56 protein-coding genes (2 of these 56 only partly in view) are annotated in these 57,671 nt (G+C 49.9%); 28 read left to right on the forward strand and 28 right to left on the reverse strand.

Features of this window, described 5'->3' with window-relative positions; all coding sequences use genetic code 11:
• The 3 genes from PQG83_RS19765 to PQG83_RS19775 form a co-directional block, all read left to right on the forward strand.
• Nucleotides 1-580, forward strand: partial view of a hypothetical protein gene (locus PQG83_RS19765; RefSeq protein ID WP_312744750.1) — the 3' portion only. The gene continues 89 nt to the left of window position 1, outside the view; only the last 580 of its 669 coding nucleotides appear in the window; its start codon lies off the left edge, out of view; it ends in the stop codon at nt 578-580.
• 134 nt (nt 581-714) lie between these two features.
• A complete protein-coding gene (locus PQG83_RS19770) occupies nt 715-1,200 on the forward strand; it encodes a response regulator (protein ID WP_312744751.1) in 486 nt (161 codons plus the stop codon).
• Nucleotides 1,201-1,629: 429 nt separating this feature from the next.
• The gene (locus PQG83_RS19775; protein ID WP_312744754.1) at nt 1,630-2,481 is read left to right on the forward strand and encodes a hypothetical protein; all 852 of its coding nucleotides are present in this window, start codon (nt 1,630-1,632) and stop codon (nt 2,479-2,481) included.
• A 224-nt stretch (nt 2,482-2,705) separates the two neighbouring features.
• Here the strand turns inward: PQG83_RS19775 and PQG83_RS19780 are convergent, their stop codons facing one another.
• From PQG83_RS19780 to PQG83_RS19790, 3 genes are all read right to left on the reverse strand, one after another.
• Entirely contained in the window at nt 2,706-3,317 is a 612-nt protein-coding gene (locus tag PQG83_RS19780; RefSeq protein ID WP_312744758.1) for a Slp family lipoprotein, read from the reverse strand.
• A 444-nt stretch (nt 3,318-3,761) separates the two neighbouring features.
• A complete protein-coding gene (locus PQG83_RS19785) occupies nt 3,762-4,085 on the reverse strand; it encodes a hypothetical protein (RefSeq protein ID WP_312744761.1) in 324 nt (107 codons plus the stop codon).
• Nucleotides 4,086-4,110: 25 nt separating this feature from the next.
• On the reverse strand, nt 4,111-4,716 hold the full coding sequence (locus PQG83_RS19790) for a c-type cytochrome (protein WP_312744764.1): 606 nt from the start codon (nt 4,714-4,716) through the stop codon (nt 4,111-4,113).
• A gap of 195 nt (nt 4,717-4,911) precedes the next feature.
• Here PQG83_RS19790 and PQG83_RS19795 point away from each other — a divergent pair, with 195 nt between their 5' ends.
• Entirely contained in the window at nt 4,912-6,495 is a 1,584-nt protein-coding gene (locus tag PQG83_RS19795) for a bifunctional aminoglycoside phosphotransferase/ATP-binding protein (protein WP_312744767.1), read from the forward strand.
• Between the two features lie 293 nt (nt 6,496-6,788).
• On the opposite strand, the gene PQG83_RS19800 is transcribed toward PQG83_RS19795, so the two are convergent.
• The 13 genes from PQG83_RS19800 to PQG83_RS19860 all read right to left on the reverse strand — a co-directional run bounded on the left by PQG83_RS19800 (nt 6,789) and on the right by PQG83_RS19860 (nt 20,167).
• Nucleotides 6,789-7,367 carry a TadE/TadG family type IV pilus assembly protein gene (locus PQG83_RS19800; protein WP_312744769.1) on the reverse strand — a complete coding sequence of 193 codons (579 nt, stop codon included), beginning with the start codon at nt 7,365-7,367 and terminating at the stop codon, nt 6,789-6,791.
• On the reverse strand, nt 7,364-7,900 hold the full coding sequence (locus tag PQG83_RS19805) for a TadE/TadG family type IV pilus assembly protein (protein WP_312744772.1): 537 nt from the start codon (nt 7,898-7,900) through the stop codon (nt 7,364-7,366). Before PQG83_RS19805 ends, PQG83_RS19800 begins: the two co-directional genes overlap by 4 nt.
• A gap of 77 nt (nt 7,901-7,977) precedes the next feature.
• On the reverse strand, nt 7,978-9,300 hold the full coding sequence (locus PQG83_RS19810) for a VWA domain-containing protein (RefSeq protein ID WP_312744775.1): 1,323 nt from the start codon (nt 9,298-9,300) through the stop codon (nt 7,978-7,980).
• A gap of 481 nt (nt 9,301-9,781) precedes the next feature.
• Nucleotides 9,782-10,858, reverse strand: coding sequence for a tetratricopeptide repeat protein (locus PQG83_RS19815; protein ID WP_312744778.1), 1,077 nt, complete (start codon nt 10,856-10,858; stop codon nt 9,782-9,784).
• A 282-nt stretch (nt 10,859-11,140) separates the two neighbouring features.
• Complete coding sequence (locus PQG83_RS19820) at nt 11,141-11,353, reverse strand: hypothetical protein (RefSeq protein ID WP_312744780.1); 213 nt, start codon at nt 11,351-11,353, stop codon at nt 11,141-11,143.
• A 64-nt stretch (nt 11,354-11,417) separates the two neighbouring features.
• Nucleotides 11,418-11,636: a hypothetical protein gene (locus PQG83_RS19825; RefSeq protein WP_312744783.1), complete on the reverse strand. Its 219-nt coding sequence runs from the start codon at nt 11,634-11,636 to the stop codon at nt 11,418-11,420.
• An 852-nt stretch (nt 11,637-12,488) separates the two neighbouring features.
• Entirely contained in the window at nt 12,489-14,804 is a 2,316-nt protein-coding gene (locus PQG83_RS19830) for a TonB-dependent receptor family protein (RefSeq protein ID WP_312744786.1), read from the reverse strand.
• 521 nt (nt 14,805-15,325) lie between these two features.
• Entirely contained in the window at nt 15,326-15,808 is a 483-nt protein-coding gene (locus PQG83_RS19835; RefSeq protein WP_312744788.1) for a TlpA disulfide reductase family protein, read from the reverse strand.
• Between the two features lie 35 nt (nt 15,809-15,843).
• Nucleotides 15,844-17,133, reverse strand: a complete 1,290-nt coding sequence (locus PQG83_RS19840; protein ID WP_312744790.1) for a sialidase family protein — start codon at nt 17,131-17,133, stop codon at nt 15,844-15,846.
• A gap of 740 nt (nt 17,134-17,873) precedes the next feature.
• A complete protein-coding gene (locus PQG83_RS19845) occupies nt 17,874-18,761 on the reverse strand; it encodes a vitamin K epoxide reductase family protein (protein ID WP_312744792.1) in 888 nt (295 codons plus the stop codon).
• A gap of 439 nt (nt 18,762-19,200) precedes the next feature.
• Nucleotides 19,201-19,407: a hypothetical protein gene (locus tag PQG83_RS19850; protein WP_312744795.1), complete on the reverse strand. Its 207-nt coding sequence runs from the start codon at nt 19,405-19,407 to the stop codon at nt 19,201-19,203.
• A 95-nt stretch (nt 19,408-19,502) separates the two neighbouring features.
• On the reverse strand, nt 19,503-19,742 hold the full coding sequence (locus PQG83_RS19855; RefSeq protein ID WP_312744797.1) for a hypothetical protein: 240 nt from the start codon (nt 19,740-19,742) through the stop codon (nt 19,503-19,505).
• A 203-nt stretch (nt 19,743-19,945) separates the two neighbouring features.
• Complete coding sequence (locus PQG83_RS19860) at nt 19,946-20,167, reverse strand: hypothetical protein (RefSeq protein WP_312744800.1); 222 nt, start codon at nt 20,165-20,167, stop codon at nt 19,946-19,948.
• A gap of 152 nt (nt 20,168-20,319) precedes the next feature.
• Here PQG83_RS19860 and PQG83_RS19865 point away from each other — a divergent pair, with 152 nt between their 5' ends.
• Nucleotides 20,320-20,499 (forward strand): hypothetical protein, encoded by a 180-nt coding sequence (locus PQG83_RS19865; RefSeq protein ID WP_312744802.1) that lies wholly within the window; start codon nt 20,320-20,322, stop codon nt 20,497-20,499.
• A gap of 93 nt (nt 20,500-20,592) precedes the next feature.
• Here PQG83_RS19865 and PQG83_RS19870 read toward each other — a convergent pair whose 3' ends face one another.
• The 8 genes from PQG83_RS19870 to PQG83_RS19905 all read right to left on the reverse strand — a co-directional run bounded on the left by PQG83_RS19870 (nt 20,593) and on the right by PQG83_RS19905 (nt 25,591).
• On the reverse strand, nt 20,593-20,799 hold the full coding sequence (locus tag PQG83_RS19870; RefSeq protein WP_312744805.1) for a helix-turn-helix transcriptional regulator: 207 nt from the start codon (nt 20,797-20,799) through the stop codon (nt 20,593-20,595).
• Between the two features lie 241 nt (nt 20,800-21,040).
• Entirely contained in the window at nt 21,041-21,403 is a 363-nt protein-coding gene (locus PQG83_RS19875) for a hypothetical protein (RefSeq protein ID WP_312744807.1), read from the reverse strand.
• A gap of 13 nt (nt 21,404-21,416) precedes the next feature.
• On the reverse strand, nt 21,417-21,827 hold the full coding sequence (locus tag PQG83_RS19880; protein WP_312744810.1) for an ExbD/TolR family protein: 411 nt from the start codon (nt 21,825-21,827) through the stop codon (nt 21,417-21,419).
• Nucleotides 21,824-22,426: a MotA/TolQ/ExbB proton channel family protein gene (locus PQG83_RS19885; protein WP_312744813.1), complete on the reverse strand. Its 603-nt coding sequence runs from the start codon at nt 22,424-22,426 to the stop codon at nt 21,824-21,826. Before PQG83_RS19885 ends, PQG83_RS19880 begins: the two co-directional genes overlap by 4 nt.
• Before the next feature lie 26 nt (nt 22,427-22,452).
• Nucleotides 22,453-23,346, reverse strand: a complete 894-nt coding sequence (locus tag PQG83_RS19890; protein ID WP_312744816.1) for an energy transducer TonB — start codon at nt 23,344-23,346, stop codon at nt 22,453-22,455.
• Nucleotides 23,343-24,395 carry a tetratricopeptide repeat protein gene (locus PQG83_RS19895; protein WP_312744818.1) on the reverse strand — a complete coding sequence of 351 codons (1,053 nt, stop codon included), beginning with the start codon at nt 24,393-24,395 and terminating at the stop codon, nt 23,343-23,345. Before PQG83_RS19895 ends, PQG83_RS19890 begins: the two co-directional genes overlap by 4 nt.
• Nucleotides 24,396-24,431: 36 nt before the next feature.
• Complete coding sequence (locus PQG83_RS19900; RefSeq protein ID WP_312744820.1) at nt 24,432-25,019, reverse strand: energy transducer TonB; 588 nt, start codon at nt 25,017-25,019, stop codon at nt 24,432-24,434.
• 278 nt (nt 25,020-25,297) lie between these two features.
• Nucleotides 25,298-25,591 (reverse strand): hypothetical protein, encoded by a 294-nt coding sequence (locus tag PQG83_RS19905; RefSeq protein WP_312744822.1) that lies wholly within the window; start codon nt 25,589-25,591, stop codon nt 25,298-25,300.
• Between the two features lie 285 nt (nt 25,592-25,876).
• On the opposite strand from PQG83_RS19905, the gene secA reads away from it, so the two are divergent.
• The 15 genes from secA (at nt 25,877) to PQG83_RS19980 (ending at nt 45,220) form a co-directional block, all read left to right on the forward strand.
• On the forward strand, nt 25,877-28,597 hold the full coding sequence (gene secA, locus PQG83_RS19910; RefSeq protein WP_312744824.1) for a preprotein translocase subunit SecA: 2,721 nt from the start codon (nt 25,877-25,879) through the stop codon (nt 28,595-28,597).
• A 317-nt stretch (nt 28,598-28,914) separates the two neighbouring features.
• Nucleotides 28,915-30,036 carry a class I SAM-dependent methyltransferase gene (locus PQG83_RS19915; RefSeq protein WP_312744825.1) on the forward strand — a complete coding sequence of 374 codons (1,122 nt, stop codon included), beginning with the start codon at nt 28,915-28,917 and terminating at the stop codon, nt 30,034-30,036.
• A gap of 70 nt (nt 30,037-30,106) precedes the next feature.
• Nucleotides 30,107-30,478 (forward strand): NADH-quinone oxidoreductase subunit A, encoded by a 372-nt coding sequence (locus PQG83_RS19920; protein ID WP_312744826.1) that lies wholly within the window; start codon nt 30,107-30,109, stop codon nt 30,476-30,478.
• 117 nt (nt 30,479-30,595) lie between these two features.
• Nucleotides 30,596-31,075 (forward strand): NADH-quinone oxidoreductase subunit B, encoded by a 480-nt coding sequence (locus PQG83_RS19925; protein WP_312646695.1) that lies wholly within the window; start codon nt 30,596-30,598, stop codon nt 31,073-31,075.
• Between the two features lie 59 nt (nt 31,076-31,134).
• On the forward strand, nt 31,135-32,886 hold the full coding sequence (gene nuoD, locus PQG83_RS19930; protein WP_312744829.1) for an NADH dehydrogenase (quinone) subunit D: 1,752 nt from the start codon (nt 31,135-31,137) through the stop codon (nt 32,884-32,886).
• Between the two features lie 86 nt (nt 32,887-32,972).
• A complete protein-coding gene (locus PQG83_RS19935) occupies nt 32,973-33,497 on the forward strand; it encodes a complex I 24 kDa subunit family protein (RefSeq protein ID WP_312744832.1) in 525 nt (174 codons plus the stop codon).
• 80 nt (nt 33,498-33,577) lie between these two features.
• Entirely contained in the window at nt 33,578-34,885 is a 1,308-nt protein-coding gene (gene nuoF, locus PQG83_RS19940; protein WP_312744835.1) for an NADH-quinone oxidoreductase subunit NuoF, read from the forward strand.
• Between the two features lie 11 nt (nt 34,886-34,896).
• Nucleotides 34,897-37,599: an NADH-quinone oxidoreductase subunit NuoG gene (nuoG, locus tag PQG83_RS19945; RefSeq protein WP_312744836.1), complete on the forward strand. Its 2,703-nt coding sequence runs from the start codon at nt 34,897-34,899 to the stop codon at nt 37,597-37,599.
• A 51-nt stretch (nt 37,600-37,650) separates the two neighbouring features.
• Nucleotides 37,651-38,724, forward strand: coding sequence for an NADH-quinone oxidoreductase subunit NuoH (gene nuoH / locus PQG83_RS19950; protein ID WP_312744838.1), 1,074 nt, complete (start codon nt 37,651-37,653; stop codon nt 38,722-38,724).
• Nucleotides 38,725-38,738: 14 nt separating this feature from the next.
• A complete protein-coding gene (gene nuoI, locus PQG83_RS19955; protein ID WP_312744840.1) occupies nt 38,739-39,278 on the forward strand; it encodes an NADH-quinone oxidoreductase subunit NuoI in 540 nt (179 codons plus the stop codon).
• A 75-nt stretch (nt 39,279-39,353) separates the two neighbouring features.
• The gene (locus PQG83_RS19960) at nt 39,354-39,872 is read left to right on the forward strand and encodes an NADH-quinone oxidoreductase subunit J (RefSeq protein ID WP_312744843.1); all 519 of its coding nucleotides are present in this window, start codon (nt 39,354-39,356) and stop codon (nt 39,870-39,872) included.
• Complete coding sequence (gene nuoK, locus PQG83_RS19965) at nt 39,872-40,177, forward strand: NADH-quinone oxidoreductase subunit NuoK (protein WP_312744846.1); 306 nt, start codon at nt 39,872-39,874, stop codon at nt 40,175-40,177. The genes PQG83_RS19960 and nuoK overlap by 1 nt, the downstream gene beginning before the upstream one ends.
• Nucleotides 40,178-40,181: 4 nt before the next feature.
• A complete protein-coding gene (gene nuoL / locus PQG83_RS19970) occupies nt 40,182-42,083 on the forward strand; it encodes an NADH-quinone oxidoreductase subunit L (protein ID WP_312744849.1) in 1,902 nt (633 codons plus the stop codon).
• 84 nt (nt 42,084-42,167) lie between these two features.
• Complete coding sequence (locus tag PQG83_RS19975) at nt 42,168-43,742, forward strand: NADH-quinone oxidoreductase subunit M (protein WP_312749155.1); 1,575 nt, start codon at nt 42,168-42,170, stop codon at nt 43,740-43,742.
• Nucleotides 43,739-45,220 carry an NADH-quinone oxidoreductase subunit N gene (locus tag PQG83_RS19980; RefSeq protein WP_312744852.1) on the forward strand — a complete coding sequence of 494 codons (1,482 nt, stop codon included), beginning with the start codon at nt 43,739-43,741 and terminating at the stop codon, nt 45,218-45,220. Before PQG83_RS19975 ends, PQG83_RS19980 begins: the two co-directional genes overlap by 4 nt.
• A 55-nt stretch (nt 45,221-45,275) precedes the next feature.
• On the opposite strand, the gene PQG83_RS19985 is transcribed toward PQG83_RS19980, so the two are convergent.
• The 3 genes from PQG83_RS19985 to PQG83_RS19995 form a co-directional block, all read right to left on the reverse strand.
• Nucleotides 45,276-46,154 (reverse strand): EamA family transporter, encoded by an 879-nt coding sequence (locus PQG83_RS19985; protein WP_312744855.1) that lies wholly within the window; start codon nt 46,152-46,154, stop codon nt 45,276-45,278.
• 196 nt (nt 46,155-46,350) lie between these two features.
• Nucleotides 46,351-47,136 carry an ankyrin repeat domain-containing protein gene (locus tag PQG83_RS19990; protein WP_312744858.1) on the reverse strand — a complete coding sequence of 262 codons (786 nt, stop codon included), beginning with the start codon at nt 47,134-47,136 and terminating at the stop codon, nt 46,351-46,353.
• Nucleotides 47,137-47,501: 365 nt separating this feature from the next.
• A complete protein-coding gene (locus PQG83_RS19995) occupies nt 47,502-48,158 on the reverse strand; it encodes a hypothetical protein (RefSeq protein WP_312744862.1) in 657 nt (218 codons plus the stop codon).
• Between the two features lie 567 nt (nt 48,159-48,725).
• Between PQG83_RS19995 and purH the strand changes: the two genes are divergently transcribed.
• The 8 genes from purH (at nt 48,726) to PQG83_RS20035 (ending at nt 56,793) form a co-directional block, all read left to right on the forward strand.
• Nucleotides 48,726-50,282 carry a bifunctional phosphoribosylaminoimidazolecarboxamide formyltransferase/IMP cyclohydrolase gene (gene purH / locus PQG83_RS20000; protein WP_312744865.1) on the forward strand — a complete coding sequence of 519 codons (1,557 nt, stop codon included), beginning with the start codon at nt 48,726-48,728 and terminating at the stop codon, nt 50,280-50,282.
• 219 nt (nt 50,283-50,501) lie between these two features.
• Nucleotides 50,502-51,776, forward strand: a complete 1,275-nt coding sequence (gene purD / locus PQG83_RS20005; RefSeq protein ID WP_312744868.1) for a phosphoribosylamine--glycine ligase — start codon at nt 50,502-50,504, stop codon at nt 51,774-51,776.
• A 17-nt stretch (nt 51,777-51,793) separates the two neighbouring features.
• Entirely contained in the window at nt 51,794-52,438 is a 645-nt protein-coding gene (locus PQG83_RS20010; RefSeq protein ID WP_312744871.1) for an L-threonylcarbamoyladenylate synthase, read from the forward strand.
• Nucleotides 52,439-52,632: 194 nt separating this feature from the next.
• On the forward strand, nt 52,633-52,896 hold the full coding sequence (locus PQG83_RS20015; protein ID WP_312744874.1) for an AbrB/MazE/SpoVT family DNA-binding domain-containing protein: 264 nt from the start codon (nt 52,633-52,635) through the stop codon (nt 52,894-52,896).
• Complete coding sequence (locus PQG83_RS20020; protein WP_312744876.1) at nt 52,893-53,306, forward strand: putative toxin-antitoxin system toxin component, PIN family; 414 nt, start codon at nt 52,893-52,895, stop codon at nt 53,304-53,306. Before PQG83_RS20015 ends, PQG83_RS20020 begins: the two co-directional genes overlap by 4 nt.
• A 765-nt stretch (nt 53,307-54,071) precedes the next feature.
• The gene (locus PQG83_RS20025; protein ID WP_312744879.1) at nt 54,072-54,815 is read left to right on the forward strand and encodes a hypothetical protein; all 744 of its coding nucleotides are present in this window, start codon (nt 54,072-54,074) and stop codon (nt 54,813-54,815) included.
• Nucleotides 54,816-54,902: 87 nt separating this feature from the next.
• Nucleotides 54,903-56,126 (forward strand): hypothetical protein, encoded by a 1,224-nt coding sequence (locus PQG83_RS20030; protein ID WP_312744882.1) that lies wholly within the window; start codon nt 54,903-54,905, stop codon nt 56,124-56,126.
• Nucleotides 56,127-56,430: 304 nt separating this feature from the next.
• Nucleotides 56,431-56,793 carry a VOC family protein gene (locus PQG83_RS20035; protein ID WP_312744884.1) on the forward strand — a complete coding sequence of 121 codons (363 nt, stop codon included), beginning with the start codon at nt 56,431-56,433 and terminating at the stop codon, nt 56,791-56,793.
• Nucleotides 56,794-56,849: 56 nt separating this feature from the next.
• Here the strand turns inward: PQG83_RS20035 and PQG83_RS20040 are convergent, their stop codons facing one another.
• On the reverse strand, nt 56,850-57,671 hold the 3' portion of the coding sequence (locus tag PQG83_RS20040) for an SDR family oxidoreductase (protein WP_312744886.1). Its footprint extends 33 nt past the window's final position; the window shows 822 of its 855 coding nt (coding positions 34-855); its start codon lies off the right edge, out of view; it ends in the stop codon at nt 56,850-56,852.

The raw sequence follows: 57,671 nt of genomic DNA on the forward strand, positions 1-57,671 counted from the left end.
AAGATTATGGCCTGTGGGTCTGTATGGCAGTGCCGGTGGATTAGATGCTAGCCAATTAGCGCCTGAACTCCTTGAGGAGATTTTCTGCCGATTCCACCAGGAGTCGATCCCACGGCTACCTTTGTTTCCTGGGGCAAAACAAGCCCTGACCCTCATCCATCGTCGCTATCGGGTTATTATCGTGACGGCCCGGCGTCCGTATTCACGACCTCAGACTCTTTGTTGGTTGGAAAGACATGGCCTTCCTTTTGATGCGCTGTATCACACTGAAGAAAAAACCGACATTCCCGAAATGATAACAGCCGCGATTGATGATCATCCTCACCATATTCAGGCCTATCGTGCCCTCGATAGACAAGTCTTTGTTATGGATCAACCCTGGAATCGTGCAATTCCTCATGCTGATGTTGTTCGGGTGAGTGGTTGGGATGCTCTAGTACAGTGGTTGCATGTCCGACATCTTTCCAGTTGGCCCAAACATATCCCGGAGTCTCCTACTTGTCGGCAGTTGTTCTCAGTACATCTGAAGCTTCCTTCTTTGACGCCGACCGGTGTTTCGACGGAATTTACACAGCCGTAAGTGTGCGAGCGTTGGGCGGTACAGGAAAGGTTTTAAAGGAAATCGCCGATAAAGGTTAGAGGTTCTTTGCTGTTGAAAAGCGGTTTGATCCCGCACATATTTTGATCTCCTGTTTAACCAACTCTAGAAAACTAATGATGACTCTGCCTATTCACACGGTCTTGCTTGTTGACGATAATCCCGATGACTGTGAAATTGTCAAAGAGGCATGGGGCGAGATCCCGATCGGACAGGAATTACGCTGCGTGAATGATGGCACCGAATTGCTGGATTATTTGTATTGCCGTGGTTCATTTTCGAGGAAAGAATCTGCGCCACGCCCCAGTGTGATCCTCCTGGATTTGAATATGCCTCACATGACCGGCGGGGAAGTTCTCACTGAAATCAAGAAGGATCCATCTTTAGCATCCATACCCATTGTGGTGTTGACTACGTCAAAAGCTCCAAGAGATATCGGTCATACCGCTGGGATGGGAGTGAATGGATACATGCAAAAACCCAATTCTTATAGCGGGTATCTCCGGATGTTTACTAATTTGAGAACGCATTGGGCGGAAATTCTTGCCCAACCATTGGCTGGAAGTGGCGGGGATTCCTCTAGCAATATTGCCTGGTGTTAGATGTCCGGGGGACGCGGGATTTACCCTTTTTCCAGGAAAATTTTGGTGCCTGTTCTTTCTTCTCTCTTCGTTCCTGGTGACCGCTCCTGCTCTAGATTAGTTTATTTCCATCCCTAATGAAGGCTCGGTATGCGGAACACGATTAGTTTCTTTCATAATTGACCGATTTTTCCTCTTTTCGTAACGTGCATTCTTCGCTTCCAGTGGTCCTGCTTTTTAATATTTCTCATCCTAACTAGGGTTTGGGAATGTTAGCTCTGTCCAGATAAGCGGTTTTTACTCCGCCTCAAGTTCTCTCCTCAACAACCGACACTATCCTATATGGATTAACGAGTAGTGATAACGAGAGATACACCTGTGCAATCATCCTTTCAGGAATCTTCTGATCATTCCTGGCGTTTGAAAACCTTGGGGGCAATGGGAAACACTATGAAAACACATTCTATTTTGACGGGCGCAGTTATCATGATGGGAACAACATTGCTGACGACAAGTTTTGCCTATGAGGCCTCTGAATATTTGCTGTTGACCCGTCACCGGGATTCGAATGGGCATTTGCTGGCGGGACCAACCCACCACCAACCGCAACCTTCCGTGATTCAAAAAACGGTCGTTCCTGCCCAACCTCAGACGTTTGAACGGCGAAGTACCGAGTGGGGAATGAATGCTCAGGAAGTAAAGCTGAATGAACCGGTGCAACCGGTTTGGGAGCTCCAATCTCCGGTATTGGAGCCCTACGAGCAGCGGGTAGGGTATCGTCGTCAAATCGAAGGAATTGACGCCTCGTTAACCTACACGTTTTACGAAGACCAACTTGCTCAGGCAAATTATTTATTTGAACCCCAACATGATGATGCGGTGGACTATGTGAACGATTTTCATACGGTCCAAAACTGGATAACCCAGTCCTATGGTATGCCGACGTCGGTTCAGGAAATCTGGTTAGATACCTTGTACCAATATGATCAAAGTCTCTGGGGACAAGCCCTGCTTCGTGGCCATCTAAAGATGGTGGCGGAATGGCGGAACGATACCACAAATATTACCCTTCTGTTAGACGGAGGAGAGGATACGATAGGGTTAATGGCTGATTTCGATAGCGTGGCAGTCATCGCTCCCCCCTCAATGGAAGCCAAAGTGATTGAGGAAATTCCTCTTGTGGAAGAGGCCACAATGGAAAAAATCTCTGTCAGCGAAGAGCATTCATTGGAAGCACCGTCTGGGGAAGAGATGCCAACTGAACCCGTATCCCAGGAAAATCAACCGGACACAAAGTTGTAAATTAACCGTCGAGTTTTCAGCTACGTTAAAATACTCGTGTATTGTGGGAGGAGGCCCTGCCTCCTCCTTTTTTTTATTCTAAAATTTTCAGCTATTGAACCGGTATGCCGTGGCACGAGGGAGTTTTATGTTGATCCAAACTTTAAAAATTATGGGATGCTTGAATCCAAGGCGTCTTTGGTAAATCAATGGAGAAGGTGAGCCGGTGGTTTTGGAAGAGCGTCTTACCAATAACCAAACGGATAATACGGATAAAACCGGCCATATCCTCCCCAGTATGGAAACGCATAAGGATAGAAGAAGGGCTGAGGATAGGGTCCATACCGGTTAAAATCAGGAGAATACGCTGGCCAGACTTTGAGATGTTTAATGGTGAGAGTGGGATAGGTATATATGGTTTCATCGAGACCCTGTTGGACAGAGCCGGACAGTTCTCCAACCAAGGTGAGCCGGGTTCCAGGGGGAACTGTGGCGGGATCTAGAAATTGTTCCTGTTTTGCAATAAATCGTCCTTGGGATTGCGTAAGTTCAGTTGTGGGCTCCTGTTCATCGATGAGGGGTAATTGAAGGATCGTGAGTTGGGTTGAATCCTTTAAGCGTTTTGCTGCCAGGACTTGACCTCCAAGAATAATCAGTTTTCCCTTGAAGCTGTCAGGATCCTCTTTGATGCGCGGGAACAGTAATTGGGGGTCGATTTGTTCCGCCAGATCTGGAGGAAGGGTGCTTTTGTAGGGGGTAGAGCATCCTGTGGCACAAAGCATGGTGAGGAATAACAGGAAGACCAGTTTATGGGGAATAAATACAGGTGAGAGACTAATGGCGCTCGAGCAAGTCATCTTGATCCTTCATCAATATTTACAGCATATTCCTCCATCCTGAAGAGATGCAAATACAACAGATTCATCTGATGATATGGTTGACCCGAGATTCTTTTTAGTAAGGGGCCTGGCGCCATTTCTCCAAGATGGGACCTCAGACCGGCTCCCGTTCAGGTAATTATTCACCCCGGCCCAATTGCTCAATCTTGGCTCTGTATTTCTGAGGTATTGCTACGAATCTGGGAGCTAGTTGTGGGTAGGCAATTGTCATGGACTTCTAAAGGCAGGGGGAAATGATCAAAATCCCCGAAGATCGAAAAAGGCACTTATCTTGAGAAGATAATGAGGATACGGGAAGAATAAATTTTGGGTCAGTCAAACCGGATGAAGCATGGATTCGGCTTTACCTAAAAGCTGAATAATTTGTGTTTCTCATTCTCCGTCGTGAGTCGTGTTCAGCAGTCAAGGCTTCTTTTTGGGTGTGGAAAACGTGATTTCGGTCGCAACCCAGTCGCGGTTTTCAGGAACGCCCTTTTTTGAAACCTCGGCTACCAGTCGGTCCCCAACCTGCGGCCGGGCGTTTTCGACATGAATCCCATTTTGTTGAAACGTAATTTGAGGATGAAAGGCGAGAGTGAGGGATTCCCCTTTTGGAGTTGTGACCACCACATGGTCATTTCCCAATTCAGTGACGGTTCCCATTACATGAGGAGCATCGCCATGGGCCCAGGCGGGGATGGTCAGAAAAAGGGAGCACAAAGCGGCTAGAATACTGAAATATTTCATGATAGTGACTCCTTGGATGATAAAATCAATGTTGGTGCTCTTGGGGAAAGACATCTTCTCCTGATAAGAATTGATCAATGGCTTCTTGTTGCTCGCGTTCTTCGCGGGTAAGAGGATTATATTGTTTCATCTCCGCAATTTCCTCAGGAGTGATATTGGGGAAATGTCGAACGAGATGAACTAATTTCCAACTATCGAAATCTTCTTCCGGCAGACCTTTCCCCCAGGCCGGCATTCCGGTAAATCGAATGCCGTAATGGATGACATAAAACAATTCTCCATCAGCCATGGCTTGAATAGCTGGGGCTCTGAGGTCCGGAACAGGAGGATAGAAATTCGGACCCATATGGGTTTTCCCACTTCCATCATTGGCGTGGCAGGTGGCGCAGTGATCGGCAAAATGGTGCCGGGCTTGTGCAAGATTTTCAGGAGAAAAAGGGACCGGGTTCGACATTTTGAGAAAGTGGCTCGGCGTTGCCAGATGTCGGATAAACCTGGCAGCTTTCACTTCCCACTCGGGCGGAGTGGCTTTCGCGGAGAACGTACCCGGTAACAACCAGAGCGCAGCCAAGGTGGACCCGACCAACAGGAGAACAATGATAATAAAAAAGATTTTGATTCGTTTCAACATAATTGATCAGCTTTTTATAGTGTACCCGTTCGGGGATTTTCTTCACAAGTCAAATGAACGTTCATCAATCAGTGGATCATTTTTTCTGGTTGGGGAAAGAAGTGAAATTGGGTAGTATGGGTAAATGCATTCAGTGATTCCGGCGCAAAACGAGGTAATTGTATCTCTTCTGATATAACCGATGGTCTCTATTTGATGGCTATAATTTCTTCTCAGTTAGTCGCCTCGCTGCAGGATCCGAAATGTTATTCACACCCTGTGAATCAGGTCACAGTGGTAGAAACGCATATATCGTGGGTGTTGTTAACCGGTCACTATGTCTACAAAATAAAAAAACCGGTGTTGTTTTCGTTTGTTGATTTTTCAACGATTGAAAAACGGAGATGGTTTTGTGAAGAAGAGATTCGTCTCAACAGACGGTTAGCCCCAGAGCTTTATCTGGGGGTGGTCTCTATCACCGGGTCCCCCTCAAATCCACGCATGGATGGCGACGGAAGCCCTCTCGAGTGGGCCGTCAAAATGAAACAATTTCCTCCCGATCAGGAGTTTCACCATCTCCTTGTGACGGGCAACCTGCATGAATCTATGGTCGGTCAACTGGCCAGAGATATTGGCACATTCCATGGCCGGATTGAACCTGCAGGAGATTCTCTTTCCTATGGAGAGCCGGATAGGGTATGGGGACCTATAGCTGAGTGCTTTGAGGATATTCCTCTGGCGGTCCTCCCTGCGCGGATTCAATTCTGGATGAAGGATATCGAGGAATGGACAAATCAGGAATGGAAACGATTGAGGCCAACACTCAGAGAACGCAAATCTTCTGGGCAGATCCGAGAATGTCATGGTGATCTTCATTTAGGAAATATTGCCCTATTTGAGGGCCGGATCTGTGTGTTTGATTCCTTGGAATTTAAACCAGGGTTGCGTTGGATTGATGTCATCAGTGAGGTTGCGTTTATGGTCATGGATTTAGAGAGCAGGGACCGAGGGGATTTGGCCTATTGGTTTTTGAACTGTTATCTGGAGATGACGGGTGACTATGCCGGGATGAGTGTATTCCGGCTGTATGAGGTTTATCGGGCACTCGTTCGAGCTAAAGTGGCTGGCTTGCGTCTAGCTCAGGTCGAACCAGGAGGCCTGGTACAGGAGGATATCCTAAAAGAAATAATCCGATACGTGGAGTTGGCACATCGATTGGTGATGCCTGCTCCTCCCCTGTTGATGCTGATGCACGGAGTCTCCGGGACTGGGAAGACGACGGTCTCGACTGAAGTGGTGAAAGCTTTGGGTGCCGTGCGCGTACGATCCGATGTGGAACGGAAGCGGATTCATGCCGAGCAATGTAAATTCGCCGCTGGTCAGGAAACATCAAAGAGGTTGTACGCGTCAGATATGACTCGTGTAACCTATGATCGGTTATGGAATCTTGCAAATACGATGTTACGGGCAGGCTATTCTGTTGTTGTGGATGCTACATTCCTTAAGGCTGCACAAAGACAATCATTCATCCGACTCGCACATGAACGACACGTATCTATTGTCATATTGGACGTCTGGGCGCCGGAAGAAGTGTTGGCGGAGCGAATAGCAAGTCGGGCCAAGCAACAGGCCGATGCCTCTGATGCAACGATTGGAGTCATGGAGCAGCAAAAACTTAAAGAGGAGCCCTTAACCCAGTTAGAAGAAGATACGACCATTCGCGTGAATTCGACTGATTTGGAAACGTTTAGATCTACGATAAGGAGCCTTATTGAACAACGAAGAAATAGTGGAAATTAAAGACAAAATAGTAAAGCGAAAATAATTCGATAAGCTGGTTCTAGCCTGATATTCTCGCGCTGTAGGAAACTTTGGCGGCGTTTGTATAGGGGTAGCCAGTCCTCAATTCTTGAAGTGCATACGGAAGATCAGAAAGATTAAATATCTAGACCAACCCAGGTCATATTAACGATGGCATGAGATGAACGACTGTCAAGGGTGTGTTGACTCCGCCTAAGTCCTTCGCAAGTCTGTATGACTCTAAAAGTAAATGGTGCCGGAGGATGTTCCTGAACAAACTATGATGTCGTAGGTCAAAAAATCGCTTGGCTAAACAAGGTCACACTATTCCCCACAGTGCCTGCCCCCCATCCAATTTGCGTAGCTAATGCCCCGAGAGGGGTAATCGGGTCATGTTCATAATAGACCTTTAACACGGTAAATTGTTGTACTGTTGCCCCGGTGCCGGGAACATAGACCAAATAGTCGTAAAGATTTTGTGGCAAATCACAATTCGGAAGTGCTGGTGCCGCTACGCCTGAGCCGTTTAAGCCTCCTTGTTCAACGACCGTACAGGTAGGGTTATTGTTTGCGACGGTCCCGGCGGTGATTTGGGCTAAGTAAATATGATATTTGGATGGATAATTTTTAAAATCCAGTGCATTGTCGGTGGACCCGAGAAGATCCATCATGTTCTGATTGGTTGTGAGGTTTCGTGAAGCTAAGCTTGCGCCCTCTCTGGCTAGTTGTGTGAGTGCGTTGCGTTCGTTGATGATGCTTCCATATTCAACAATTCCAAACGCGACGAAGAGAAAAAGCATGAGGGAAAAGGCGAGTTCGATGGAAGCGGTGCCCTGTTCATTCCGCCCCCTCTGTATAAATGATGTCATCATGACCCCCCGCCTCCTAAGATGAAATTTTCATTGCGGTAGGTCCCCTCGGACGACATGACAACGGAATCGCCTGGTCCAAATAACCCTCCAATCAATTGAGTGAAAAATTGATGGGTGAAATTTACCCGGACTCGCATAAAGGCTCCGGCACCACCGGCGCTTGCCGCTGCCATCACTGCCGGATCATCAGGATCGGTCCAATCGGCATCGACGGGGAAAATCAAAATATCTGAAGGGTCAATATCCATGACTGTCGAGGCGCTTTGTTGAATCGCTTGTTTAATTGAATTTTCACGGGATAAGGCATTCCCATTGCCATCGACTGAAGTCGCGCCAACGGTTCCAATACGAATGCCCTCTCGTACTGCAGAAGTGAGGGTGTTCTGGTGCACAAAAAACCAACCCATTTCCGCTACGGCAAAGAGAGCGGTGAGAAACACCAGCATGGTCGCTCCCACTTCCACCGCCGAGATTCCCGATTCGGTCTGGCATGGAGACATCAGTTTCCGAAAAGACCTGATCAAGCTGTTCATTAAGGAACCCTCCTGCATGTGGATCTCTCATCCCAGTGGTGCGTGTTGTGGTTCCCCTCGTGTGGCATCCTGGTGGCCTAACTGATAAGGACGAGTTTAAGAATATTAGCAATCTGTTGGAAAATTCCCTCCAGCTCAGATGAGTCAGGAGTATAGTACGCAAAGGCTGACCCGCTGGAGAGCGTCGAAAGAAATGCCGGATCGACGTTGCCCAACCCAATGGTATAGATTTCAATGCCTTGAGCTTTGATTGCTGCGGCATTGTCAATTGCCATCTGCTTAGCGAGATAGTCTAGGTACCCGGCGAGTGGCCCGCCGGGGATATTACATTGTTGGGTCCCATAACCCGACATTGGGCCATAACTATCTTTTCCATAAGTGGGATCTGAAAAGACGTACCATCTTACGTTTAATTTGTCGGTGCCACTTGGGCCGGAAGTATTTGGACAAGATGTACTCCCGGAGGGTTTTCCGTCGCCTGTCCTGTAAGTTTTGTCCACACTAAATGTCGTGAATTGATAGTCTGGTCGTTGCAAGTTAGACCAGACAGCCGTACCTGAACCATTAAGCGCAGCGACGGCATCATAATCGGTACCGTTATATTTAAACTGTCCACGAAAAGCCGTGGGATTTCCATCAGAGAAAAAAACGACGACTTGCTTCGTTCGTTCGTTGGCGGGGACGCCCGATTGATCGGACCACGGAAGGGCAAGGGCTTGAGCTAAGGCATCCTCGGCATTTGTCCCCCCAGTGGCACCAAGACCATTAATAGCCGACGTCATGGGGGAGACATATCCATGGTCCATGTCATATAGTTTTTGGACCCCTGAGGCAAAGGTTATTAGGGCAAATCGATTATCAGCTTGTTGATCGGTAAAGTTTTCCACAAAGTTTTTTGACCCATTCTTCAGGTCGGCTAAGGGGCTGCCTGCCATCGACCCCGAAACGTCAAGAACTAAGGCGATTTCCGCTATACGAAGTTTGGCGGATCCGTCTGCCGCGATAGCGGTCGTGTCATGGCCTCCCCCAACCACTCTTGCAAGTGAATTGATGGAGTTTGTGTCACCTTGCACCGTTATTTTTCCGTTTCCGTCGTCGGAAACCACGAACGTTGGTGTGTCAGTCCCTAGCAATCCTGGAGGAAAGTTGGCTTGGGCCACTTGTTCGACAAACCCGTGTAGATCCGTAATATTTGGGTTGTTCACGTTCTTGGCCCCTGCAAAGGCGGCTCCATCAATGGCTTTACTCATTTCTCCCTGGATGGCATACCACCGTCCGACTTCAATCCCCAGGGCTGCAAACCCAAACAGGACCACAACAGCGATGCCAGTAACCAGGATGTAGGCGCCGTGTTGGTTTCGTAACGGACTCTGTATCCCTTTGTTTGAGTTGCGTCCCATTTTCCCTGTCTCCATGGATGAGAGGGTCAATAACCTCGCACATCTCACACCAATTATTCATTTCTCACTGATTTAATGAGGAGGTTCTTTGGTAGGAGAATATCGACTGAATCTTTAAAAACTTGCCGATTGGAAATTCTGTCCAAATGGCTAGTTTTTTACATTTTGTGTCTAGTTGTGCTTGGAAGAGAGTACTTTTCGAAAATTGTACACAGGTCTTTTGGACTAAAACTTGGTTTCCTGCCCTCAGGTTTAAGGCCAATTGTGGTCATCGGATTTCGAGAGGTATCAGAGGTATAGACTGAGGAGATGAGACAGCTTTGAATGAGCCTTGAGGATTTGTAAGTGTTAGCGAGCGAAGCCCATGAGCTCTAAGAGAAAGAATATGGGAAGACGAAGATAATGGATTGGGTATCACGTTGTTCGGAAGGAGAAATCTTAATGAAGAATTCGGATAATTTCTTGAACGAATGGGAATGATCTATTGCTTAAGTTGGTTAAGCAATTGTTGGATTCGGGTGTCCGTTCCTCCAAGATCAAGGTATTTCTGGTAGTGGATTTGTGCTTGAGGAAGATCCTTTTTGTGGAATTCGTAAAAGGCGCCAAGATTGAAATGGCCCTCCAGGGAATTCGGTTGCAAGGCGATTCCTGCGTGGTACGCTTGTTCTGCCTCCACGTATTGATGATTTCCTGCAAAGAGGACACCAAGATTGAGAAAGGCCTCGGCATCCTGAGGCCTGAGTTCACTGACGCGTCGGAAATGCTTGATGGCTTCTGGTAGATTTCCTTGTTGTTGATAAAGAAATCCAAGGTTGTAATGGGCTTCCGATTGTTCCGGATTGATTTGAATGACTTGTTGGTAAGCATTTAAGGCCAATGAGGGTTGATTTTGCCGCTCCGCAATCCGGCCAAGCAATAACCATCCATCTGCCTGGTGTGGGTGGTGTTCTGTCAATTGGGTAAGGAGGAGCTGCGCTTGGTCGTAATCTTGAGCTTGCATTAATCGGGTAGCCAGATGATACAGCGCTTCTTCCTGGTAAGGTTGGTGGGTGAGAACTGTCTGGTATTCCTGAATAGCCTGATCCGTGAGTTCCTGCTTATCCAGGAGTTTCGCGAGCGTGAGCCGAGCCTCCCAAAAACGTGGATAGTTAGCGAGTGCCTGCTGAATGGCCTTTTGAGCTTCTTTTATATGATCTTGCTTGATAAAGAGTAACGCCAAATCGTACTGCGCTTGAGCTAAATTCGGGTTCAGGCGAATGGCCTCTTGAAGGGCGGAAATCGCCTGTTCAGGCTGCTGGGTGAGTTGAAACTTCACCAAACCATACAGATGATGGGCTTCGGGAAAACCAGGGAATTCCTGGATGGCCTGTTCGAGTAATGATTGGGCGGTCTTGAAATTCTGCTTTTCAATGGCTGAAAGGGCATCACGGTAAAAATTTCCGGCCTGGTGCCCGAACGCTGGCAAGGGCCAGAAGAATATAAGGCATAGGAACATTCTCTGCCACACTATGCTGTGTGGGTTAGCGTGAGAGAGAATGCCATGACTCGGATTGCCCATGAAGATCTTCTTTCAGTCGAGGAGTTTTCAATCGGGAAAATTCAGAAAAACTAAGATTGAAAATTGTATCGTATTGCTTTCTGATTTGCCAGAATGTGAATCAAGGGATCGAAAAGTAAGCCTCAAGGCCAGGGGTTCTTGTCCTCCTGACGGATAGGCTCGGACAGGAGAGAATTTTTCTATTGATGTGCGATCATCTCCCGCCCCTGACACAGAAAAGCCCTGCCTTTCACCGGGAAGGCAGGGCTCATCTCCAGTATCAGTTGGCGATACCCTCCGGTCTTATCGGATAACCAGTAATTTCCCGGAAAGGCCACCCTTGTCTGCTGGATTGCTATAGATTAATAAATTGTTGGCCGTGACATAGGTCAAATCGCTCGTTGGAATGCCGATATACTTTGTTTCTCCCGGTTTTAAAACCAGGGTGGTATTTAAGGATGTTGGCCCGGCCATTGCCGAGTCAGCTGAAAGGTGAAACGTATAGTCTGTAGTCAATGTATTGGTCACTTGAAATAATACCGGTCGTCCGGCTCGTCCTCCCGTTCCACTTGCGACAAGGCTAAGAATGGCTGTCGGGGGTACCAGGCATTTTCCCGGAAATTTGCATCGCCGTAAAAGCGAGATCTACATCAAGACGCTTAAAGGGTTGTCCTGTCACAGAGCCTGTTTCGAGATCACCGATTTCAACGCCACCCGATTGAAGCGCTAACACGGGTGATCCGGCACACAAAAGACCGAACAAAAGCAATCCTGAAAAGATAACAGAGCCACGCATCATTAATCCTCCTTTGGAAACCAAATAGTGATTGAACATTACGTCTGTCGATTCATGTATCGACATGTATCTCATGTTTTCGGGTGCAGGTTTCTAGTTCCGTGAAGACCGGGATGAAAAGCGAAGGTAGGCGATACCAGGCTCCATCCCGATCGTTCTCCACAGAAGGAAGAAGGTGTTTCTAGGGGGTCAGGGTTCCCTATCGCACCTTTCATCCAAAAGAGCGACACGCTGTAACGTTGGTCAGGGTTTCCTTATGGACCGTCCTGTCATAACAACAAACATGAAGGGGTCTCTGACTGGAGGAGAGTATAGGACTAGCCACAAATAATCGTCTACAGGCAGTTGCTCATGCATGCAACACATTTTTCAATGTGATCAGGGAAATTCGTCGGGAATCCTAGGGAAATATAAAAACCTGAAGAAGTATGCAGAATGACAATGTAGGTAGGGGCAATCGTAAATGCGTCAGAGCGATAATAATGCGGCGAAGCCATGGAAAAGCAATGCTCATGTCGATGAAGGCATCAGTCATCTCGGTGAAGCGGTGGACCATGGTAAAACGGAGACACGGTGAGGTTGCGGGCGAGCATGGTCAGGAAGCTTTGAAGCATCTGCAACAGGGACATTTAATTTTTTCTTGATTTCAGACGCGAAAAGGCGGGTCATATCAAGTGACCCGCCTTTTTTTTTGCGAAAATGAAGATGAAGGATTGAGGTCGGACATTCCTGCTTCATCCGATCATGTCTTCCGTACATATTGGCTGCAGGCTAATCGGGTTCCGATCGGCCAGGAGAGGGAGCACTCCGGCCTCTCCCTCCAGGATCTACCCTCCGAAAACAACCATTGAATATTTAGAATATCCCGATGGTCACACCTCCGTAGAAGGAGCGGCCATATCCGGCAAAGAACAGTTGTTTGTTGGCATCGGGTGTCGCGTCGGACACGACCTGACCGGACGCTGCGTAGGTCTTGTCCGCAATATTGTTTATTTCGAAAAAGAACTTGGCAAACCGAAACCAATCATTGTTGAAGGTAAAGGTCTTGTGAAGATTGACGTTGAGAATCCAGTAGGAAGGAATTCCCACGGTATTGCCATTGTTCAGGAAATAGCTATTGTAATAATTAGACTCAAGCCAGGCTCCCCAATCATTTTTCGCATCGTCATACATGACCTTCATATTAAGGACATCCGAAGGGACGTTGGGGACGTCATTGCCGTCCTGTTTGACTTCGGTGGCCACGCCATTCACCAGATACCGGTCTGTGAAGTTGATGTACTTGGCATCAATGTGGGTGTACGCAGCGTGAAATTGCCAACCGGGTATCGGTCTCCAATCTGCGGAGACCTCGACACCCCGGTACTCCGAAGAGTCGGCATTGACGGAGGCCGTGTTCGTACCTGAAATGTTTTGCGAAATAATTTCATCGCGAAAGAAAATCCAGAATCCCACAAGTTGCATATTGAAAGTATTATGAAGCTGGGCTTCGTGACCGAATTCCACGTTCACATTTTTTTGAGGCTTCAAGTCAAAATTGGATCCGGGAAGACCCGTAAGGGGATTGCGGGTCAAATTGCTGAATTGCGGGATGCCATATCCAGTTGACCCCCTGATCCAATGCCGATAGCCTGCTCTGGGTTCCCACGTCAGGGACATTTCAGGAGCCCAATTGTAGTAGGTCTTGGTAGTGCTGGGCCGGCTGGAGACCACCCCATTGGTATAATTAATCGTCTGGATGCTCACGATGGATTGTTCAAAACCGAGACCGGCCGCGACGGTCCAGTTCGGTAAGAATGTCAGCTCTTCTCGGAATCGTCCCCCGATATTTCGAATGGTTCCCCGGTTGTTCTGGATCAATGTGCCGCGCGTGCCCTGGCCGTCATCCAAATTTTGGAAGGTCTGCCCCTCCTGTTCCATATTGTTGACGAAGAATCCGAGATAGCTGTTCAGCGGCATGCCTGAGATGTGGCCGGTATGGCGCAAATCGGTATAATGTTTCCAATTGGTATTCACATTATCAAAGATTTGATTGAAATACTGGTTAATATCCTTGACGTCATAATCCCCTTCTGTCGTCAAGATGAGGTTTGGTGTCAACTGCCGTTCATACATTAATCCGATAATGGTGCGGCGGTCGAGCCGAGATTGATCTCTTGATTTCGTTCCAGTTCCGGCCTGACGATCGTTTGCATTAAATTGGCTCTTGGTAAGCCGGGTAGGTACCTTTGTATCCAGCCAGTTGGTGATGGCTTTGACGTAGAGGCTCTGTTTTTCGTCAATGGTGAAGCGGAAATTCAAATTCAACGTCTGGGTGTTATATCCACTGTGATCGATATACCCGTTTTCAGCGGCGTTACTGGCAAATAACGATACATCAAGATTCTTCCAGTGTTGGCCGAACGCGCCCGCCTGTTTGTTATATCCGTATGATCCACCGGCAAAAAACCCCTCGACTCCATTGATGTCACTGCCCCGTCGGGTTTTAAAATGCACCATTCCGCCTAAGGCATAATTGTCATACAGTGAGGAAGCCGCTCCACGGATCACTTCGGTCGATCTCATGAACCACGGGTCCTGGATATCGAGTCGTGACAATCCGTCCGACTGCGTTTGCTGAAAGCCATCTTCATAGACTTTGATATCCCGGATGGCGAAGGCCGTTTTGATTCCGGATCCTCGAATGGAAATACTGAAGTCCCTGGGTCCATTAGCCTGGCGCAGTACCACGCCGGGAAGAGATTCCATGGATTCTTTCATCGTTCGGGTGGGTTGAGATTCGGTTTCCGATTGAGGGGTGGAGGATAGTGTCAGGCCTTCGGGACGTTTTAAAATCCGGGTGCTGACAATACTCATCTCTTCGAGCGTCACCACTTCCTCCTCCTGGAGAGTCGCCTGTGTTTGCCGTTGTTCATCGGTTTGTTGGGAAGCAGGAATTTGATGGATTTCCCTAAGTTGTTTCCTGATTTCTTCTAGCCTGCTGTTGATGTGATCGAGTTCACCTTCCAACTCCTGTTGTTGCTGAAGAAGGGATTCTTGGGTCACCGTAGAGGGATTGCTTGATGCAGCAACGGCTGGAGAGAAGGCGCTGGAAATGGTTTGTACGGTGAAGAGTAGGACGAAGATTGGCCATGACCAATTCCACGAACAGACAGAAAGAAACTGTTTCACGAGGTAATCTCCTTACAAAAAAGATAAATTGAACATGCATGAGTCAACCGGCTATGCATGTGGCCAGCAACTAAGAATCAGGCTCACTGAAGGAATTTTCGGGTGAGACCCAGGTTAGGATTCATGAGTATGGGGAAGGAGGCGTGAATCTCCCGCAACCCACAGCCGAGCCTTAAGAATCTTTAGGAGAAAAAGGACAAGAGAACGTGTGGAGGAGCTCTGGCAGATTTGTTCGAAAGAGAAGGGAGTAAGCCAGGCTGGGCATAGAAAGAAAGGACGGCGCCAAATTCCTGGGATGGGGAATGCCACGATGGAGAGGTGATGAGAGACGTTGACGAAAGTTTTCCGATGTGACAGGCCCAGTTGCAAAGAACCCCATGAAGAGGTTTCGTATGGCTGTGATGGGATTCCGGAGAATCCAGAGAGAGGTCTTGCACGGTCACGCACGCCGTGGATGCCAGGAGCATGGCGAGAAACAGGCTTGATGTCAGGAGGGAGATTGGTCGAAGCCGCTGGTGCATTTACTTCGGGTTGAGGAGGTTGTGGATGTACGCGACGGATTCAGGGCTATCCCATTCTCTGGGCCCCATGATCCGTTGGCTCAGATGTCCGTGAGCATCCACAATCACTGTTGTGGGAAGATTTCTGACCATGAGGGCTTGAGAGAGTTCTTCCTGTTCATCCAGGAGGGCATCAAAATGCAACTGGAGTTGCTGCCAAAATACTTTGATTTCTCGCGGACGAATATCGGTAGTAACCGCCAGTATGGCCAATTGGTCTGCAGGGAACTTTTGACGAAGACGTTCTAACGAGGGCATTTCTTCCTTACAAGGGCCACACCAGGTGGCCAAAAAATTCAAGTTGAGGACTCGTCCTTCCAATTCATCCGAATGAATAGATGTGCCCTGCAGGGTGCGGAGCTGGAATGGAGGAAGGGTTTGGGGGATATCGAATCGGCTAAGAATGAACGGGGTAGAAGAGGGATTTCCCAAAGCCAGGGCCATTCCCAGGACTCCTGAAGCCAGCAGAGAAAGCGGTGTCATGGTTTTGGGTGTAATTGCGCCGTCCGCGAGGTGGGAAAAGAGAGACGATGAACTACCGTACTCCATCCCGGGAAAGCCACTTGCTCGGACCAGGCAATGACGGCTTGTCCCAGGTCATTTAATGCCACGGCCGGACTCTTGGCCTTTTTCTCATTCAACTTTTTCGGGGGACTGAATGTCTGTCCCCGATCAAGGGAATAGGTGAACACGATTTCCCGCCGCACCGGAGATTGCTCTTCCCAGGATACGAGTAGATGGCCTTCTTGATTCACCGCCAGTTGAGGATGGTCGGGAAACGTCCCTTTGGACGTGTTCAACGCACGTCGAGGTGTGAAGGTTTTTCCCTGATCATCGGAATAAGCCAGATACACACCCGGCGTATCATCAGGTCCTTCCGTATACCAAGTGACATAGAGGCGCCCTTGCTGGTCGACCCCCATGGTCGCGGGACGATGGGGACAGCCCTCGTAGACCCATTGATCATTGCCCACGATAACCGGGGGAGAAAACGATTTCCCGTTATCGGTGGAACGAGACACGACCGTTTCCCGGACTGCCCCGGACAAGACCTTGCGCCATGCCAGATAGACGGTGCCATCAGAGGCTGTGGTCATATGGGTCCGGCAGCAGACACAACTGGATTCGTCAATTTTCAGGTTTGGTGAAAGGGTGCTGCCCTGGTCTTGGGAAAAGACCGTATAGGTGGCCGGATCTTTTTTCCCTTCCCGGGCATCAAGCCAGGCGATATGGACGGAACCATTCGGACTGACGGTCAAATGGTCAAAGGAATGGCCGGTGACGGCGTCGTCGTCGTTGACTCGAACAGGAGGAAGAAAGGTTTTCCCCCCATCAAGTGACCGGCTCAGGAGAAGAAGATTGGTAAATAATTTACCGCCGGCTTCGGGATGAGGTGTTGTCCAGGTGATGTACACATCGTTTTTGACGCCTAACGCCAAGGCCGGTGGTTCGTGGAGGGAAGTGGCGGGTGGACTGGAAAGATTGACTTTGATGGGTTCTGGGTAATGTTCCTGTTGAGGTGGGATCTTGAGATAATAGACTCCTCGATCTTCCTGCTTTTCTCCGCCCCAGGCGAGGTGAAGAGTCCCGTCTTTATCCAGTTGAGCAGCTGGGCCGGTGGTTTGCATGCCTTGATGGTCGATGATGTGTTTAGCCCCGGCTTGAACCAACGAAGCAGAGGGTTCCGCCCCGAGGACTTCGGATATTTCACCTCCCAGGCCCATCGAGAGAGCTAGAGAAATGGTGCCAAAAAGTACAGGTCTTATCATGGGTGCCTCCACGGATATTCGAATGTAGGAAGAAGAATTACGTTCATCATTCCTAAATGTGAGAGTGTGTATTTTTACCAGAAGGGTGAAAGCCTACGCTACCTTCAGGATGTGGAGTGTATGTCAGCGCCGCACCGGATACATATCGATACTACAGTTTTTTTGGTAAATGAAATAATTCAACCAATTCAACCAACCTTTTTGGAGAAATCACTGAGTAATAAACTTCAACCTTATTTATCAAGTTCCAGCAGATGGGGAAGTAGAGGAAATCGAATGACCAGTTTTTCAATAGGCAGTATGGATGCCAGGAAAAATGAATATTCAAGAGGTCGAGCAACATGGAGAGAAAATAGAATATCCATTTATGAATTTTGGAATAAAAAGTCAGGGTGAAAGACAAGGAGGTTGCAAGTCCAAATGCCTTCACCCTGAAGTGGAGCGGGCTCGGTCAGGGAGAAGTCACGCCGCTCCGAGTTCCGCTGGAAGAGTGCAATGAATTTTTAGCAATAAAAACTGATATACCCGACTTGCGACTTTTGTTCTACGGGCGTGTGCCGATGCTTGCTACATTGAGGTAGTTCAATGGCCGTATCCTTGGAGTTCACGATTGGATGACTTCCCTGCGTGGTGCAGTTTTTTAACCCTCTACCAAAGTTCTGGAATGAGTGGAAGCAGGAAGGGAACGAATAAGAGAAACCAAGAGGTTTGTGAGTTTCTGAGAGGCGCGGCTGGACCTTCTATTCCTGCCAATCGAATCCGGAGGCCCGTGCCAATTCTTGCGGGGTCTTGAGGCCGGTTAACCGGCGTTCCCCGATAATCCACGTGGGGTAGCTTTTAATGTCAGCCTTAGCGCAGGGAGCGGTGAGAGCGCTACCTCGTCCTCCAGAACTACATTCCACGTAAGGAAGCCGTTTGGCGGACGAAAGAAATTCGGCTTTTTGTTCCTGGCAGCGTGGGCACCAATAGGCACCGTAAAACTTGGCACCGGTTTCATTGAGGTGAATGGCTAGGGCTTGCATTTGGGGATCTTCCGGGCCGGCGGCTGCGTCGAACACTCCACTATAATGCAAATGCAGTCCGCCGACGATGACAAGGCCGATCACGGCTGCCTCTTTCAGTGATTTCGTCCAATCGGGAGGCCGTCGAGCGAGGGCCAGACCAAGGGTTGTCGTGATGATGGCAAATGAAGTCAGGCAATATGGACAGGTGGCTTCGATCTCCAGGACTGAGACGATGGTCAAGTAGGCGCTGACCGCGAATCCGGTCATAGCCACGTAAATCAATGCCGATCCGCTACCGGATTTGCCACGGCCGGACCAGGCGAGCCCCGCAATTACCACATAGGTCACGAAGCCCCACAAGGCCATGGGGATTCCCAGAAAGGTTGCCCATCGGCTGCTCTGCACAATGTCGCAGCCCGAGCCCTCGCTGCAAAATGCCGGGTGAACCTCGAACGAGGCGGTATAGGTCAGGTAAGCGGTTAATAATAGTCCGGCACCGGCCAGAATAATGATGAGAAAGTCCAGTAGGGCTTTCGAACCTGAGGCCATGGAAGACGGAGCGTTCGATGGCTTTCTTGCTGTTTCAGAGCCGATTGATTGTGTCTGTCGTCTGGATTTTGCCATTGTATGCCTCGTGAACGAGTGTATCATGGGCTTCTTGCCATTGAAATCCCGACAATGTATCAAATACTCCCGACCGTAGCGGAGACTTTTGCCAAGGTAATGTCAGGCCGGTATTCCTCACGATAGATTGCTGATCACAGAATCAAAACTCCAAACGGCTTGTTGCTTTAGGTCCGACGTAAGAGAGGGATTTTGAGGTCTTTTAGGAATCTTGAGGCTCTACGCCGAAATTATGTACCGCGAAAATTTTTCTGGCGCTGCTGCACTGTGTTGAGGAAAGAAGAGGTGGGGTGCGCATAGAAGTAGGGTGAAGGCCTAGGAGGCTGCAGATTCGCAAACCACCTTCACCCTACTCGTCCAAGGTTGGAGGCCGGTCCGTCCCTGGATGTTCTACGCCGATTCGTTTTGCCCGTAACTAGGAAACGATAAACATACTTGGTTACTGAGCCGCCTGTATTCGTTTGTCAAAATCTTCATCATACCGGTGCACAAAGTCTTTGGATGCTCCCAGGGGTAAACGACACCCCCGGCAGGTCCTATAATCGACATCCAATCGTTCCCCATTCGCCTTAAACGCTGCGTAAATCCAGTCGCCGTTTTTTACATTCTCCGGGGAGCCTTTTCCCCATCCCGCATCTTTTTGCATGACAAAGACCTTGGCTCAATCCGCCTTTACCAGATTTCCCTCCGCTCCCTTTTCGAGTGTCCCTTCGGCCTTTTTCTTGGCGTTGTAGATTTCCATCACGAGAATGCTGCCATTGGCAAACGGTTGGCCCGCTTCTGCGCTTTCCCCGGTGGGTTGATATAGAGGTCGCGGACGGCGTTCGGTTTTTGAACCCCGTGGAGAAATACCGGATAGGATTTGTCATCGACCGGAAAGACCAATTCGCCGTCTTTCGGTGTGGAACCGGATTGGGCCGCAATCGGCATGGTGGTGGATGCACACGCTAGAACCACCAAAGCCAGAAATGTGATACTCATTCTCTCCATATTGCTTCGCTTCCTTCGTTGATATCTCGTTCGGTTGATGGAACCGACACATTGTGACAAGGCATATTCAGATCGTTGACGCGGTGGCTCCAGCATACGATGGACCATATAGTCCGTCTATAGACGGGTACTAGCTGTTACTACAGTGAGATGGTCGGTGGGGTATAGTCCTCTCATTTCCAGAATTTTTTGGGTTAGTGATATTTCGAAGGTACATAAAAGCTAAGTGGATTCATCGCCTGATAGCTGACGTTTGTGCCCATTCCCGCATCGGGATCGACAAAACCATCGGCCATCCCGGTTTCGTGCCAGATGAATGCAGACGATGCGGTGGGACCACGATTGAATTGATGGACCCGTTGGGCGAATGTCCGCCTGGCAGCTTCAATCCGGTCAATCTCCTCGTCCGACGACAAATCTAGGCGGAGAAAAAACGGGGAGGAGCACGAGAAGGTTTATGGTGATGACGGAAGAGATCCGGTGCGGTTGGTTTAAAGAGCGGAAGAACGCCCAACAGCGAAAACGTGCGGAGAATGTCAGTTGACAGTGTCTGAAGGCCTTGCCCGGCTTGACACGTCCAGCTACACCAATTATTCCCATGAGTCTCCTGATCATGATGACCGTGGTGTATGTGGAGCGGAGTCGTATAGGCAAGGCCTCCGGTTACGAGCAGGAAGCACATGCTGAGCATGAATGCGGCAAGCGACTGTGTGGGAGTGGTCTTCCTCATCATGGTCTATGGCTTTAGCATCAATGTCGATGACCTCTCCCGTCAGGCTAGCGGTTCCTTTGCAAGGTGTCTACGGACGAGTACTCATCGATGCAACATTTCACTTCATGCTCATTGACATTCTGTGATAGCGAACTCCCAATGGTCTTTTCGATTTTGTTGAATCAACGCATCAATGGAATCCCGAAATATGCGTAAGCTACCTTTTCCAATTTTTGTCGCCTTCAGGCGATCCTCTTCAACCCATCGGTAAATAGTCCATCGGCTGACATTTAAGGTTTGAGCGGCTTCACCAACACGCAAGAGTTTTTTGTCCATGGGTTCTCCTTCCACAGCAAATATGCTGTGTCATAGGATTAACGTTATGTGATCGTGTCCGGTTGTTGACCGAGGAGGCCGGCACGAAATGTTTTCAATCGGGTTGAGCGTGGTTTCTTCCGGAGCGCCAGACAGTGAATCAATGGGGAATGGAGATCATGCAATTATCAACCATTCTGCTCACGGCGAAACGCTGCTCTTGAGGTATGTGTTCAAGGATGGACTGGGTAAGAGTCCCGATCTATCCATGAACCAACAAATGAACGGGCGGGCCGCGAGGAGAGAAGGTGTATACGGGGAAGGTTCGAGAAAGGGTGAATGCGGGTTTCAGAGACCAGAGCAGGAGGGGAAGAAACGGTGCCGCCCATTGAGTAATCGATCCGGCGCCTGAGGCAATTTGGGCGACATGACAAGCCCATGAGCAAAGAAGAGAGAGGGATTCGGCCGGGTGGGAATGATGGGCAAGGTTGGGATCAAGGGACCTTGAAGCACAAAATGCCCCTGCACCCAGGAGCACCACGTGTAATCCAATCAACAGCACGATCAGACCGGAGGCCAATCGAGAGTGTAGATTGGTGAATGTGGCCAAAGAGAGGTGCCTCATGGGATCCGGGTGCTTATGATTCCGAATTGGGTTTTGTGGCAATTGCCATGTTGGGAATGCCTGCCAATCGAATGATATCCATCACCTTAATCACCTGGCCATGAGGAACCTGTTCATCGGCGTTAATGACGATTGATGGGTCAGAATCGGTTTGTCGAAGACTTGTCAGCCGGATTTCCAGTTCCGAGAGTTCAATGCGATCCTTATTGTAGTACAGCGTTCCTTCATGGGTCAGAGTGAGGGAGATTTGATCAGGAACTTTATCCGTGGCCGAGTCGGCAGTTGGTAAGTTGACCGGCATCCCATGCTGAATGGTCATGGAAAGCGTGGCGATCATAAAAAACACCAGGAGAAAAAACATCGTATCGATCATCGGAATGATCTCGATACGAGCCTTTTTTTTTACCGCTGCTGGGAGTTTCATGAGTCTGGAGCCGTAGATTCTTGAAGGGTAGTCTGGAGCTGCGTGGCGTATTGTTCTATGCGTTCGGTTTCCTGCTCAACTTGCGAAAGGAAATAATTATAAGGAATGAGTGTAATGACGGCGACACAAATCCCCGCTGCGGTACAGATCAGGGCCTCAGCCACACCCCCGGTGACTGCATGGGGATTACCTAAACCCGTTTCGGCCATAATGCCAAAGGAACTGATCATCCCGATAATCGTGCCAAGTAGCCCGAGTAAAGGCCCCAACGTAATCACCGTATCCAGGATGGATAAGCCGCGTTTAAGTTGAGACACTTCTGCGATTCCCGCCGCTTCCATGGCTTTGTCTGGCTGTTTCGCGCGGTGAAATATACCTGCAGCCAGAACCCGTAAGGTCGGACTTTGTCGTTGTTCGGCTACTGCCAGTGCATCGGACCATTTTCCCTGCCCGGCCAGCTTAATTATCCGATCTGCGAGGCGGCTGAAGCGTAACGATCGGAATTTAAGGCCTCGTTCAATGGTGATGGTCAGCGCTAACAATGAGCAGCCTAAGATGGGGATCATCATCCATCCGCCCTTGATAAGTATTTGAATCATTTCTATCTTCCTTTTCCTTTTTTCACTTAACTGTTCAGGTCAAATCTAATGGGAATGTCGACCCATTTGGCGATGGGGATGTTCCCGTCTTTGGCTGGCAGAAATTTCCAGTTTTTAATGGCTTCTTGGGCAGCCAGATCTAAAGCTTCATGCCCGCAGCTCTTTCGAATTTCTACCTGGCTCGGTGCGCCGTCGGCGGTAATCAATGTTCGCACAATAACCGTGCCTTCCCAACCAGATTCCCGCGCCACACGGGGATACAATGGCTTGGATGAGGCCACGATTTTCGGCTTGGAAGTTGAGGATCCGGCCGCCATTGGTGGCGGAGTTTTTAATGCGGGACGAGCCGCCGGGCTTGGCGGAGGGGGCAGCGTGTGTTGGGCTTTTGGTTCGCGACTGTTCATTGGTAAGGGAGTTCTGGCAATGGGTTGTTCCTGCTGTGGCGGCGCTGTTGCAAGCGGAGGCCTTTGCTGGTGTTGTGAAGGCACTGCCATTTTCATCATTTGACGACTCTTCATGGCCTGCTCCGTTCGCGTGTCTTTGAGCATCGGCTGTGCCTGAGGAAGAGGCGGCGGCGGAGTCAGAGGTTTGGATGGGGTTTGTTTGATCGATGCCTGCATCGGAGGCGCCGGCATGGACGGTGTAGGTTCGGTCCGGGGGGGCGGTGGCGCTGGTTTGGCAAAATGTGGTGTGGTTGGCGTGAGGGGTTTCGTGATCGGTTGTGGGGTGGGACTGATCTCTTGGAGAGCCGGGACCAACGTCACCTGAACCGTTGGTGTGGGGTCATTCAATGCGGGAGGACTTGGAATATAGGCCAGGGCCGCAAGAATGGCCGCATGAAGAATGGCGCTGCCCAGAGCGCTCAGGAGAAAAACCCGATTATTCACATCAGAAGAGGAATCTTCAAACGTGGAGTTCACGATTTGCTCCGTTGTAATAATGTTTGAATTCGTTCGTCCTGTCCCCCAAGCCTCAAGAATTCTTCGTAGTGTTTGAGAGCTTTTTGGGGAGTATTGCGATGAAATTCATACAACATGCCAAGATTATAGTGGGCTTCGGCCAACTGATCATTCAAGGACAAAGCTGTTTGATATTCCTTTTCTGCTTGATCAATTTTTGATAAGGCTGCATAGACGACCCCTAGATTGACGTGCGCCTCCGAATTGTTGGGATCGAGTTTCGTAACCTGTTCAAACGCTTGCGCCGCTTCCTTGAGGGCTTCCTTTTGCTGGTAAAGGATGCCTAAGTTGAAATAGGCGCTGACTAAATCATGGTTTAATTTCACGGCATGTTGGTAGGCCTGAATGGCGTTGTCCACGTGATCAGATTGTTGAGCGAGTGATCCGGCCATTAACCATCCATTTACATACGTGGGATGGAGGGAGACGAGCTGGTCGACGTAATGTTGGGCCTCATCAGGCTTGTGTTCCTGGGCCAGCCAAAACGCGATGCCGTATAACGAATCGACGCGATGTGGCTCGAGTTCCAAGACGGCCTGATGGGCCTTGATGGCCTGTGGCGCTTGTTGTTGTTGATCATAGAACGCTGCCAACGCGATGCGGGCTTCCGCAAACTTGGGATAGGCCTTTAAGGCCAGATTGAATGATTGCTCGGCTTTTGGGAATTGGGCCTGTTGCTGGTAAATGGAGCCGAGATCCACATAGGCTTGGGCAAATTGGGGATAGTCCTCCACCGCCCGTTGCAACTCCATGATGGCCTTAGCAGGCTGATCAAGATTATTGAGAATTAATCCCAACAGATGGTGCGCTTCAGCATATCCCGGGTACAAGGTCAGGGCGCGCTCTAAGGGGGCAATGGCCGCAGTCCATTGTTCGTGTTCATAGGACGAAAAGGCCTGAGCCAGAAGGTCATGAGCTTCTCCAGCCTGACTTGAGGGGCTGCCCATGCCGATATGGATGAGAAGGAGAAAAACGGCGATGAGTCTGAGCTTTGGGAAAAGAGGTATCATGGGTTAACCTTATTAATAGTGGCAATTTCCACGGATTTATTGAAGCAAATCAAATCGAATGGGTAAATCCACAGTGGACGCCACTGCGAATTCTCCATTTTTTGCTGGTTCAAACAACCAGGTTTTTACTGATTGCACGGCGCTCTCATCCAGGAGAGAAAATCCCGAACTTTCTTGAACTATGGCATTCCTGACTATTCCATCGGCGGTTATCTGCGTTCGTAGCACCACCTTCCCCTGCCAGCCTTGCTCTCTGGCCATTCTCGGATAGAGAGGACGTTCGGTTTTCAGGGGTTTGACACCTGTCTTTCGCCCGCGTGTTGTTCCGATCTGGTCCAGGAGAATACGGGGCAGGGGCTGCTGTGGCAGGTCAACGAAATGGAGATCAGGAACAGCCAGGTGGTGAAAGGTCGTGGGTGTCCCTGAGTGGTTGAAAGAGGGCAACGGAAATGAATAGGTGATACTGGTTTTTGTCACCGTTGTCCCAGTCACTTCAATGACCTCTAGTGTTTCAATAGGTTCAGAGCTTTCAGGTGGGTTTCCTGCCAAAGAAATTGGGTTGGAGGTCAGCGTGCACCAGAGAAATACAAAAATATAGAACATTAGATTGTGGCGACGTACCATAAGATCTCTTTCCCTTAGGTAGCTTGCCCACTGGTCGTGTTGCTTTGTATCCATCATGTATCTTTTTATATTTTCGGGTATTGGCACATCGAGAATAAAACCGGCTGGTTTTTTTGCCGGTAAAAACTCACTCTCCCCTTAAGAAGTTTCCCCCTCGTTCGGTCTCTCCTGATCAGGAAGATATACGTCGCCACCTCCTCTGATCGCGCTCTGTGGAACCGTTCTCCAACTCCACGGGTTTTGGTGAAAACGGTTTAGGAGACAAACTTAGTTTAATTTTACCGGGGTGGAGCTCTGGTTGTAAGAAAATGAGTGGAAACGAGAGAAGGGACTGAAGGCGATGGCCATTCCATGATGGTAAGGAGTTGAAAACTGGGGGAAATATCCAGGTTGTCTCCTGAAATGGTTTGTGCGGCAGCGCACATCCAGGAACAGACTCCCGTGCTGTGGGTGGAGGGTGTGTGGTGATGAGTATGGTCGGTAATATGCGAAGCGTAGGTCCGATGCATGCTCCCCATGATGAGGAAGAGCATCAGAATAAAAACGATGGTGAGACTTTTTCGACAGGTCATGGTATCTACAGGCCGGAAACGACTGAAACCCCGAATAATAAAGGATGCTTATGCTAGGGAAATATCAAAGATTCTGTCAAGCAAATGGCCGCCCTCCGCATCGTGTCGTCGTTTGTCACATGATGAACCGTTGCCGCCATAAATCCCTTTCCCGTGAGTTGATTCCCACCGGTAATTCGGTATACTAAGATAACTGTACGGCTTGGAAAGGTGTATCTAGTCCTCCATCCCTATCCATCGTGAGTTTCTCCAACCCTATTTCTGTATCCGAGGTGTAAGGTCGATATGTTTGTTCGTCTATTAAATATCCTGTTTGGAAGCAAAAATGATCGAGAGCTGAAGCGGCTCAAGCCTCTGGTGGTTCGAGCCAATGAAATTGAAGATTCGTTGCAACCTCTTGATGACGCGGGATTGGCGGCAAAGACTTCAATTTTTAAAAAAAGACTGGAGGCCGGAGAGACCTTAGACGATTTACTCCCGGAGGCGTTTGCCGTGTGCCGGGAAATGTCCAAGCGCCGGCTTGGCATGCGCCACTTTGATGTCCAGTTGTTAGGGGGTATGGTCTTACATCAGGGCCGCATTGCTGAAATGCGCACGGGAGAAGGAAAAACCCTCGTCGCGACCCTTCCCGTCTATTTGAATGCGTTGGAGGGAAAAGGGGTTCATCTGGTTACCGTTAACGATTATCTGGCGAAGCGGGATGCCCAATGGATGGGACCGCTGTACCATGGCTTAGGTTTATCCGTCGGGACCATCCAACACGACGCCTCGTTTCTATTCGATCCGACTTATGATGCACCGGATAAACGGTTGCAATTCCTTCGACCGTGTTCTCGACGTGAGGCCTACGGGGCCGATATTACCTACGGGACCAATAATGAATTTGGCTTTGATTATCTGAGGGATAATCTCGTGGTCACGGATTTGAGTCAGGGCGTTCAACGGGAGTTGAACTTTGCCATTGTTGACGAAGTTGACAGTATTCTCATCGACGAGGCTCGAACGCCGCTGATTATTTCCGGGCCTGCCGAACAAAGCACAGACCTCTATTTCCAAGTGGACCGGATCATTCCCCATCTCAAACGGGAAGAGGATTATACGGTTGAAGAGAAAACAAAAACGGTGTCGTTGACCGAGGAAGGCAATGCGCATGTTGAGAAACTCTTGGGTGTCGATAATCTCTATGACTTGAAACACCTGAGTTTGGTGCATCATGTCATTAAGGCCCTCCAGGCCCATGTGCTCTACCACCGGGATGTCGAGTATGTGGTGAAAGATGGCGAGGTGATGATCGTTGATGAGTTTACCGGTCGATTAATGCCGGGACGGCGCTGGAGTGATGGGCTTCATCAGGCTGTGGAGGCCAAAGAAGGGGTAAAAATTGCCAATGAAAACCAGACTTTGGCATCCGTGACGTTCCAGAATTATTTCCGTATGTACAATAAGCTGGCGGGCATGACCGGGACAGCGGACACCGAAGCCGCGGAATTTGCGAAGATTTACAACCTCGAAGTGAATGTGGTGCCCACCAATAGCACCATGATACGCATTGATAATCCGGATGTGGTCTACCGGACGGAAAAGGAAAAATTCGAAGCCATTGCCGACGAAATCAAAGAGTATCATGAGAAGGGCCAACCGGTTCTGATTGGCACGATTTCCATTGAAAAATCAGAGCGTCTTGCGGCCCTATTGAAGCATCGGGGCGTGAAGCATCATGTCTTGAATGCCAAGTTCCATGAAAAAGAAGCCGAAATTATTGCCCAGGCGGGGCAAAAGGGTGCGGTGACGATCGCGACCAACATGGCCGGCCGAGGCACCGATATTTTATTGGGAGGCAATGCTGAAGCGCTCTTCAAACAACAGGTGATTTATCGGGGGGAAGAACTCACAGAAGAGGAGCAGCAAAAGGCCTACAACACGATAAAAGCCGCGTGTGATCAGAATAAAAAGGAAGTGTTGGCGGCTGGAGGGTTACATATCGTCGGGACCGAGCGTCATGAGAGCCGTCGGATCGACAATCAGTTGAGAGGCCGGGCGGGTCGGCAGGGAGATCCTGGCTCCTCGCGGTTTTTCCTGTCCCTGGAAGATGACTTGCTTCGTATTTTTGCGTCTGAACGGGTCTCAAACCTTATGCTCAAGCTCGGCATGGAGGAGGGGGTGCCCATTGAGCACAAAATGGTCACCAAATCGATTGAAAACGCGCAAAAGAAAGTCGAAGGCCATAACTTTGAAATACGCAAACATCTTCTTGAATATGATGATGTGATGAGTAAGCAGCGGGAGGTTATCTATAAACATCGACAGAATGTGTTACATGCCACCGATGTGACAGAAGACGTTTTCGGTATGATTGAGGAAGTGGGCGAGCGCTTCGTGGATACCTATTGTCCTGAGGAGCAATATGCCGAGGAATGGGATATTGCGGGATTAGTCGAATCGGTGCAGGGACAATTCGGCGTGGAAGTGATTCAAGCTGAGGAGATTAAAGACATTGGTCGAGACGCACTCAAGGAAGAAATTCCAGAAAAATTAAAGCAGGCCTATCGGAACAAAGTCCAAACCTTAATTCATGAGCATGGCGCCACCGAGGATTTAGTGCATTATGTGGAGCGCACAATTCTGCTTCAAATGATTGACCATCATTGGAAGGATCACTTGTGGGGAATGGACCAATTGAAGGATGGAATCGGCCTGCGCGGGTATGGGCAAAAGGATCCCCTCGCCGAATATAAGCGTGAAGGCTATGACATGTTTGCAGGTATGATGGAACGGATTAAAAATGATACCTTGGAACGGCTTTTTAAATTTCAATTGGTTCGCGGGGAACGGCCTGAGCCTGAGCGGGAAACGCCCCGTCCGGCACAATTAAATTTGAACCGCGGAGGTGAATCTGCTGCCACTCCTCAACAACGCACCGTTCACCGTGCCGAAGAGAAAGTCGGACGGAACGATCCCTGCCCATGTGGGAGCGGAAAAAAATATAAGAAATGCCATGGGACCTAACACATGAAAGGCCCTCCTTGCTCTGCTCATTGATGCCTATCTTGTTGTGACGGCACTCCCTTTCTGTTAACCGCTACTCTTCCTTTCTCTCCTGACCAGGGTCGTATTCATAACATATTGAATCTATTGTTTTTTATTGCCTTAAAAAGTACGAAATTGCTTGACTTGGCTGAAGGTAGGCCGTTATCGTAACCGATTCTCCATAGGCATATTGAAGGAGTGACCATAGTCCATTCGTGCCATCCGAACCACAGAAAATACAGAGTAAGCCAGACCTTATCGAGAAGATTTTGTCTGAAATTGGCCTTCAAGGGCCCATGAGTTTTGCGCGTTTCATGGAATTGGCCCTCTACGATGTTCCACACGGATATTATATGACCAAAAAGTTTGAACCTGACCTCTCCTCCTCAGACCGAATCGGATGGGGTGGTGATTATTTTACTGCACCTGAACTCTCTCCTATTTTGGCGAAAACATTGGTTCGTCAGATTTTGGCTATCGATGAGCAGTTAGGCCATCCCTCTCAGTTTACTTTTATGGAGATTGGTGCAGGGAATGGAACTTTTGCCTTCGATTTCATTCAAGAATGCCGAACGATCGCTTCTGATTTCTTTCACCGCCTCTCTTATCAAATCATTGAGCGGAGTTCGCATCTCCAATCGCGACAGGCAGCCAGACTCAGCACCTTGGGGAGGGAATGGGGGGAAAGTCACCTGAGTTGGAAGTCTGCCATAGAGGAGGTTGACCCGGATTCCATAACCGGAGTTGTCTTTTCCAACGAATTAGTTGATGCGTTACCTGTCCACCGCGTCCGAATGGCTGACCAACGCCTTCATGAAATATGTGTGGCCTACAAAAGCGGGCGTTTTGTTGAATGTCTGGATCATCGTCTGTCTCCGGAATTGATCGAATACATCGAGACGCATAAGGTAGTCTTGAGTGAAGGGCAAACCTCCGAACTCCATCTTGCCGCTGAGCTTTGGATGAAGCACGTGGCTCGTCTTCTCCACCGTGGTATCGTCATGACCGTTGACTATGGCCATACGCATCGGGATTATTATCGGACCGACCGAAAGGACGGGACCTTCTTATGTTATCATCGGCATGCCATCTCGACCGATCCCTATGTAAGGGTTGGAGAGCAGGATATGACGGCTCACGTCAACTTTTCCGTGTTGGCAAGCGTTGGGATGACCAATGGGTTGGACCTCGTCGGATTGACGACTATGGCCAATTGGCTGATCGGGTTAGGAGTCGAAGAATTGGTGCGAGACCACGATCAGGAGTCTGATGATGTAAGGGCGTTAGCGCATTTATTGCGTCCTCATGGTATGGGGACCACGTTTAAGGTTCTGGTTCAGCGAAAAGGGATGGAGGCTTTCGCCCTTCAAGGGTTGCGTTATCCGGCTTTTTTTGATGACGTGGTGTTCTCGAATTGAAGAAGGCGGAGAAGAATGGTAAGCGGAATTAGGGTCGTGCGTATGACTCATTTTGGAATGAGAGTGATCTATGGGTAGTGAACCGGTTCCTTCTAATTATCTCCCCATTATCATCTTCATGGTTCTTGGGGCACTGTTTGGAGTGGGTTCTTTGGTGGTGGGGTGGATTGTCCGTCCGAGCCGGCCCTATCGGGCGAAATTGCTTCCTTACGAAAGTGGCGCTCCATTGTTTATGGACGCCAGGGTGCAGTTTCCGATGCGGTATTACATCATTGCCATGCTTTTTGTCATATTTGATATTGAGGTCGTGTTCTTATTTCCTTGGGCGGTGGTGTTTAAGAAGCTTGGCCTTCTTGGCCTTGTTGAAATGGGAGTGTTCCTGGCCATTCTCATTGTGGGATTCTGGTATGCCTGGAAAAAAGGTGCGTTAGATTGGGATTAAGAAAATAGTTCTTTTCTCCTGGAAAAAACCGGAGTCCACCCAGTACAATGGCACCCCAATCTTTTTGGGGTAGGCAACGAGTTTTCTACAGAACATTGAGGTACCCACGATAATCTTATGGGGATGCTTGAACGACAGCTTGAACCGAATATTATTACGACTAACCTGGACTATTGTATTGCCTGGTGCCGGAAATCAGCCCTTTGGCCGATGACCTTCGGGTTAGCCTGTTGTGCGATTGAAATGATCGCATCGGTGTCTTCCAAGTATGACATCGATCGTTTTGGGGCCGGGGTGTTTCGTGCGTCACCACGTCAGTCCGATTTGATGATTGTGGCTGGGACGGTTTGTCGGAAAATGGCACCGGTAATCCGTCGAATTTATGATCAAATGGCGGAGCCCAGATATGTGATCTCCATGGGATCCTGCGCGACATCCGGAAATCATTACAATAGTTACAGTGTGGTTCAGGGTGTGGATCAAATTGTCCCTGTGGATGTCTATATCGCAGGTTGTCCCCCAAGACCTGAGGCACTCATGGATGGTCTCATTAAACTCCAGGAAAAAATTCAGAAAGAAAAATATTTCGTGAAATAACTCTGGAAGTTGTGTAGACGGTCTTTCGATATTCCACGATTCAGCAACACATCAGATTTATGCATGCTTTTCTCGAATCTCTGGTCAACCGCTTTCCTCAGGCTGTGCTGACGGCGCAGCAGGATCCCGTGCGTTTGGATTTGTGGGCACAAGTACAAGCCGATCATTGGCTGGAAATTGCGCAATTTCTTCATGACGATCCCGCGATGGCGTTGGATCATATTACCGATATCTGTTCGGCGGATTATCCTGATGCCCTCGAACGATTTGAAGTCATTTATCATTTTCTCTCCCTTCCCCATGGAACCCGAATCCGGATTAAAGCGCGGGTGACAGAGGATCATCCGGAAATCGCCTCGATCAGCGGGATCTGGAAAGGGGCCAATTTCCTTGAACGTGAAGTGTACGACTTGATGGGCATCCGCTTTACCGGGCATCCCGACCTTCGTCGAATTTTGATGCCTGATGATTATGATGAAGGGTATCCGTTACGAAAAGATTTTCCGGCTGAAGGGAAAGGGTGGAGAAGCCGGTTCGATTTTCTTCCCAGGTTGGATGAACCGATCGGCGAGTGGTCGGAATCCGAGGTGTCCGATGATCAACGCCATCAATTCATGGCGGATGATCATCCAGGTGACACCAAACGCACAACGGAAATGCTTCTCAATATGGGTCCCCAGCATCCCAGTACGCATGGGGTGCTTCGAGTCGTGTTGGAGTTGGATGGTGAACGGGTCAGCAAGGCCACGCCCGATCTTGGATATTTGCACCGGGGAGTAGAAAAACTTGCTGAAGGCCTGACGTATATGCAAATGGTCCCGCATACCGATCGCTTGGACTACGTCTGTGCCATGACCAATAACTACGCGTATGTGCGGGCCGTAGAAAAATTGATAGATATGACCGTTCCGGAACGGGCGGAATATGTACGGACCATCGTTGCCGAAATGCAACGCATCATCGGGCATTTATTCTGGTTGGGAACACAGGCCCTGGATATTGGGGCGATGACCGTGTTCTTCTGGACCTTCCGGGAACGTGAAATCTTGTTGGATATGTTTGAGAAACTGTGTGGCGCTCGTCTGACATTGAATTATTATCGTATTGGAGGGGTGGATGCGGACCTCACGCCGGAAATTATTACGTCTCTCCGGAGTTTTTTGAAAACGTTTCCTGAACACATTCGGGAATACGACACGCTCTTGCAAAAAAATAGGATTTGGGTCGCCCGCACAAAAGGCGTAGCTCTCCTTTCTGCGGAGGATGCCATCAATTTCGGGTGCACAGGGCCGGTTCTGCGGGGGTCCGGAGTGTCCTATGATATTCGGAAGTTGGAGCCGTATGGCGTGTATGATCGAGTGGATTGGGAAGTGCCCCTTGGAAAAGACGGGGATACCTACGACCGGTATTGGATCAGAATGGAAGAAATGTGGCAAAGCGCCCGCATCATTGAACAATGCCTCAATCAAATGCCTGAGGGGCCGATTATGGCGGTCGATGCTCAAGCCATTCCGCCTCCCAAGCCAGAGGTGATGAGGGATATGCAAAGCCTGATTCATCATTTCATTATCTTTACGCAAGGGTTTAAGCCACCGAAGGGCGAAACGTATTGTGCGACGGAGGTGCCTAAAGGTGAATTGGGATTTTTTATCATTAGTGACGGGAGTTCGCGTCCCTATCGGTTGAAAATCCGATCTCCTTCCTTTATTCATATGGGCGCCTTTGATCATATGGCCCGTGGATATTTGATCTCGGATATTGTCACGATTTTCGGAACGTACGATATCGTGATGGGGGAGTGTGATCGATAACATGGAGAATGGTGTGATGAAGGTAAGAGCGTACGGACACCATGGCCATTGGACGTTGACTGCTGGCCTCAACTTACGAGCGTTCTATGCTATTTGAGCGATTCAAAAACGAAGTGAATGATATTCTGTCCCGCTATCCCGTCAAGCGATCGGCGTTGTTGCCGTTATTGAACTTGGCGCAGCGGGAAGAGGGATTTGTGAGTGAAGAGGCCATGCAGGAGATTGCCAAAATTTTGGGTTTGACTCCGGCACAAGTGTTTGAGACTGTCACGTTTTATACCATGTTCAATCTCAAGCCGATCGGGAAGTTTCATCTACAAGTGTGCAAATCGCTTATGTGTGCGTTAGTCGGATCTGATGATGTGGTGGTATGGATCCAGAAAAAGCTTGGCATTGCACAGGGTCAGACATCGTCAGATAATCTCTTTACCCTCAGTGTGGTGGAGTGCCTTGGGTCCTGTGGTACAGGTCCCATGATGCAAGTGAATGATGACTATTATGAGCAATTATCCGAAGAAAAGGTTGGACGTGTCCTGGACGATTTAAAACGAGACGGAACCTGTTCGCTTAAAACAGGACCCTTCATGTATCCTCAGCCTCTTGCTAAATGACAGAAGTCTTTGCAGGGAAAAATCGTGGATAAGCCATTCATGAGTTATCAATAACTGCCCGTTCACGAAACAGTGTTTTTATGGCTACTTACGAAAAAATCTTATTGAAGAATATGGAGCAACCGGGATACACCGGTTCGTTGTCCGACTATGAAGGGACCGGTGGGTATCAAGCTCTCCGGACCGTGCTCAAGGATATGCAGCCCGATCAGGTGATTGAGGTGGTAAAAAAGTCAGGTCTTCGCGGTCGTGGGGGAGCCGGGTTCCCCACCGGCGTAAAATGGGGGTTTATTCCGAAGAATCATCCTGGTCCTAAATATCTGTGCTGTAACGCCGATGAAAGCGAACCGGGGACATTTAAAGACCGGCAACTTATGGAACGTGATCCGCATCAAATGCTGGAAGGGATGGCCATAACCTGTTTCGCTATTGGCGCACAAACGGCTTACATCTACATTCGGGGAGAGTTTCGTCTCGGCGCGAAAATTCTGGAGCAGGCTCTTCGGGAGGCCTATGCGGCCGGGTATCTGGGTGACAACATTCTCGGGAGCGGGTTGAGGATTAATATTTATGTTCACCTTGGTGCCGGAGCCTATATTTGTGGGGAAGAAACGGCACTTCTCGAATCGTTAGAGGGCAAACGGGGCATGCCTCGCTTTAAGCCGCCGTTTCCTGCAACGCATGGGTTGTATCAAAACCCCACTGTGGTGAATAACGTCGAGACGATGGCGAATATACCTCATATTATCAATCGGGGGGGAGAGTGGTTTGCCTCGATTGGCTCTCCGCCTAAAAGTTGCGGAACACGGGTGTTTTGTTTAAGCGGACATGTGAAGCGGCCTGGTAATTATGAGACGCCCATGGGCATCACCTTCCGTGAATTGATTTATGATTTGGGCGGGGGTATGCGATCGGATAAGCCCCTGAAGGCTTTTATCCCCGGGGGAGCATCGGCTCCATTTCTGACGCCTGATCATTTAGATGTGAAAATGGATTTTGAGTCAGTGGCGTTAGCGGGGTCTATGCTGGGATCCGGCGGTGTCACCGTAATGGAAGAAGGCACGAATATGGTTTGGGCCGCTCTGCGATTGATGGAATTTTTCTACCATGAATCGTGTGGAAAATGTACACCCTGCCGGGAAGGAACCTCCTGGCTGGTTCAGACTCTTCAGCGGATCTGGAACAAACGAGGGCGTCCTGAAGATATTGGAGTTCTTGATGAACTCTGCGGAAATATTCCTGGCCGGACGGTCTGCGCGTTTGGTGATGCGGCCGTATCTCCCATTGTAAGCACGCTGCACCATTGGCGTGGGGAATATGAGGCCCTTATTCGTGAGGCTCAAGAGACGATGCCTCGCAACAAGGAAATTCCAGTTTTCACGCATTGAGTGTAACCAAAATGGCAACAACTCCAACTCCAACTCCAACTCCAACCCCAGACATGATTACGCTGACGATTGATGGAAAACCGGCAACGGTTGCCAAGGGGACGCTGGTCATTGAGGCTGCGCGGCAGGTTGGGGTCATGGTGCCGCACTTTTGCTATCACCCGAAACTGACACCAGACGCTAATTGCCGGATGTGTTTAGTGGAAATTGAAAAAATGCCCCGGTTGCAAACCTCCTGTAGTACGCAAGTGGCGGAGGGCATGGTGGTGAAATCGGCTTCATCTTCGGTGGTGCAGGACGCCCGTAAATCGGTGTTGGATTTTATTTTGGCCAATCACCCGTTGGATTGTCCCGTCTGCGATCAAGGCGGGCGCTGCGATCTTCAGGACTTTTCCCATGAATACACTGCGACGACCAGCGGATTTAAGGAACTCAAACGGGTCTTTCCGAAGGAGTATTTCAGTCCGCTGATTGAAACGCAGATGAACCGGTGTGTCCAATGTTTGCGATGCGTGCGCTATTGTGATCAGGTCATGGATGTGAAAGCCCTGGCGCCTGTGGGACGCGGCACCATGACGGAAATTAAAGCCTTCGGGGCCCATGAACTGGATTGTGAGTTTTGTGGTGGATGTATCCAGATTTGCCCGGTCGGAGCCATTACCAGTCGAGTCTCTATGTATGAATTTCGTCCATGGATGCTAAAGCGGACTGAATCTGTTTGTGGCTATTGTGGAGATGGGTGCCAAATTACCTTTCAAACCAAGAATAATGACTTAATCGAAGTGAATTCCACTCACGGGGCCGGACGAAATAATGGTGACCTCTGTGCCCGAGGCTACTTTGGCTATCATGTCAGCGTTCATCCAGATCGCCTGACTTCACCCCTCATTCGTCAAGGGAATGATTTTCAGTCGGTGCAATGGGAAGAGGCCTTGGAGCTGGTTGGACAGCGATTATTGGAGATCAAAGCCAAGTACGGTCCCGATGCAATTGGCGGATTAATTACGGGACGATGTACCAATGAAGATATTTATGTTTTTCAGAAATTCATGCGCAGCGTGGTCGGGACCAACCGGATTGATAGCAGTGTTCGGTATGGCCATCTGAACGCTGTACATGCCATGCAACGAGTGCAAGGCACTCATCGTTGGACGGTGAGCTTTGACGATATTGTATCGGCAGATACGCTCTTACTTGTCGGAACCAATATTACCGAAACCAATCCGATTACAGGGTTAAAGGTGAAAGAAGCGGTAAAGCGGCGAGGGGCGAAGCTGATCACCATTGAAGCGTTGGAACCGGCTATTGGGACCATTAGCAATATTGTGAATCTGGCCCACCATCATCTGGCCGTCAAACCGACGGCCTATGCCGGAGCAATTTTGGGGTTGCTGAAAGCGGCGATCGATCAGCAAATGGTGGATCCTGAACTTCAGGCCAACGGCCAGTCATATTACGAAGACCTCACCGCCAATCTGCAGGCATTGTCCTGGGATGCCATACAGGCGCAAACCGGGCTGGCTTCGGATACGTTTACGCAAGCCGGCCAGGTGTTTGGTCAGGGGCAGAAGGTGGTTGTTCTTGTCGGGCAAGGAGTCCTCAGGTCTGCGGGTGGATTCGGAATGACCATGAATTTGTTGGACCTGTTATTGGTCACGGGAAAACTCACTAAACCCGGCTGTGGCCTTGCTCCCCTGGCAGAAGAAAATAATGATCAAGGAGCCTTCGAAATGGGGGGAACAGGGTCGGTATTGCCTGGTGGACAATCCCTCGGTGACCCGGATGTGCGGAAACGCTTGGCGCAAGCGTGGGGTCGGCCAATTCCCGATACACCAGGCTCATCACTCCCACAGATGATTGAAGATGCGCAACACGGTAGACTCAAAGCCTTGTTTGTGGTTGGTGAAAATCCCCTGGCCTCCTTGCCTCCGTCCTCGGGCATTCATTCGGCATTGGACAAGCTTGATTTTCTGGTGTGTCAGGAATTGTTTCTCACCGAAACGGCCCAGCAGGCTCATGTCGTTCTGCCGGCCTGTTCCTATGCTGAGAAGGACGGGACATTTACCAACTCGGAAGGCCATAATCAGTCCGTACGAAAAGCCATTGATCTGGTTGGGGAAAGCCGACCGGACTGGGAAGTGTTTTCCGCGCTGTCGGTCATGATGAATGACCCGATGGAATATGGAGACGTCAAGGACATTGGCAAAGAAATACACAATCTCCTCCCTGGTACGCGCACATTAGGGCCTGCTCCCTTGCCCGCTCAACCTGATTCCAAGGCCATCTCCCGATATCTCAAGACCGATTATCAGCGGGATATCGCTACGCGGTATCAATTGCCGACAGAGGATGCGATTGCTGGTGCGGAAGACATGATCTTGCAGGTTTCGCAATCCTTGTTTCATTCCGGGAAATTTTCGCGAAAGGCCAAAGGCCTCATGCAAGTTGAAGCGAACGGCAAACTCAATTTGCATCCGGAAGACGCCGCGCGACGTGGTATTGGTGAAGGGGACATCGTGAAGGTGAGCAATCGTTTGGGTGAGGTGATCACCCCGGTCGGGCTTCGTGAGCGGATCCCGCAGGGAGTCGTGATGTTTCCCGAGCATTTTGATGAGGAGGTCCGCCGTCTCCTGTCGTATCGTGTTGATGCGGAAACGCAGGTGCCCTATTGCAAGGTGACTCGCGTTCGTGTTGAAAAAGTGGTGGGAACATGAGGCGGTTCTCAGCATGTGGGTCGGTATATAGAGGAGAGGAGTGAATCCGGCATGGATACGGGAATTCGATTAGCCCTAACGTTAAGCCAGATTGGCGTGGTGATGGTGGCGGTGCTTTTGACTGTTGCAGCACTCACCCTCCTGGAGCGAAAGGTGTTGGGTTGGATGCAGGATCGGATGGGGCCGATGGAAGTCGGGCCTTATGGCATCTTGCAACCGGTCGCGGACGGCTTAAAGCTTTTTTTTAAAGAAGACATCATCCCTGCCGGAGCGAATAAGTTCATGTTTAGCATGGCCCCGGTGTTATCATTAGTTCCTGCCCTCATCGGATTCGCGGTGATTCCGTTTGGCCCGGATTGGACGGTTGATGTCGGCGGCGTCAACTTTAAACCGTTTGTGATTACCGACATCAACATCGGCGTTCTCTATATCCTGGCGTTTGCTTCAATCGGGGCGTACGGCATTATTTTGGGCGGGTGGTCATCAAACAGTAAGTATTCCCTTCTGGGAGGCCTGCGGTCTGCGGCCCAATTGATTAGTTACGAATTGAATGTGGGGCTTTCAATTGTCGGCGTACTGCTCCTATCAAGCTCCTTGAGTCTCGTGACGATTACCAATGCGCAGGCAGGAGGATTTTGGAACTGGTACTTTTTCGGGGGAGGGGGGTTCCCTCAAGCCGTGGCGTTCATCGTGTTTATTATTTCCGCGGTAGCGGAAACGAATCGAACTCCATTTGATTTGCCGGAAGCGGAAAGTGAGTTGGTCGCCGGATTCTTTACGGAATATAGCGGCATGCGATTCGCCTTCTTCTTTCTGGCCGAATACGGCAATATGATTTTGGTGTCTTGCGTGGCGACTGTCTTGTTTTTTGGTGGTTGGCATCCTCCCTATCCAGGCACTCTTATGGAGTACATCGGGATGGGCCATCTCCTCTGGATTGAGGGCATCATGTGGTTTGTCTTTAAAGTGGCGTTTTTTCTTTTTTTATTCTTTTGGTTGCGCGCGACGTTACCGCGATTACGATATGACCAGCTCATGCGGTTCGGGTGGAAGGTCCTCCTTCCCATCGCGTTGGCTAATATTGTGGTGACGTCGATTGTTGCATTTCTCTTTCCTGGGAGCTAAGAAGGTTGAAGGGTATGAAAATCAAGGAGTGGGTCAAAACGCTTCTATTTTATGAGATTGCGTTAGGGATGAAGGCCACCTTATCCCATCTCCTTCGTTATAAGCCAATCACCGTACAATACCCGCATGAAAAGAAACAGTTACCGTCCAACTATCGCGGCATGCTGGCGTTATTGCGCTACGATGATGGAACGGAAAAATGCGTGGGATGTGATTTATGTGAGGCGGCTTGTCCCTCCCGTGTCATCCGTGTGGTGAGTGCCGAGGTACCGGGAGAACCCACGAAGCGGTATTCCAAGGAATATTACATGGACATGACCCGATGCTTGTTTTGCGGGTTGTGCGTGAAGGCATGTCCGGTTGATGCGTTGGGCATGACTCAAGAATATGAATGGGCGGTCTATGATAAGCGCCAGCTACAATTAAACAAGGAGCAGCTTCTGGCTATTGGCGATCGCAACTTTCCTGTTCGGGAAAAGCGACTCGAATTTCAACATCCCAATGTGGCCTATTTTAACGTCGGGTTTAAAGAGATTCCTCATAAAGAATTGTAGCCGTTATGGCCTGGCGGTGCACTCGGTCCACATGCCGGCCAAAAAATATCGCCAAAAATTTTGAATGAACCGGTGATGGGAACGATAGTTTTTTTCTATTTTGCCAGTGTGATTGTGGTGACGGCGGCTCTCGTCGTGGCCCTGAGGAGTCCGGTGTTTAGTGCTCTGGCGCTCCTGGTCATGTTCTTTCACGTCGCCGGGCTTTTTGTCACGTTGCATGCGGAATTCCTGGCCGTGATTCAAATCCTGGTGTATGCGGGCGCCATTCTGGTGCTCTATCTTTTTGTGGTGATGTTGCTCAATTTGAAGGGTGAAGTACATTTTCACCACCAATTGACCGTAGGCCTCTTTCTGGGATGTATGGTCTTTGCAGAGGCGGTCCTGCTGGTGGTGAAAGGTGAATCCCCATTGGGTGCCAACCTCCCTGATCCGAGAGAACCGACCCATTTGACTCAGGGCAATACGGAATCGATCGGTGAGCTCCTGTATTCCACGTATCTATTTCCATTCGAAATCGCGTCTCTCATTCTCTTAGTGGCGATGGTGGGTGCGGTTATCCTCACCAAAAAGGGGATATTGGAGGCCAAGGGGTAATGGACGTTCCAGTGAGCTACTACCTTGTGCTGAGCGGAATCGTCTTCTCAATCGGGTTGGTAGGAGTACTCATCCGTCGCAATATCATCATTATTTTATTATCCATTGAGTTGATGTTGAATGCCACGAATATTAATTTTGTGGCCTTTTCTTCCTATTTGGGTAATCTTTCCGGACAGGTGTTCGTGTTTTTTGCGCTTACCGTGGCTGCTGCGGAGGTTGCGGTAGGGCTGGCGATTATCATCGCGCTCTATCGGCATTCGTCCAGTACCAACATTGACGACTTCCGGTTGCTGAAATGGTAAGGCGATGCTCTACGCCTTAATTCCTCTCCTCCCACTCCTGGCCTTTGTCATCCTCGGGCTGTTCGGTCATTGGATCAAAGACCGAAGCCATTGGGTGGCCGTGCCTGCCGTCCTGGGATCGTTCCTTCTTTCCATCATGGCGCTTGCCGACGTGGCGGGTGGTCAGGCGCTTCAGATACCTCTCTATACGTGGGCGGATTCGGGAAACCTTCATATTGCCTTAGGGTTATTCATCGATCAGCTTACGGTCGCGATGTTGTTGCTTGTCACCATTGTGAGTTCGTTGGTCCATGTCTATACGATTGGCTACATGCATGGAGAGCCGGGTTACGCTAGGTTTTTTAGCAATATCGCGCTCTTTACCTTTTCTATGTTGATGCTGGTGATGTCCGATAATTTCCTGCAACTTTTTGTTTTTTGGGAAGCCGTGGGTCTTTGCTCCTACCTGTTAATCGGCCATTGGTATGAGCGCGAGTCTGCCAGAGCAGCGGCCACCAAAGCGTTTCTGGTGAATCGAGTCGGGGACTTCGGATTTATGTTGGGTATTCTGCTGATCTTTGTCACCTTCGGCAGTTTGCACTATCAGGAGGTGTTTCCTCAGTTGGATCAAAAGTCTGGAGGCCTGGTAAATCTTCTTGGTTCTGTCGGAGGTCATTGGGAAATATCGGTGATGACCTTGATCTGCCTGTTGTTATTCGTCGGGGCGGTTGGAAAATCTGCTCAAGTGCCTCTGCATGTGTGGTTACCGGATGCGATGGAGGGTCCCACTCCGATATCAGCACTTATTCATGCGGCGACGATGGTGACGGCAGGGGTCTTTATGGTTGCCAGATTTGCTCCGTTGTTTAACCTTTCTCCCGTGGCTATGGATGTAGTGGCAGTGGTGGGTGGAGCCACGATGTTTATTGGCGCGACCATCGCGTTGACGCAAACCGATATCAAACGGGTTGTGGCCTATTCCACGCTCAGTCAACTCGGCTACATGATGATGGCCTGTGGGCTGGGTGGCTATATTGCCGGAATGTATCATCTTCTGACCCATGGAGCATTTAAGGCCTTGTTATTCCTCGGGTGTGGGTCGGTGATTATTGCTCTTCATCATGAACAAGATATGAAACATATGGGTGGACTCAAGGATAAGCTGCCTGTGACGTATTGGACCTTTCTTATTGGGGCTCTGGCGCTGTCCGGTTTTCCTCTCACTGCGGGATATTTCAGTAAAGATGAATTACTCCTGGCTGCCTGGATGTCTAGTGGCCTGGGTAAAGTTCTGGCCGTCTTAGGATTACTGACGGCTCTCATGACAGCTTTTTACAGTTTTCGATTGGTATTTGTGACATTTTGGGGAGAATCACGAGTGGATCCTCACCATGCCAACCATGTGCATGAACCGTCAAAAGCGATGACGATTCCTCTTCTGTTTCTTGCCGTGCTGAGTATCCTCACAGGATATATTGGAATTCCGGAATTTTTGGCTCCCGCATTTCCCGGTGCTGGGAGTGTTGGAGGTCATCACGAAGGATCGGCGGCCTTGGGCATTATGGCGACGGCCACCGCAATGGGCCTGTTAGGGATTGCGGGCGCCTATTGGGTCTATGTCAAATCGCCAGGCTTGCCGGACCGTTTGGCGAATCAGTGGCGATCGCTGTATCAGTTCTCCTTGAATAAATGGTTTGTGGATGAGGCCTATGACCGGACCGTGGTCATACCAACATTGAATTTTGCGGATCGGTTATGGAAACGGGTGGATATTGCGGTGATTGATGGTGCGGTCAATGGAGTGGCGCGAGCCGTGGCCTGGGGAGGATGGGTGACGCGAAGACTTCAAAGCGGACAAGCACAGAATTATGCGCTGGCCATGACTGTCGGCGCGGCGGTTATTTTAGGTGCGATGATCTTTTATTAATATGTATGGCCGAACGTAGGATGGAATACGCGTTATGGTTCAACAGACAACCGTATGGCAGGAGATCTTTCAATCGTGACTGAGATGGTCATTCCAACAGGAGGGATACCCTGGCTCACGATTGTGCTGATTTTCCCGCTGCTCGGAGTGGTCGCGGTCTTGCTCGCTCAGGAGGCACTTTCACGATCTATTGCGTTGACGGTCTCCATTCTGACTTTGCTGGCCTCATTGCCTCTGTGGGTTGCGTTCGACAATGCTCAGGCCGGCATGCAATTTGTGGAAAAGCATCTCTGGATTGATTCTCCCGCCATTCATTATTCACTGGGTGTGGATGGGATCAGCATGCCGCTTGTCCTCTTAACCACCTTGCTCACTCCCCTTTGTATCCTGGTCTCCTGGACGTCGGTTCAAACCAGAATGAAAGAATTCCTGATCAGTCTGTTGGTGATGGAAACGGCGACGATCGGCGTGTTTGCGGCGTTAGATTTTGTGCTGTTTTATGTGTTTTGGGAAGCCATGCTGATTCCCATGTATCTCCTGATTGGCGTCTGGGGTGGGCCGAACCGGGTCTATGCGGCGATTAAGTTTTTCCTGTATACCCTGGCCGGGAGTTTCTTGCTCCTGGTAGCGATTTTGGTGCTGTTTTTTGAAGGTGGACGAACCTTTGATATTTTGGCGTTAACCCACGCGTCCTATGCTCCCGGGTTGCAATCCCTGTTATTCTGGGCCTTTTTTGCGGCCTTTGCGGTGAAAGTCCCTATGTTTCCCTTTCATACGTGGCTCCCGGACGCCCATGTTGAAGCACCCACTGCCGGGAGCATCATCCTCGCCAGTGTCTTGCTTAAAATGGGAACCTATGGGTTTTTACGATTTTCCTTGCCCATGTTGCCTGATGCCTCAGTTGCCTATACTCCCGTCATCATGACCTTGTCGGTCATCGCCATTATTTATGGCGCCTACATGGCGTTAGCGCAATCGGACCTCAAGAAACTTATTGCCTATTCCAGTGTCAGTCACATGGGGTTTGTCACCCTGGGAATTTTTGCGTTAAATGCCCAGGGTATTGAAGGTGCGATCCTTCAGATGATCAACCACGGCATTACGACCGGCGCGCTCTTTATGTGTGTGGGCATCATTTACGAACGGACGCATAGCCGGCAAATTACCGATAACGGCGGGTTGGCGAACGCCATGCCTAAATATGCAACATTTTTTGTGATTTTTGCGTTGTCTTCTGTTGGCCTTCCAGGCATGAACAGTTTTGTCGGAGAGTTTTTAGTTCTGGTTGGCACCTTTGCCTGGAGCAAACTGACAGGAACCCTTGCGGCTTTGGGGATTATTTTGGCTGCCGCCTATATTTTGTATTTGGTGCAACGGATGATCTATGGGCCGGCCTCTCCGCAGATGCTCCCCAAATTAACTGATTTGAATGTCCGTGAATTCGGCCTGCTGGTCCCGTTGGTGGTGTTGGTGTTTTGGATCGGGCTCTATCCGAAACCGTTACTGGATGTGATGCATGCGAGCGTGGCGCGGGTCATCGCGTCTCAATCTACATCAGTCATGGTTCAGGAGGGGGGAGATGGCCGAGGGCACACCCTGGCGATGACGGCCGAGGCATCCGGGCATCGGCTCATCATGAAGGGTGATGTTGCCCCATGACGCTTCCTCTGGCCGATCTCGTTCTCATTCTTCCTGAATTGCTCATTGTGGGCATGGCCTGTCTGATTCTCGTTCTTGATCCCATTACGCCTGCACACAAAAAAGATCTCCTGGCGTGGATGAGTCTTGGCATTCTGGTAGTCAGCAGCGTGGTGACGCTGAGTGGTTTTGGTGAGCGGGTGATGGCCTTCAGTGATTTAGTGGTCGTGGATTCGTATGCGGTATTTTGGAAAATGTTGCTGTATCTGGTGAGCGGCCTGACCATTTTATTGTCAATGGGGTACCTCAAAGAGGAAAAGATCCAACTCGCGGAATACTACGCATTTGTCCTGTTGGCATTGACCGGAATGATGGTGATGGTATCGGGGGCTGATTTGCTCACGATCTATCTGGGAATCGAACTGATGTCGATTACCCTCTATATTATGGCCGGGTTCAAGCGATTTGAGCTGCGGTCAATCGAATCTTCGGCTAAATATTTTGTGTTGGGAGCCTTTTCCTCAGGAATTTTGCTCTATGGGATTTCGATTATTTTCGGTGTCACTGGAAGTACGCGGCTGGTGGAAATCGCAGCGGTGGTTAATGGGCGCGGGATCGATGACCCGTTGGTCTTCATTTCGCTCATGCTGCTGATCGTGGGATTTGGATTTAAAGTTGCGGCAGTGCCCTTCCATATGTGGACGCCCGATGTGTATGAAGGGGCCCCGACGTCTGTGACGGCGTTTATGGCGGTGGCTTCCAAGGCGGCCAGCTTTGCTGCGTTCCTTCGTGTTCTTCTGGAAGCCTTCGGTGGAATCAAACCGGATTGGAATCTGTTGATCCTGGTTATCTGTATTATCACGGTGGCCCTTGGCAATCTTGTGGCCATTGTTCAGACCAACGTGAAACGGATGCTGGCTTATTCCAGCATTGCCCATGCGGGTTATGCATTGATTGGTGTCGTGGTCGCCGGGTGGGCCGGGATAGAAGGGGCGGTGTCGTCTCAGGGCGTCTCGAGCCTGATGCTCTATCTGGCCATTTATTCGTTTATGACGATAGGCGCATTTTCCATGGTGGCCGTTTTACGGAAGGGTGGCCTGGAAGGCGAGGAAATAGAAGATTTTACCGGATTAGCCAAGCGACATAAGGGTGGCGCGTTTCTCATGTTGGTGTTTATGGTGTCGTTGGCGGGAATTCCTCCCACCGCCGGGTTCATTGGGAAATTGTATCTTTTCATGGCGGCGGTTAATGCCGGATTGGCATGGCTGGCGATCATTGGATTGATCTTTGCCGCCATTTCAGCTTTTTTCTATTTGCGCATTGTCATGGTGATGTATATGCGTGAGCCATCTTCCGAACAGGAATTGCATACCCGATTGATTCTTTCTCCCCAGGTATCGTTTGTGTTGGCTTGCGCCGTTGCCGGTGTGGTTTTACTCGGGATCTTTCCAGGTCCGCTGGTTTCGGTTGCAGACCTTTCCTCTCTCTCCCTGAAATAACTCTCGGTTGTGTGATTCAACTCCTGTCTTTCAGTTTGTCGTCGGGCTGACAAGATTAGTCCGTTTGCCCGAAACCTAATACGACCACTCCGATCATCATCAACACTGCACCAATCAACCGCTCCCCTGCGTATTTTTCCTTCAAAAACATCCATCCCCACATAACGGCGAAGAGAATACTCGATCGCTTTATGGCGATGACGGAAGGAACCGGTCCCAGACTGAGAGCGGTATTGTGGACGAGGAGGCCTATGGTCTGAAAGAGGCCGACGAGCAACAGGGTGCCGAGAGTGGTCCGGCGAGGAGCGGCAATATTCTTTCCCGGCAGGAATCGTAGCAAGAACAGAAATCCGATCGTCATCACGCTGGAAATGGAGAGGCTCCAAAAGAGAGGAGAGGAATTCTGCACGCCGATTTTGTCAAAATTCGACGTGAGGCTATATATGAACGCCACGGACAGCATTCGCCTTGGACCCGGTTCCCGGAAGATCGCGAACAATGGCGCAAGAAGACCATGGTGTATTGATTGGATGTGGAGGACATACGCTCCCCCCACAATACAGAAGATGCCCACGATATCCTGTGTCGTCGGGATATCCCCGACCAGGAAAGGTGAGGTGATCAATAAAAAAAGAGGAGTAAATGAAACGAAGGGAATGGCCAGGGACAGATCGGAACTTTGTAAGGCTCTCATGAATTGGAACAGGGCCAAAACATTCAATGTTCCTCCAATGAGCAGTGCCCACCCATACCCGGGGCCCAGCAAAGGGACTGAATCCGTGAACAGGACAATGCTCAGAAGTATGGGAATGGGAGTCGCACCAGCGGCTAAAGCCGCCAGTTGAGGGGAGACGGATCGCAGTCCCTGCTTACTCAGGAGGTCTTTCAGGGATTCGCTGAGTGCCGCCAACAGAGCAAAATACATCCAGCTCATGTAGGGATCCCCAATTCAGAAGATTTCGAGGTGAAATAATTGATCACAAATATGGTTGAAATGCAGGTTGCTAGGAACGCGTGTCCAGGATCTTACAATGAATACCTGCATGCCACCAGTGGATTCATCTGATGTTCCCGGGACGATGCGGAAACGAATAGGAAAGGGTCCGTCGTCAGGGTCTTACGGCGAGGACTTAGGAAGCCAGGAGGTTAGGACAGTGCTGGAAGACTTCCTGAAGAGCCGCATACAGTTGGCCGGATGCGGTAAACATGGGGCTTTGGAGTGGTTGTGAGGGAAGAGAACAAGTGGCTCCACGTGACAGTAGATAGTGGGTCAGATTCCGTTGGCCGGAAAGAGCGGCAGAATGGAGGGGCGTGATGCCAATGGCATTAGTGGCATCGATCGGCGCGCCGGAATCCAGAAGTAGGCGAGTCATGTCGGCATCTCCGGTTTGTGCGGCGATGTGCAGTGCCGTCCAGCCTTCTTGAAATGAGGATTGAACGGTTGCGCCGCGAGCTAACAGAAAAGACGCCATCCGGTGGTGATGCTCTTGCACGGCAATGTGGAGGGGCGTGATGTTTCCTTTAAAGCCATCTATGGGCGCACCGTGCTGGAGGAGGAGATCGGCGATATCCACATGTCCTCCCTTCGCGGCGAAATGGAGAGGCGTCCATTCGGACTGATAAATCGCCTCAGGGTCTGCTCCTTTTTGTAACAGGAGACGAGTAATCGTAAATTGCCCGGATCTTGCGGAAAAATGGAGAGGCGTCGCCCCTTGTGGGGTGCGCTGATTGACATCGGATCCTTGAACGACCAGCTTCTGAACCAGGGGTAAATTGCGATTTTGGATGGCTTGAAGAAGATCGGGTTCCTGGGAAAAAGAAAAGGTGTTCCACTCTGACGCCAATGCATAGGACAGAAGAATGCCAATACATACCATCACATATTTGACTATGGTGAATTCACGTGATTGCGACATGAGAGAACGGTTTCTTTGCTTGAAAGATGAATGGAAACGGCATCAGGAGTCGCCCAATGAGCATTAAGATGTAGCGAACGTCAAAGCGGTGGCCTACACCATTCCCCATTTGAAGGGGTGCGTTCCCCGCGCTCTTTTTGTGGTGCTTGTGGGTTGCGTGGGGAATCTATGCTGCAAAAAATTACAAGTGATTTTTGGAAATTCTGGAAGAGCTGAGTAGGTCAGGCCCGGTATTCACGAATGGGTAGGGGTACGGACAACGCTGTCAATTCTTCACGAACTCAAAAAAAAAGGGATTTACGGAAGTGGGGAAGAGAGGAGCTATGGATTATGGGGATACGGCGGGTGAGACAGGAGCGCGGGAACTATGGGGCTGCGCTGGTTAAAGCCGGGTTCTTTGTCGGCTGTTCTGAGTCATTATGGTCTGATTCCATCTGGAGACACGGGAACTGGTCGGCTTGGTGTATCAGTCCCTTCAAAACCTTGTGCCAATGTGTTGCCGTATCTAAGGATTTTTCAAAGAGAATGCCCCCTTCCTTGGTTTCCATATTGAGGAAATTGACAGCATGGAACGGTTCGTCTTCATCATGGATCCACACCATGAGGTCGATTCGCTGGTTATCTTTTTGGGAAGAGGAGGTCTGCCAACTCTTGATCAGTCTTTCCGCGTTTGGGTGCATGAGTTCTTGAAATGAGATAAGGGACTTCGGGGCAGTTCGTAACGTTTCGTTAAGGACTGCTCCATTTTTTACCAGAAACGAACCGACCAGGTTTGAAATATGAAGTAATCGTGGTGGGACCGTCGGAGTCTGTAACAGGCAAATATTGAGATTGTGTTCGTTGACAGCAATACCTCCATGCCCATCGGTGCTCATGAACATTTGTGAGGGAACGAAGCTTGTGCCCTGGATTCGGGTTTCTTCTTTTTTGTTTTTCGTTTTAGGACTCAGGCTTAATGTGAGCATAATGGCCCCGAGTGCAAGGTATACCACCAACACTATGAACATCAGGACGAAATCCATCGATGAATCCTTTTGACTGGGAGAGTTCTTACAGTGTTGTTAATAGATCGAAACGGGATATGACTCGTGAGTATTGTGAAATTTTGCTTGTCACCCTTAAGCCGTAGGTGGCTTTCGCTAGCCAGAATAAGGGAGAACATGCAGCAATCCCCTGGTACTCATGGCTCTCCCTTTCGCGTACCCTGTGATGAGAAAATGTTGTTATCGCAACCAAAAAGTCAGAGGGGGTGTCCAAAATATTGGTACTGCCATTATTTCGAACCGGCTTTCAATATATTATTTCGGCAGAATCGGAAATTGGCTTTATGGGTGTATGAAGAAATATGTTGTGGATAAAAATCAGCCTCTTCTTGATAAGAGGTTTATAAGAAAATAGGGGGTGCTGAAACATCAAAACTTCAAGATTCGCAAAGGAAGATGTCGCTGGTGTGGAATAGGGGAACGAGCCGGTATAGGGTGCTGGTCCTTAGGGTATGATCTTCAGGATTCGTTGAAGTTCCTCAGGTCATTTGCTAAGCTGACCTTCATTTTTTTACCCATCAATAGAGACACGTGGCAGGAGAACACATGGCAAAATTGGCAAAGGCGCTGATCAGCGTATCCGATAAAACCGGTCTAGAGAAAATGGCCAAGGGGTTGGCGGCACTTGATGCGGATATTTTGTCGACAGGTGGAACTGCCAAGATGCTCCGGGACGCCGGGGTTGCCGTGACCGAGGTGGCAGATTACACCGGGTTTCCTGAAATCTTGAACGGACGGGTGAAAACGTTACATCCGAAGATTCATGGCGGGTTATTAGGGCGGCGTTCGGTGGATGCGCATGTACGGCAAATGGAAGATCAAGGGATTGAGCCCATTGATGTCGTGATCGTCAATCTTTACCCATTTGAAGCGACCATTGCGAAGCCTGGCTGTACGTTTGAAGAAGCCATTGAAAACATTGATATCGGGGGACCGTCCATGCTCCGGTCGGCGGCCAAGAACCATGAAGATGTCCTGGTGGTAGTCGATCCTCAGGATTATGAGCGGGTCCTGGAAGCCTTGCAGTCGGGAACGGTCTCTTTAGGCTTGCGACGCGAGTTAGCCAAAAAAGTTTTTGACCATACCGCCAGGTATGACAGCCTGATCGCCAATTATCTCACCACCAAGTTAGCCGATACCTCAGAGCAAAAATTCCCCTCGTTGTTGTGTCTGTCGTATGAAAAGGTCGAAGATCTGCGGTATGGAGAGAATCCGCATCAGGCTGGTGCGGTGTACCGGGACCGGCAGACCAAAGAAGCCTCGCTTTGCCAGGCCAAACAACTTCATGGCAAGGCCATGTCTTATAATAATTACTTAGATGCGAATGCGGCGTTGGAACTTGTGAAGGAGTTTGATGAAACGGCGGTCGTCATCGTCAAACACAATAATCCCTGCGGGGTCGCTATCGGGGATATGCCGGTGGAGGCCTATGTCCGGGCGCGAGAAACGGATCCGGTTTCGGCTTTTGGCGGGGTTATTGCCTGTAATCGAAACGTCGATCTGGCCATGGCCAAAGAAATCACCTCGACATTTGTGGAGGTATTGATTGCGCCGGCATTTTCGGAAGAGGCTCTGGCTGAACTTCAACGAAAAAAAGATTTGAGGCTATTAGCGGTGGGTGCGTTGGAAAGTGCTCAACGGGATGCCTTGGACATGAAAAAAATTGTGGGCGGGATCTTAGTGCAGGACCGGGATCTTGGGTCGTTGCGTGAGATGGGTGAATTATCCATGCCAAGTGAACGACAGCCGACCGACTACGAGTATCAAGCCTGCGATTTTGCCTGGAAAGTCTGCAAGCACGTCAAGTCCAATGCCATTGTTTTTGCCACGCAGACCCAAACCGTCGGCATTGGCGCCGGCCAAATGAGCCGGGTTGATTCGGTGAAACTGGCTCAAATGAAAGCGAATCTTCCCATCAAAGGGTGCGTGATGGCTTCCGATGCCTTTTTCCCGTTTCGTGATGGCATTGATGCCGCCGCAGGCGCAGGGATTACCGCCGTGATTCAGCCAGGAGGGTCTATTCGGGATAAGGAGATCATCCAAGCCGTTGATGAGCATAAGATGGCCATGATTATGACGGGCATGCGCCACTTCCGTCATTAACAGATCCAACCTCGACATTTTTCACTATCTTCTGTAGTTCATTTGTTCTGACTTGACAGGTTTTATTCTGTTGTTTCGTCTCTTTTCGGCTTTCTGGATTCGTGAGGAAAATGTGTGGAAGCGATTATCAGGGCATAGCGTAGGTGAAAGTAAGAAGATTGGGGCAATGTTCCTGACCTCCGTATGTTGAAGGGATGACGTGAGGCACAAATTTTTCCGGTGAACATTTTAATCATAGGCAACGGTGGCCGCGAGCATGCCCTGGCATGGAAGCTTGCCCAATCCCCACGTGTGGGGAAACTTTTTTGTGCCCCGGGCAATGCGGGGATCGCCCAGGTAGCCGAATGTGTGTCACTTCAGGTCGATGACATTGAAGGGCTTAAGCACTTTGCCCAAACCCACGAGATCAACCTCACGGTGGTCGGACCCGAGCTGCCGCTCTCCCTCGGCATCGCCGACGAATTCCGAAAATCGCACTTGAGGATTTTTGGCCCCACTCGCAATGCGGCTCTTATTGAATCCAGCAAATCGTTTGCCAAAGAACTCATGGTGCGGGAAAACATTCCCACCCCTTCTTCCCGCACATTTGACCAGCTGGAGCCGGCTTTACTCTGGCTTGAATCCTGCCCCCTCCCGATCGTGGTGAAAGCCGATGGACTGGCGCAAGGGAAGGGGGTCATCATCTGTGCGACCAGGGCGGATGCCCGTGAAGCGGTTCGCAGCATGCTGGAGGAGCAGCGTTTTGGAGTCGCCGGCGCCCGGGTGGTGCTGGAAGAATTTCTTGAGGGAGAAGAACTCACTGTCATGGCCTTTGCCGATGGCCGAACGGTCATCCCTATGATCCCCGCCCAGGATCATAAGCGAATCGGTGAAGGGGACACGGGTCTGAATACTGGAGGGATGGGGGCCTATGCGCCGGCTCCATTGGGAACACCGGAACTCCGTCAGCGTATTCTTGATGAAGTGCTGTCTCCGGCGGTGACCGGGTTGTCCCGGGTGGGGAGTCCGTTTTACGGCGTGTTATATGCGGGGATTATGGTGAAGGATGGCAAACCCTATGTATTGGAATTTAACTCCCGCTTTGGCGATCCCGAAACTCAAGTGGTCCTGCCACTCTTAAAAACAGATTTATTAGACGTGCTTGAAGCCGTGGTCGAACATCGTTTGGACCAACTGCATGTTGAGTGGCACAATCAGGCAGCGGTGTGCGTGGTGTTGACCTCCGGCGGATATCCCGGGTCCTACCAAACGGGATTGCCGATTACCGGCCTCCCGGAAAAAGAGTCGAAGTCGGTCATGGTGTTCCACGCCGGGACCTCCTATGTTAATGAAAAGATTGTCACGAATGGCGGGAGAGTCTTAGGCGTGACCGGGATTGATTCAACCCTGGCCGGTGCCAGAAATCATGCTCATCAGGCACTCGCTCCGATTAAATTTGAAGGCCGGTATTTCCGTTCAGACATTGGCCACCGCGTGCTGCAGGTTTCATCCTGATTCAAGGGCCCCCTACCGTGGCCACGGTTCTCCAACTCAATTCCCCACCACAGCCTCAACTGATTCATCAGGTTGCGCAATGCCTGCAAGAGGGCGGAGTCGTCGCTGTGCCGACCGACAGCTTTTACGCGCTGTCGGTCAGTCCCTTCAATGAAATGGCATTAAAGCGGCTGATGGATATCAAAGGCGAACGCAGCCACAAACCCTTTCCGGTGTTAGTGGGTGACCCATCGCAACTGGACTGGCTGACGGAAGTGATTCCCGATGTCGCTCGAACACTCATGAAAGAGTTCTGGCCGGGTTTGCTCACGTTGATCCTGCAGGCTCGTCCCACTCTTTCGCCTATCCTGACCGGCGGACAGGGAACCATAGGTGTCCGGCAACCGAATGATCCACGAGTTTGCGAACTCATGACGCACATCGGGCCGCTCACCGGCACCAGCGCCAATCGAAGCGGACAGCCGCCGGCGCAATCCGCGGGAGATGTGATGGAACATTTGGGGGCAGTGGTTGATGTGGTTGTCGATGGCGGACCTGCGCCGGGAGGTCAACCCTCCACGGTGCTACAAATTCTGCCGGAACTCTGCATCCTTCGTCAGGGGGCCATTTCCCGCCTGAAACTTCAAGAAGTCCTTGACCGTAACGAAAAACCCATTTCCTAGTAGGTTTCTGAGAAATTCTCATACATCATTGAATGAATGAGATGGGCCCTCTCCACCATCTGCTCTCCTGTTTTGCCTGCACGGGTCGTTGTCCTTAGGCAACCAGGGAAATTGTTGTGCTTAAGAAAAACTCTTGAAGTATCTGATCTATTGGGTATAATCTTACTAGTAAGTTTAAAGAAAAGGAGGCTGGCATGGCATCTATAGCCACAACAAAACTTTCATCCAAGGGCCAAGTCGTCATTCCGGAAGAGATACGAAAGCAACTGGGTTTAAAGGAAGGCGATCAATTTGTGGTAGTGGGGCAAGATGACGCGGTCATTCTGAAAAGCATAAAAAAGCCCGTCTTGAATGAATTTGATTCGCTAATCGATAAGGCCAGGCGGCAAGCGAGGGACGCCAGGTTGAAGCGTTCAGACATTGGGAAGGCCATTGCCAAAGTCAGAACCGCATCATGAGGCTCGTCCTTGACACCAATGTCTTTATTTCTGGTGTGTTTTTCGCTGGACCGCCTTTTGACATTCTGAAATCTTGGAGAGTTGGCCAAGTTGAAATTGTCGTCTCTGCTGAAATTCTGGACGAATACCGACGAGTTGGTGTTGAGCTGTCCGAGAAATACACAGCCGTTGACCTTACTCCGTTTCTCGAGCTTCTGATCTCCCATGCCATCGTCGTTCATGCACCCCCTTTGGATGAGCGTGTGTGCTCCGATCCTGATGATGATAAATTTATGGCTTGTGCTCTGGCAGGCGGGTCAAAATTTATTTGTAGTGGTGATAAAGCCCTCTTGAAGATATCGGGATACAAGGGGATTTCGGTCGTGACACCCAGAGTATTCGTGGATCGATACCTGCCACACAAGAAATAAACGTCTATTAGGTTGTTGACTTCCTTTACCAACCAAGTCTCTTGGCAGGGTTCTGTCATGTTGAAGCGGTTGACCAATTGACATATTCCGCTGATTGAGCAAGGATTCGGCTGGCCAATACTAGTGGTTCCAATATGGTTCTGGCCTACAGATTGACGATATTTGTCGGGAATCCATTTTGGTATTTATCACTAAAAAAGGCCGGTAGAAAATGCATGATACTTGTGTTTCTAGCTCTCGTGGCACAACTTGATTTTCTGTATTGCCGGGTTTCGTCCCGGCGGCCGAGGTCCTTTTCTTTCGGGAAAAGGACCCAAAACCATTGACGCCCCGTCTGGCCTCAATGAGGTGAATGGACGCCAGCCTGAGGAGGGCGGACCAACTCGCTCCGCTCAAACAAGGCCCGCCAGCGGATGAGAGCGTCCCTCCCTTGGGCCAGACGGCAGGCGTCGGATCATGGGAGACGAACCTTTTAGGGACTCTCATGAAAAAGCGAGGAGCCATGTAATCTGTGTGATCTGTTCGGAGTCCGGCAAATGGTCTTATCATCCCGTCCGATGCGGAAAGCAGGAAAGACTGACCCGCCTTGTGGTATTTGTCTTTGACAACGGCGTTTGGGATGGTTCTAAGCAATAAGAAACATGAAGAAATCGCAGACAAGAGGATTTGGGTTTAGCTGAATAGACTGCATTAGCCAGGGTGAGCTATGAAGACCAATATGCTGCCTAGTTAGACGCCGAAATCCTACTTCGTTCGTTAGAGTTCATGATGACCCAGATCACCGAAGATCAGAATCCCGCACCACCGGGAGTCATACATGTCTGGGTGAGTCCGCCCAACGCTCCAATTCCAACAACGCGAGATCCGGTCAGGATCGCGGTTGGCACACCAGATGGTGTTAGCAGCAACTCTTGGCGTGTGTGGGTGAAAGGACTCGACACCTATGTCATGTGCCGGGACAACTTTCGGGAAATCAAGATAAGCTTGCACGCCTCGGGGATTTGGCGGGTGGCCCTAACTGAAGGGACCATCAAGGCCCGTCCAGAGCTTGTTCTCGGTGGGGGTGATCGGGTTATCCATCGACGGCGTCCAGATCTTTCGCACGCCACCAAAGCTTTAATTGGATTTCAGATTATCTTCCTGAAGGAGGGGCTGTATCTCCAAAGGTCTGACCGAACCAAATGGCCAAAGTCTGTCGTGTTTGTTGAGCCTCCGCAAGCCGACACCGACATGACGGTTCTGTCAGTAACGGTCGTGCCTAGCACCGCGCCTTTGGTGTTGCGTCCAAACACTCGCGGAATTGTTGTGGCCCTACTTCCCCTCGGACAGGATCACACCGTTCAGGTTGTGGCGACCCATGAGAACGACGCTGTCTTCAAGCCACTCCTACGAGATGCGTTCCGACGGAGTGTGTACTCTCTACCGGAAGGCGCGATATTTACTGCTCATGGCCATCGTCCTGACCAAACGCCTTGGTTCTCCGCGGTTCCGTTCCGCAAATTTGCATGAAATTAACCGCTGCGGTGCATGCAGCGCAACTGAAATTGCCAAACATGGCGCTGAATCTGTAGAGCAGATGAGACTGCAAGGTAGGAGGTGAACAGGCTCGCAGGTGAGCTTAGATGCGTTCAGCCGACCGCAGGCAGTGGACGGGAAGCTGAGGGGGTTGAGTGGGCCGCAGCTGTTCGATGTGAGAGAGAGGGGAATGATGAGCGGTCGGCTGAACGGGGTTCGCGTCTGGCCGTGCATCCCAGCGGCCTGCGGCGGCCGAACGCGGGGATCGAATCGACGAGCCTTCGACCCGCCACTCAGCCGCAGGCTCTTTTAGCATTTAATCAGAGAGAGCATCATTTGTTTAGCCACGAGTTGTTTGACAATTACGGCTTTGAAGATATCCCGCTTAACCGGGATATTTTCATTGTTGATGAAATCTATCTTGGCGACTACGAAAATTCGATGCTTCGGTTTTTTGAGGGAGCGGAGTATGAGCACGTAGGCTATGTTAGCTATGCGGCAGCAAGGGCGATCAATAACAATTCCATTGAGCTTTCTTGGTATGCGGAACGACATGATCGGTTTCACGAAATTGCCATAATTTTATCTCGTGATCAATTCGTTGCGTGTGTTGGCTCGTGGCAATGGGATGAAAAACCCAGAATTTTTGTCAAAAGCGAATGGCTCTCAAATATTTATTTGAGAACTTATTCGGTATTTGCCTTAATTGATGCGGCAGACGTCAAAAAAGCATTGCATGACGGCTCGATAACTAGGTCGCGCCTCATCAAGTTAAGAAAAGGAATCGATGATCTTTCCGAGAAATACAAAGACATCTCTTTTATTTCCTTTGCCGACAGTCTTTTGCTGAAAAGTAATTGGTCTGTAGGTGACTTTAAAAGCGAATACACATACTCCCCTGAGGTATTTATCTATCTAGCTGGCGAAATCGATGCTATTTATCAGTCAATTCTGGGGCTCAAGACATATGCAGTAATCGCTCAAGGCAGCAATGAATATTACGATGATGCCCTGTTGCATATATCGCCATCTCATAATCACATTTGTCTTAACAGTTTAGGAGTTCCGTTTGCCCAGTTAATGGAGATTGAGGGAACGGCGAGAAAAGCTATTAAGGCAGAGATTCATCTTCCTTCTGATCTGTATATGGATGAACAATATTTTCATTCTCTAAAATTCAAGTATGGTTTTGAAAAGAAAGCAGAGCCAAGCAATAAATATCAAGCGAAAATGATGTCAACTCCGTCTAAGTATTACTACACGGCACGTAGTGTTGTTATCAGCAATCTAGGGGTGGAGAAATGAATGGTAATAATGCCTTCAATAAGGACGTATTTTCCGTCCGCTGCGCTGGAAAAAATGCGCTGGTTACGGCAGGTGTTCAGCCGACTGCAGGCGGCTGACGGGGGGCTAACGGGTATAAATGGGAGCCGTGGCTGCTTGATGGGGGATGGAGTGAAATTGATGAATGGTTGGCTAAACTGAGCCCGCGCTTGGAACTGCTTGTCGTATGTCTGCGGGAACCGAAAGCGCGGCTCAATTCTAAAATTCTCGGGTTCGCGACTCAACCATGCGCTCTGTTAGGCTTTCATCCGATTGGACACCGCTAATGAAGATTGTTGAATTTGCTTTTATTGTATATCCGGCCACGGATCTGGCGCGGTCCTGTGCCTTTTATGAGGGCGTTCTCGGGCTTACCAGCGCGACTTCCATGGATCTCGCCGACGGATTCTGGGTCGAGTATGAGATCGGTCCTCACACGCTCGCCATCGGCAAAGAACCATTCCTGAAGGCATCGGGCGATGGTCCTCAGCTTGTGTTGGAAGTGGATGACTTCGACAAGACGATAGAACATCTCAGACATCACAACGTGCCGTTCGCCCTTGAGCCTTTCGACCTTCCTCACTGCCGGGCAGCCATTGTCCTGGACCCCGACGGTAATAAGCTCGGTATTCATAAACGAAAGGCCTAACATGTGCTAGGCCCATGTTTTTAGGAGTCTTTGGAATGTGAGTTATGGAAAATAATTCAAATTTTGGATGTAGCTGCCATCTTGCGGGCTTCTTGTAGCGAGAGAAGCGGTGTTTGGAGGAGCTGTTGAGCGCGAGTGGAGTCCATGGTGAGGTTTTTGGGGCGGACCAGTCCGGATTCTTCGATGGTTCCCTGTTGAATAGACGATGTCTGTGTGATCCCAAAGTGCTGGAGCAACCCCATCCCCAAATCCCACCGGTTCAGGCTTTCAGGGCCCCCGAGATGTACGAGCCCTGGCACATCTTTGGTGGCGACTTCCAGTAACACTTCGGCAAGATTTTCCACCCAGACGGGACAGCGAAGTTCATCCATGAACAAGCGATACGGTTCGCCGGTTTGTGTGGCCTTGATTAAGCGTGTCGTCTGCCGGTCCGGCGTGCACAAATCATAGAGCAACGAGGTGCGGATAATGGTGGCCTTCGGGTTCAGGGAGCGGATGAGTTCCTCCGCCTGGGCTTTGGCATGGCCATAGGGGTTGATGGGGTTCGTGGGGCTCTTTTCGGTATAGGGCGCTGAAGTCCCATCAAAGACTTGATCTGTCGAGAGGTGAATGAAGCGAATATTTCGTTCCGACGATTGCATGGCGAGGAGTCCTGCTGCAGGGAGGATCGCTTCAATGCCTTTTCCCTGCTCCGAGCAGGCGGTATGAATAATGACGTCTGGTTGCACACGATCCATGAGGATTCGAACTTCCTCAGGGCTTTGGAGATCACACACATGAAAGGTGACGCCGGGAAGGGATGTGGAGGGTGTGACGTGCAGCGTTCCGGCTGCGACAAATTGATTGGCGCGACGTAGGAGGTGATTTCCTAAAAAGCC

It is taken from the genome of Candidatus Nitrospira neomarina (genome assembly GCF_032051675.1).
Classification (GTDB): domain Bacteria; phylum Nitrospirota; class Nitrospiria; order Nitrospirales; family UBA8639; genus Nitrospira_E; species Nitrospira_E neomarina.

What these genes read in the sequence shown, in the direction of transcription:
- PQG83_RS19770 (WP_312744751.1), top strand. Translation starts at nt 715, where the DNA reads ATGATGACTCTGCCTATTCACACGGTCTTGCTTGTTGACGATAATCCC.
- PQG83_RS19775 (WP_312744754.1), top strand. Translation starts at nt 1,630, where the DNA reads ATGAAAACACATTCTATTTTGACGGGCGCAGTTATCATGATGGGAACA.
- PQG83_RS19780 (WP_312744758.1), bottom strand. Translation starts at nt 3,317, where the DNA reads ATGACTTGCTCGAGCGCCATTAGTCTCTCACCTGTATTTATTCCCCAT.
- PQG83_RS19785 (WP_312744761.1), bottom strand. Translation starts at nt 4,085, where the DNA reads ATGAAATATTTCAGTATTCTAGCCGCTTTGTGCTCCCTTTTTCTGACC.
- PQG83_RS19790 (WP_312744764.1), bottom strand. Translation starts at nt 4,716, where the DNA reads ATGTTGAAACGAATCAAAATCTTTTTTATTATCATTGTTCTCCTGTTG.
- PQG83_RS19795 (WP_312744767.1), top strand. Translation starts at nt 4,912, where the DNA reads ATGGCTATAATTTCTTCTCAGTTAGTCGCCTCGCTGCAGGATCCGAAA.
- PQG83_RS19800 (WP_312744769.1), bottom strand. Translation starts at nt 7,367, where the DNA reads ATGATGACATCATTTATACAGAGGGGGCGGAATGAACAGGGCACCGCT.
- PQG83_RS19805 (WP_312744772.1), bottom strand. Translation starts at nt 7,900, where the DNA reads ATGAACAGCTTGATCAGGTCTTTTCGGAAACTGATGTCTCCATGCCAG.
- PQG83_RS19810 (WP_312744775.1), bottom strand. Translation starts at nt 9,300, where the DNA reads ATGGGACGCAACTCAAACAAAGGGATACAGAGTCCGTTACGAAACCAA.
- PQG83_RS19815 (WP_312744778.1), bottom strand. Translation starts at nt 10,858, where the DNA reads ATGGGCAATCCGAGTCATGGCATTCTCTCTCACGCTAACCCACACAGC.
- PQG83_RS19825 (WP_312744783.1), bottom strand. Translation starts at nt 11,636, where the DNA reads ATGATGCGTGGCTCTGTTATCTTTTCAGGATTGCTTTTGTTCGGTCTT.
- PQG83_RS19835 (WP_312744788.1), bottom strand. Translation starts at nt 15,808, where the DNA reads ATGGCCCTGGCTTTGGGAAATCCCTCTTCTACCCCGTTCATTCTTAGC.
- PQG83_RS19840 (WP_312744790.1), bottom strand. Translation starts at nt 17,133, where the DNA reads ATGATAAGACCTGTACTTTTTGGCACCATTTCTCTAGCTCTCTCGATG.
- PQG83_RS19845 (WP_312744792.1), bottom strand. Translation starts at nt 18,761, where the DNA reads ATGGCAAAATCCAGACGACAGACACAATCAATCGGCTCTGAAACAGCA.
- PQG83_RS19850 (WP_312744795.1), bottom strand. Translation starts at nt 19,407, where the DNA reads ATGCAAAAAGATGCGGGATGGGGAAAAGGCTCCCCGGAGAATGTAAAA.
- PQG83_RS19855 (WP_312744797.1), bottom strand. Translation starts at nt 19,742, where the DNA reads ATGAGTATCACATTTCTGGCTTTGGTGGTTCTAGCGTGTGCATCCACC.
- PQG83_RS19870 (WP_312744805.1), bottom strand. Translation starts at nt 20,799, where the DNA reads ATGGACAAAAAACTCTTGCGTGTTGGTGAAGCCGCTCAAACCTTAAAT.
- PQG83_RS19875 (WP_312744807.1), bottom strand. Translation starts at nt 21,403, where the DNA reads ATGAGGCACCTCTCTTTGGCCACATTCACCAATCTACACTCTCGATTG.
- PQG83_RS19880 (WP_312744810.1), bottom strand. Translation starts at nt 21,827, where the DNA reads ATGAAACTCCCAGCAGCGGTAAAAAAAAAGGCTCGTATCGAGATCATT.
- PQG83_RS19885 (WP_312744813.1), bottom strand. Translation starts at nt 22,426, where the DNA reads ATGATTCAAATACTTATCAAGGGCGGATGGATGATGATCCCCATCTTA.
- PQG83_RS19895 (WP_312744818.1), bottom strand. Translation starts at nt 24,395, where the DNA reads ATGATACCTCTTTTCCCAAAGCTCAGACTCATCGCCGTTTTTCTCCTT.
- PQG83_RS19900 (WP_312744820.1), bottom strand. Translation starts at nt 25,019, where the DNA reads ATGGTACGTCGCCACAATCTAATGTTCTATATTTTTGTATTTCTCTGG.
- PQG83_RS19905 (WP_312744822.1), bottom strand. Translation starts at nt 25,591, where the DNA reads ATGACCTGTCGAAAAAGTCTCACCATCGTTTTTATTCTGATGCTCTTC.
- secA (WP_312744824.1), top strand. Translation starts at nt 25,877, where the DNA reads ATGTTTGTTCGTCTATTAAATATCCTGTTTGGAAGCAAAAATGATCGA.
- PQG83_RS19915 (WP_312744825.1), top strand. Translation starts at nt 28,915, where the DNA reads ATGAGTTTTGCGCGTTTCATGGAATTGGCCCTCTACGATGTTCCACAC.
- PQG83_RS19920 (WP_312744826.1), top strand. Translation starts at nt 30,107, where the DNA reads ATGGGTAGTGAACCGGTTCCTTCTAATTATCTCCCCATTATCATCTTC.
- PQG83_RS19925 (WP_312646695.1), top strand. Translation starts at nt 30,596, where the DNA reads ATGGGGATGCTTGAACGACAGCTTGAACCGAATATTATTACGACTAAC.
- nuoD (WP_312744829.1), top strand. Translation starts at nt 31,135, where the DNA reads ATGCATGCTTTTCTCGAATCTCTGGTCAACCGCTTTCCTCAGGCTGTG.
- PQG83_RS19935 (WP_312744832.1), top strand. Translation starts at nt 32,973, where the DNA reads ATGCTATTTGAGCGATTCAAAAACGAAGTGAATGATATTCTGTCCCGC.
- nuoF (WP_312744835.1), top strand. Translation starts at nt 33,578, where the DNA reads ATGGCTACTTACGAAAAAATCTTATTGAAGAATATGGAGCAACCGGGA.
- nuoG (WP_312744836.1), top strand. Translation starts at nt 34,897, where the DNA reads ATGGCAACAACTCCAACTCCAACTCCAACTCCAACCCCAGACATGATT.
- nuoH (WP_312744838.1), top strand. Translation starts at nt 37,651, where the DNA reads ATGGATACGGGAATTCGATTAGCCCTAACGTTAAGCCAGATTGGCGTG.
- nuoI (WP_312744840.1), top strand. Translation starts at nt 38,739, where the DNA reads ATGAAAATCAAGGAGTGGGTCAAAACGCTTCTATTTTATGAGATTGCG.
- PQG83_RS19960 (WP_312744843.1), top strand. Translation starts at nt 39,354, where the DNA reads ATGGGAACGATAGTTTTTTTCTATTTTGCCAGTGTGATTGTGGTGACG.
- nuoK (WP_312744846.1), top strand. Translation starts at nt 39,872, where the DNA reads ATGGACGTTCCAGTGAGCTACTACCTTGTGCTGAGCGGAATCGTCTTC.
- nuoL (WP_312744849.1), top strand. Translation starts at nt 40,182, where the DNA reads ATGCTCTACGCCTTAATTCCTCTCCTCCCACTCCTGGCCTTTGTCATC.
- PQG83_RS19975 (WP_312749155.1), top strand. Translation starts at nt 42,168, where the DNA reads ATGGTCATTCCAACAGGAGGGATACCCTGGCTCACGATTGTGCTGATT.
- PQG83_RS19980 (WP_312744852.1), top strand. Translation starts at nt 43,739, where the DNA reads ATGACGCTTCCTCTGGCCGATCTCGTTCTCATTCTTCCTGAATTGCTC.
- PQG83_RS19985 (WP_312744855.1), bottom strand. Translation starts at nt 46,154, where the DNA reads ATGAGCTGGATGTATTTTGCTCTGTTGGCGGCACTCAGCGAATCCCTG.
- PQG83_RS19990 (WP_312744858.1), bottom strand. Translation starts at nt 47,136, where the DNA reads ATGTCGCAATCACGTGAATTCACCATAGTCAAATATGTGATGGTATGT.
- PQG83_RS19995 (WP_312744862.1), bottom strand. Translation starts at nt 48,158, where the DNA reads ATGGATTTCGTCCTGATGTTCATAGTGTTGGTGGTATACCTTGCACTC.
- purH (WP_312744865.1), top strand. Translation starts at nt 48,726, where the DNA reads ATGGCAAAATTGGCAAAGGCGCTGATCAGCGTATCCGATAAAACCGGT.
- PQG83_RS20015 (WP_312744874.1), top strand. Translation starts at nt 52,633, where the DNA reads ATGGCATCTATAGCCACAACAAAACTTTCATCCAAGGGCCAAGTCGTC.
- PQG83_RS20020 (WP_312744876.1), top strand. Translation starts at nt 52,893, where the DNA reads ATGAGGCTCGTCCTTGACACCAATGTCTTTATTTCTGGTGTGTTTTTC.
- PQG83_RS20025 (WP_312744879.1), top strand. Translation starts at nt 54,072, where the DNA reads ATGATGACCCAGATCACCGAAGATCAGAATCCCGCACCACCGGGAGTC.
- PQG83_RS20035 (WP_312744884.1), top strand. Translation starts at nt 56,431, where the DNA reads ATGAAGATTGTTGAATTTGCTTTTATTGTATATCCGGCCACGGATCTG.